Origin of the sequence: Stenotrophomonas sp. GD03794, assembly GCF_029842145.1 — a bacterium.
Lineage (GTDB): Bacteria > Pseudomonadota > Gammaproteobacteria > Xanthomonadales > Xanthomonadaceae > Stenotrophomonas > Stenotrophomonas riyadhensis.
Genome location: NZ_JAOCFV010000016.1, coordinates 1 through 57671, shown reverse-complemented (window position 1 = coordinate 57671; position 57671 = coordinate 1). Strand labels below are relative to the sequence as shown.

Here is a 57671-nt window from a genome sequence, read left to right as displayed (position 1 = left end):
AGCAGGTGGCGCAACTGCTGGGGCACGCGCCTGACTGGGCGGCCCTGGTGGATGCCGATCTGCAGGTGTTCAACCAGACGGCGGCACAGCTGCAGGCACTGCATGCGCGGATCGAGGCAGGGCAGGGTACGTGAACCCGGCGCGCCCCATGCAGCAGGCGATCGCCACCGTGTGGCTGCTGTTGCTGCTGTGCCTGCTGCCGATGGCAGCGATGGCGGTCACCCCGATACCTGCGCTGGACGATCCGGTGGTGGATGCCGCCAACGCGCTGTCCGCCGACACCCGCGCCACGTTGCGCACGCAGGCGCTGCAGCTGCAGGCGCGGAAAGGAGCGCAGCTGCAGGTGCTGATGGTGCCCAGTGTTGGCAGCGAGGGCATCGAGGCTTACGCACAGCGGGTGTTCGATCAGTGGCAGCTGGGCCGGATCGGTGTCGATGACGGTGTGCTGCTGTTGGTGGCGGTGCAGGACCGCCGCGTGCGCATCCAGACCGGCTATGGCCTGGAAGGAGCGCTGCCCGACGCGTACGCCGCTCGCATCATCGATAACGCGATCGTGCCGCGCTTCCGTGAGGGCGATGTCGACCAGGGCGTGCTCGATGGCACGAAGATCATGGTGGCGCTGATCGATGGCGAGGACCTGCCGGCATGGGAAGAACCGACGGCCAGCAACGTGCTGCCCGCAGACTGGCGCCGCGCCGATTCGGTGGTGGCATTGACCCTGCTGGCCGGTATCCTGGCCGGGCTGTGGCGCTCGCCGCCGCCCTTCCCACCGGCGAAGACCGAGGCCGATTTCAGCGGCAGCCGTCGCGAGCGCCGACGCAAGGCGCTGGCCGCCAATGCATCGGCACCAAAACCAACCTGGCCGACCTTGCCGGCCTGGGGCCGCCCGATGCTGGTGACCGCTGTTGTGGGTGCGGGCGTGCTCTGCGTGGCGCTGCTGCTGCCACGCCATGTGCTGCCGGGCCTGTGCTTCGTGCTGGCGCTGGGCGTGCCGGTGGCGGCCCTGCTGGGCTGGTGCTGGCGCCGCAGCCAAGGTGTGCGCATCGTGCTGTGCGGCATGCTGGTGCTCAGCGTGGTCTTCCTTGCGCAGGCGCTGCTTCGTGGCCAGCTGCCACCGAGCCTGGCCCGGCACCTGCTGCTGCAGGCCGCCGCGGGCGTTCTCACCCTGATGGTGTTCCTGCTGGTGCAGGCTTGCCGCACGCGCTGGAAGAAGAACCGCAGCAGCTTCGCCGTGCGCATGGCGGCGCTGGTCCTGCTCACCCTGGGCTACGGTGTGGGCGCGTTGCTGGCCATCCATCGTGCCGAAGGTGACGATCCACGATTGCTGGCGATGATCGTGTCGGGGGTGTGCGGCGTACTGCTGTACTTCGTATGGTTGTTCACCATGCTGCCGGGCGAGCGCGCACGTGGCCGGGCTTCATCATCCGGCGAACGCACGTCGTCCCGTTCGTCGTCCTCGTCGAGTTCGTCGTCGAGCAGTTCCAGCAGCTGGTCTGGAGGCGGCGGCCGCAGCGGTGGCGGCGGCGCATCGGGCAGCTGGTAGTTCTCAGGCCGCCTGCACCCGCCAGCCGAGCGCGGCGTCCTCCACAACGCCCGGGCCGGCCACATCGCCGACCTGCAACTGCAGGCCGCGCGCATTCGGCAGGTCCTTCTGCTCGGGGAACCAGCGACGATCCGCCGCAACCACGATCAGCAGGCCCTCGTCGTTGCCCATCGGTGCGAACTTCGGCGAGGCCGTACTGATCGGCTGCAGGCCAAAGTGCTGGTTGGACTGCGCGCGCACGGCATCGACATCGTGGCTGGGCAGGCCGACTTCGCTCAGGCAGGTCAGTTCGCTGCCGTGGAACGCGCCTTCGCGCGTGCTGGCCGGCAAACGGCGGCGGCCGATCAGTTCCAGGATCAGGCCGTCAGGGCCAGTGAAGTACACCGACTGCGACTGCCAGCTGCTCTCCAGCGCGAAGTAGTCCAGTCCCGCCGGATTGCGTTGCAGCGGCGTGCGCTCACGCAACCAGGTCATCGCCTCGCTGAAGCGGTTGTCCGGTACGTTGAAGGCCAGGTGCACGCCACCGACCGGATGATCACCCGCCGGCTGCAGTTCGATCGTGCTCCAGCCGATGTGCACATGATTGCCGACCACGCGCTGCTGCAGCACATCGTGGAAATACGCGGCGACGGTGGTGACGTCGGACACCGGCAGGGTGAGGTGAAGCAGGCGCATGGCCGATCCTCCTTGGATGCGCCCACTGTAGCGCCGGGCCACGCCCGGCGGCCACTACCGCAGTGCTTCGGCGAAGAATCGCACCGCGGCATCCACTGCCTGCGCGTGGGTGCCCGCCTTCGGAACTGAACTGCTGCAGAGCTCGGGCAGCCTCTGCACACCGACCGCTGTACAGCCCGCCAGGAAGTCGTAGTGACCGACATCCGGCAGACGCTGCAGCGCAGCGCCCGGAATCAGTGCCTGTGCAGCCTCGCCATTACTCTGCGGTGGCGCAACCGTGTCAGCCTCGCCGAGCATGATCGACACTGGCTGCCTCAGCGAGGACAGCTGCTCGGGCGCGAACGCCTGCACGATCGCGGGCGCCAGCAGGAATGCCGCGCGCACGCCAGGGATCGCGCGCGAGTCGTCGGCGTGGGAGATCCAGGGGGACAGCGCGGGTGAGCCCGCAGCGGCAACACGCGCCTCCATCGTGTGCGTGGCGGTTTCCTGTTGTGGCCGGCAGACGCCGTCATCCGGATGCGCGCGGCAGAAGGCCAACAGCCGCTGCAGGTCGGGGCGTGCACCGGCGGCCAGCAGCGCGGTGTAGCCTCCGGCCGAGAACCCGGCCACACCCAGTCGCTCAGGGTCGACGTGCGCACCCAGCAGCGGATCGGCCTGTACTGCAGCGAGTGCCGAGCGCAGGTCATCCGCACGCAACCAGCTCAGTACGCTGCCGGGCAGGGTCATCTCGTCCACGCCGTTGTTGCCGGGATGATCGACCGCGATCACCAGATACCCGGCGCGCGCCAATGCCGTGCCCAACCAGCCCATCATGCGCGCGCTGCCGCCGTTGCCGTGGGAGAGCAGCAGGGTCGGCAGGCGCTTGCCCGCGATCGGGGCATCCATGGCTGAGCGGCCGACGTCGAACAGCGGCGCATCGGGCGGACCGATGGTCAGGGCGGTTTCCGTGCTGCCAGCGGGCGCGGGATACCAGACCGTGTAGCGCAGGGCGTCGCGATGCTGCGCATCGCGCACCGCGGCGCTGGCCACTGTGGTGGTGCCGTGGCGTTCGCCTGCCACCCTGGTCCCGGCGGCGTTGGCGGCCTCCGCGGAGGCCATCAGCATCAGTCCCAGCACAGTGGCTGTCATGCGCATCGTCGATTCCTTGTCAGCGTGGGCGCTCGTCCGTCCACCGGCAGCCAGATCTCCACGCCACCGTTGCCGGTATGCTCATCGAAGCGGGAGTCGTAGCGTTCCAGGTCCGGTGCATCGGCCAGGCTGAGCCCGGAGCCGGGAAGGTAGTGGTCCAGCAGCCAGAACCAGGTCGAGCGGATGGTCGAGATATGCCCACCGTGCCATGCCACCAGGTAGCGACGTGCCGGTACGTCGATCCGCTGCCAATGCGCGGGCACGGTGGACAGCGCGCTGAGCGGCAGCGCGGCGACGTAGTCGAAGCCGCCGTCGTCATCGCTGTTGCAGCACACGCCGAAGCTGATCGGCGCCGGCGCCGGCCAATCCCGGTTGAGCTGTGCCCACTGCCCGGGAATCGCACCGCCGCTGTCGCGGGTATGCCGCATGCCGATACCCGCGACCTGGAAGGCAGGGGTATCGAGCAGGCGCGGCGCTTCACCGCAGGCAGCCGGCGCATCGTCCACGCGGATCGCCTGCACCAGTGCCAGTCCATCGGTACCTTGTTCGCGTACCCGCTCCGGGGTCTGTCCGAACTGTTCGCTGAAGGCGCGGGTGAACGCGGCATGGGTGGTGTAGCCCGCGCCCAGTGCCACCTGCAGGATGTCGCCCGCCCCGTTGGCCAGCCGCTGCGCGGCAGCGGTCAGGCGCCGTCCCCGCAGATAACGCACCACCGAGGTGCCGGTACGGGCCTGGAACAGGCGTGACAGATGGAACGGCGACAGCCCCGCTGCGGCGGCAATATCGGCCAGTGCCAATGGCCGGTCCGCATGGGTTTCGATGTACCACAACGCCTTGCCTGCCGCGCTCATCCTGCCGTTCCCCGAATCCAATGCCGGCACAGTAGCGGATCGGCAGGCGCCGCGTTTAGCAGTTCTTGCGCTGCAGCGGCATCAAGCTGTCGCACTGACGTCATGGCTCCTTCACAGATCGCGCCGAGACTGCGCGCCTTGTCCAGGCCTGCGATATCCCTGCAGGTGCTGGCCCTGTCGCGTCCTCCCGGAGCCCTGCCGTGCATCGTTCGAAGCTTTCGCGTTCCATCCTCCTCGCCCTTTCCATGGCCAGCGCAGGAGGCGCGATCGCAGCGCAGGCCGATGCGGTCGATGCCCCGGCGGGCAGCCGTGCGGCGCCCACCCAGCTCGACGCGATGCTGGTCACCGGCACCCGCGCCTCCAACCGCACCCAGTTCGAAACGTTGGCGCCGGTGGACGTGTTCACCAAGGAAGACATCAAGTCCGTTGAATCCACCGACCTGAAGGACGTGCTGGCGCAGCTGGTGCCGTCGTTCGTGGTGCAGCGCCTGCCGATGGCGGACGGTCAGGTGTTCGTGCGCCCGGCCACGCTGCGTGGCCTGTCGCCGGATCAGACGTTGGTGCTGGTCAACGGTCGTCGCTTCCACCGCAGCGCGCTGCTCGGCAACCGTGGCGCGCAGGCGGCCGACCTGGCACAGATTCCGACCAGTGCGATCAAGCGCATCGAAGTGCTGCGCGATGGTGCGTCGGCGCAGTACGGCTCGGATGCCATCGCCGGCGTCATCAACATCATTCTGGAGGATGGCCCCGGTACCGAGATCACCGCCGGCTATTCGCAGTATGCGCAGGGCGATGGCGCCTCGCGCGATTTCAGCGCACGCACCGGCTGGTCGCTGGGTGACTATGGCAGCCTGGTGCTGTTCGCCGAATCGTCCAACTCCGACGCCACCTCCCGCACCCGCCAGCGCCCGGATGCGATCGCCTTCCAGGCCGCGCATCCGGATCTGGACGTGCCCAACCCGGTACAGCGCTGGGGCCAGCCGGAACTGGAAAGCCGCCGTGTCGGCTTCAACGTGAAGGCCAATGCCAGCGACACGCTGGAGTTGTATGCGTTCGGCCTGTACAGCCACAGCGATGGCGTCAGCGATTTCAACTGGCGCAATCCGGACACCACCACCGGTGCCTACCGCACCACGGCGATCTTCCCCGGCTGGAACCTGCGTTCGATCTATCCAGTGGGGTTCAGCCCGCAGTACGGCAACGTCCAGAACGACCTGCAACTGGTCGGTGGCCTGCGTGGCGAGATCACCCCGAAGCTGCGCTGGGATGTCAGCGCGTCGTATGGCCGCAACGCCATCGACTACAGCCTGAAGAATTCGATCAACGCCTCGCTCGGCCCGGTCAGCCCGACCGCATTCGATCTCGGCCGCCTGACCCAGACCGAGAAGAACGCCAACGCCGACTTCAACTACGAGTGGGATGTGGCTGCGCTGTCCAAGCCGATCAACGTCGCCTTCGGTGGCGAGTTCCGCCAGGAGACCTACCAGGTGCGTGCCGGTGATCCGGCTTCGTACGCAGTGGGCCCGGGCGCTGCCGCTGGCCTGGAAGCCAACTCCAACGGTGCGCCGGGCTTCTCGGCCAGCCAGGCCGGGCAGTGGAGCCAGCGCAGCAAGGCCGCCTACGTGGATATGGAAGTGCCGCTGGGCGAGCGCTGGAGCATCGGTGCGGCCAGCCGCTACGAGGACTTCTCCAGCTTTGGCAGCACGCTGGACGGCAAACTGTCGGCACGCTTCGCGATCACCCCGGACGTGGCCCTGCGCGGCACGGTGTCCACAGGCTTCCGCGCACCGACACCGGCGCAGCTCAATACCACCAGCACCACCCAGGGCCTGGATACGCGCACGCTGCAGATCTTCACCAGTGGCCGCCTGTCGCCGAACGATCCGCTGGCCCAGCTGCTCGGTGCCAGGCCGCTGAAGCCGGAGGAATCGCGTACCGCGTCGCTGGGCCTGACCTGGCGCACCGACCTGGGGCTGTCCGGCTCGGTGGATGTCTACCAGATCAAGCTCACCGACCGCTTCAGCCAGTCGGCCAGCTTCGCCATTCCGGCCGGCACGCCGAATCCGCTGGGCTATACCTCGGTGAACTACTTCACCAACGACTTCGATACCACCACCACCGGCGTGGACGTGGTCGGCAACTACCTGCGCGACCTCGGCACGGGTCGCATGACGCTGACCCTGGCCTACAACTACAACCGTACGCGGGTGGACAACGGCAGCACCTCGGTGGCCACCAACGAAACCCAGCGCGTGCTGTTCGAAGACCGCCTGCCCGAGCACAAGGGCAGCCTGACCGGCAGCTGGGACATCGGTGCCTGGTCGTTGATGGCGCGCATGCGCTACTACGGTGCCTGGACCGACGCCAGCGGCAATGCGGTGGGCGACATCTACCAGCGCTTCGGCGCGATGAGCTTCCTCGACCTCGCCGTGGGGTACCGCATCAACGAGCACCACAGCCTGCGCGTGGGTGCCGACAACGTGCTCGACCGCTATCCGGATGAGGCGGTCTTCCAGGCCAGCCGCGGCCTGGTCTACTCGCGCAACGCACCGTACGACACCGATGGCGCCAACCTGTACGCGCAGTACCGGCTGAGCTTCTGATGGACCGTACCCGCCGCTCCCTGCTGCGTGCCGGCACCTTGCTGCCCGCCGCAGCCGCATTGTCGTCACTGCCCGCCATGGCCGCCGCGCGTTACGCTGCGCCGATGCAGATTCCCGCAACGACCGTGGCGCCGGACGTGCTGGCCCGCGATGAAGGCTACTGGGCCGCCGTGGCCAGCCACTTCGACATCACCGACGAAGTGAACCATCTGGAGAACGGCTACTGGGGCGCGATGGGCCGCGAGACGCTGGCCAGCTACCAGCGCCACACCGCCGAGGTGAACCGTGGCAACGCGTGGTATGGCCGTCGCGAGTTTCCGGCGCAGTACATGGCGGTGCAGCGGCAGGTGGCCGAGCTGCTGGGCGTGGCCGCCGACGAGATTGCACTGACCCGCGGCGCCACCGAGGCGATGCTGGCGCTGATCGGCGGCTACAACCGCCTGCAGCCCGGCGACCAGGTGCTCTACGCCGACATCGACTACGACAGCATGATCGGCGCGATGCGCTGGCTGCAGCAGCGTCGCGGCGTGCAGGTCGAGCGTATCGCGCTGCCGGCGGTGCCGGACCACGCGCAGATCCTGCAGGCGTATGAGGACGCATTCGCGCGGCTGCCACGCCTGAAACTGGTGCTGCTGACCCAGGTCAGCCATCGCCATGGGCTGGTGCTGCCGGTGGCGGAGATTGCCGAACGCGCGCGAGCACGCGGTATCGATGTGATCGTCGATGCCGCGCATGGGTTTGGCCAGATCGACTACGCGGTGCCGCAGCTGAAGGTCGATTTCGTCGGCATCAACCTGCACAAGTGGATCGGTGCGCCGGTGGGCGTCGGCGCGATGTACGTGCGCAAGGGGCGCGTGGCCGACCTGGATCCCTACATGGGTGAAGCCGACGATGGCCGCGTGGGCAGCCGCGTGCATACCGGTACGGTCAACTTCGCCGCCTACCTGGCACTGCCGGATGCCATTGCCCTGCATCAGCGCATCGGCGTGGCCAACAAGCAGGCGCGGCTGCGCTACCTGCGTGAGCGCTGGACCGTGCCGGCGCGGCAGATGGCGCATATCGAAGTGCTGTCCTCGGCGGACCCGGCGCTGGCCAGTGCGCTGGCCAGCTTCCGCCTGCGCGGGCACACCAGCGTGGCTGACAACCTCGCGCTGCAGAAACGCCTGCTGGATGAGCATCGCGTGTTCACCACCCATCGCGATGGTTTGGACTCCGGCGCCTGCGTGCGGGTGACGCCGTCGGTGTTCACCCGGCCGGAGCAGATGGATGCGCTGGTGCAGGCGCTCTCCAACCTGGCCTGACCCTGCTCTGGTGGGTGCCAACCTTGGTTGGCACATTCCAACCGTGCCGGCGAATCTTCCGCCGGCCAGCGGCCGGCACTACCAGGCCTACCGCTCGATCGCCGGCAACGCATCCGACAACAGCAACCGATCAATCCGCCGCAGCGCACTTTCCAGCTGCCGACGGTCCGCCGCCAGCCCCAACGACAGCCGCACCCCGTTCTGATGCTGTACCCCCGGCGGGCAGAACGCCGATGACGGTGCAATCGCCAGCCCCTGCAGCTGCGCGGTGCGCACCAGCGTGGCATCGGTCCACGGCGCCGGTATCCGGCACCAGGCATGCAGGCCTTCAGCCCGCTGCAGCAGCGATGGCGCCAGCAGGTAGCGCGCCATGCGCATGCGCTCGCGCGCCTCGGTGCGCACCTGCGCCAGCAGTGACTGCGCCGAACCATCCAGCAGCAGCTGGCTGGCCAGCGCCGAAACCAGCGGATGGCCCATCAACCGCGTTGCCCGCAGTGCAGCCGTCATCGCCTCGGCATGCGCCGCGCTCGGGCTGCGCACGAAAGCGGTGCGCAGGCCGGGGCTGATCACCTTCGACAGCGTCGCCACGTAGAACACATGGCGCGGTGCCAGCGCCGCCAGCGGTGTCGGTGCATCCTCGGCGAGGTGCCAGTACGGATCGTCTTCGATCGCCAGCAGGCCTTCGCGCTCCAGCACGCGTGCCAGCGCTTCGCGCCGTTGCAGCGGCAGGGTCAGTGCGGTCGGGTTCTGGCAGGTGGGATTGAGATAGACCAACCGCGCGCCGCTTTCGCGTGCCAGCCGGGCCAGTGCATCAGGGCACATGCCGTGTTCGTCGCTGTCCACCGGCAGCAGGCGCCGGCCCAGTGCGGCGGCGGCCTGCAGCAGGCCCGGATAGACCAGCGCATCGCAGAGGATCGCGTCGTTGTCGCGGCCCTGGCTGACCAGGATCGCGGCCAGCGCCACCTGTGCACCTTCGGTCAGCAGCAGGCAGGCATCGTCCACCTTTCCCAGCATCGGCTGCAGCCAGCGCGCCGCCGCGTGGCGATCGGTCAGGTTGCCGCCGCCCAGGTGATAGGTCATCAGGTTCGGTGCGTTGCTGCGTGCAAGCACGGCGGCGGCGCCACGGCGCAGCGTCTCCGCCAGCGCATCGGCGTCGGGCACCGGCGGCACGTTCATGCTCAGGTCCACCACCTGGTCGAAGCCGGCCTTGGGCGGTGCGATGAAGCTGCCCTGTGGTCCACGCGCTTCGATCAGGCCGCGCTTGCGTGCTTCATCGAAGGCCCGTGTCACCGTGGTCAGATCGATGCCGAGCTGCTGCGCCAACGCGCGCTGCGAAGGCAGGCGCTGCCCCGGTGCGAGACCACCGCGGCGCACCGTGCGTTCCAGCGAGTTGACGATGCGCAGGTAGATCGGCCCGTTGTGCGCGAGCACGTCCTGCACCCATTCGCGGGCTGCGACATCCGGTCGCGGCATGTACGGAGCATGTCGGGGCGTATCGTTGCTTCCAACGGCGGGAGCCTGTCCATAACCATCGGTCGGTTCGGACAGGTGACCGCCGTTGTTGTTTGCAGCGGCCATGCCGGCCAGCGTCAGTGATGTCATTGCGCGTCCTCAGCGCTGGGCCTGCCAGGGGCAGTAGCAGCCCACGGCAAGCAGTCCTTTCGGGCGCACGGATTCGCCGCGCACCAGTCTGTCCAGCAGCGGTTCGACGAAGCTGTTGGCCGAGTTGCAGACCATGCCGATGCTGTACGGGCCGGCGTAGGCGAGGTGGCCCTGGCGATCCCAGATGGCTACGGCGGGGCTGGCCGGGATGTGTTCGATGCCATCGATGGTCGGCAGGTTGATCACCTTGCTGCGCAGCGGCTCGGGCAGCTCGCCCTGCGTACCCGGACGGCGGATGGCATAGAAGTCGATGCCGGCGCGGCGGTACATGCTGATCAGGTAGCTCAGGTGCGCACCGGTTTCGCGGTTGCACACGCCGCAGGCCGGGTCCCAGAAATGCACCACGCGGATGCGGCCGGTATCACCGGCCAGATCGGCCGGCAGGCGCAGCTGCGAATCGTCGAAGACGATGGCCTGTTCGGTGAAGGTGGACTGCGCGCTGTAGCCGAAGTACTGCCACAGCGCAGCCGCGACGCCGGCCATGAACAGGCAGGCGAGGGCGATCATCGTCGGCAGCAGCCAGCGGCGACTCGGCGCGGCTGCGCCCATCAGGAATCTTCCCGGCCGAACTTGTGCACGTACTGCTTGCGCATCTCGCGGCACGAATCGGCCTGCGCGCGGCGCTGGATCTCGCTACGCGACGGATCCTCGCTGCGCTGCACGCACTGCTCGATGGCGTGGCGTTCGGCGGCCTGCACATCCACGGTCTGCGGCTGCAGGCAGACCCAGGCCAGCGCGGCCAGCATCAACACCACAAAGCCGCCGCACCCGGCCATCACCAGGTGGAACTTCAGTTTCTCGGCGCGCATCGATGCACGTCCCTTCATCCATACATTGCATACAAAATATCATCTTGTATGGATAGAGCGCCATGCGCTCCGTTCAGACGATGGCGTTGTGGCGTGCCTCGGGGGCCTCGGACAGGATCTCGTTCAGCTTGGCCAGCGCCCCGGCCAGCGCGCCCTGGTCGACTGCGCCGCCCAACGACAGGCGGATCGCGTTGCCCGGTGGCGGTTCTTCCACGCTGAAGGCATCGGAGCTGGCAATGCCCAGCCCCTGCTCCTGTGCGGCCTGGATCAACCGGTACTGGTCGAGCCGCGGCGGCAGCGGCAGCCACACATGCAGGCCGGCCGGATGCGCCTGGGCACGGGCCGGCAGGTAACGGGCGGCAATGGCCTGGCGCTCGCGCAGTTCCTGCTGGAAGCGCTGCACCATGTCCTGGGCCTGGCCGCTGCGGATCCACTGCGAGGCCACCGCCACCATCGACTGGGTCGGCATCAGTGCGATTGCGCGCAGCGCATCCAGCACCGGTTCCATCGGCTCGCCGGCCGGCACCACCAGGTAGGCGGTGCGCAGGCCCGGGGCCAGACACTTGGACAGCGTGGAGATGTAATAGACCGGGCAGCCGGCATCGCGGTGTGCGGCCAGCGGCGGCGCGGCGTCTCCGGCCAACAACCAGTAGGGATCGTCTTCGATCACGGTCAGATCGTGACGCTTGGCGACCGCCAGCAGCGCCTGCCGGCGCTGTGCCGACATCGTTGCCGTGGTCGGGTTCTGGATGGTCGGCACCAGGTACAGCAGACGCGGGCCGCGCAGCTGGCAGGCCTCCTCCAGCGCCTCCGGCAGCATGCCCTCGGCGTCCATCGCCACCGGCACCACGCCCCGCTGCAGCACGCGCGCGGCAGCCAGCAGGCCCGGATAGGTCAGCTGCTCGGCGGCGATCAGCTCGCCCGGCTGCGTGCGGGCCAGGATCAGCGCGCACAGCGCGGTCTGCGCGCCGGGGCAGATCACCACCTGGTCGGCACCCACCGTGCCCAGCATCGGCGCCAGCCACTGCACCGCAGCGGCGCGGTCCTCGCGGGTGCCGGCGCCCACGTGGTAGCTCATCAGTTCGCCCTGGCCCAGCTGCTGGCCCACGTGCTGGAAGCCGGCCTCCATGCCCTGTGCGAACGGCGCGCTGCCCAGCAGCGGCGGGATGTTCATGCTCAGGTCCACCGAGGTGCTGCGGTTGCCGGCCGACAGAGCGATGAAGGTACCGCCAGCGCCTTGGGCGTCGAGCAGGCCGGCCTGGCGCAGCTCGGCGAAGGCACGGGTGACCGTGGTCAGGTCCACGCCCACCTGCTGGGCCAGGTCGCGCTGCGGCGGCAGGCGGTCGCCCGGGCGCAGCACGCCGTCATCCACCGCCTCGCGCACCTGCTGGGCAATCTGCAGGTACAGCGGGCCGGCGCCCTCGCGGAAGGGGCGAACCCAGGTGCGATTGGGGTGTTTCAGGCGGCGGCCGGCGGCAGGTGGCGTCATCGGTCAGTTTTTTCCATACGTGCAGATGCACAAGTCCATACAATGATGTATCTTGTATGGGCTTGATTGGAGTGGTTCGCCTGCTTGTAGGCGACCTCGTACCCACAGTGTAGCCGCTCCACGCCCGGGCGCTGCGCGCAGGCGAGCCGGTCAAGCGCGCTTCTTCAACAGGGTTGACCTCCAATGAATATCTGCTGGAACCGCATCCGCCTGGCGCTGGTCGCCCTGGCCTGCGTCGGCCTGTCGGGCTGTGACTGGGTGCTGCTGGATTCGAAGGGCATGGTCGGGCTGGCCCAGCGCGACCTGATCCTGATCTGCATCGGCCTGATGCTGATCGTGGTGATACCGGCCATCGTGCTGACCTTCGTGTTCGCCTGGCGCTACCGCGCCGGCAATACCAAAGCCAAATACATGCCTGACTGGTCGCACTCCACCAAAGTGGAGATCGTGGTCTGGGGCGTGCCGCTGATCATCATCGCGGTGCTGGCGGTGATCGTGTGGAAGTCCACCCACGAGCTGGACCCCTACAAGCCGCTGGACGTGGCCGGTGAGCCGCTGCACGTGGACGTGATCGCCACCGACTGGAAGTGGGTGTTCGTGTATCCGGACCTCGGCATCGCCACGGTCAACCAGCTCAACTTCCCGGCCAACCGCCCGCTGGCGTTCAACATCACCTCCAACTCGACGATGAATACCTTCTTCATCCCGCAGCTGGGTGGGCAGATCTACGCGATGGCCGGCATGCGCACGCAGCTGCACCTGATCGCCAACGAGCCCGGCCAGTTCCGAGGCATGTCCGGCAACTACAGCGGACATGGCTTCTCGAACATGAAGTTCATCGCCACCGCCAGCAGCAATGAAGACTTCGAGCGCTGGGTGGCCGAGGTGCGCAGCGCGCCCGACGCACTCAGTTTCACGCAGTTCAAGGCGCTGGCCGCGCCGTCGAAGAACGCACCGGTGCAGCACTTCTCCAGTGTTGAACCACTGCTGTTCAAGAAGGTCATCGACCAGTTCATCGGCGTTGGCGAGAACACCGCTGCTGCTACCCCGGCGGGCGCTGCCGGTGGTGTCCAGGTTTCCCAGGAGTAACGAACATGTTGGGTAAATTGACGTGGGAGGCCGTGCCGCTGCACGAGCCGATCGTCGTGGTCACATTGGCGGCCATGGTGCTGGGTGGCCTCGCGCTGCTCGGCGCGGTGACGTACTTCAAGCTGTGGGGCCCGCTGTGGCGTGACTGGTTCACCACCGTGGACCACAAGAAGATCGGCATCATGTACGTGGTGGTGGCGCTGGTCATGCTGGTGCGTGGCTTTGCCGATGCGCTGATGATGCGCGCGCAGCTGGCCGCGGCTGGCCCGGGCAGTGACGGCTTCCTGCCACCGGAGCACTACGACCAGATCTTCACCGCGCACGGCGTGATCATGATCTTCTTCGTGGCCACCCCGTTCGTGGTCGGCCTGATGAACATCATCGTGCCGCTGCAGATCGGTGCGCGCGACATGGCGTTCCCGTTCCTCAACGCCTTCAGCTTCTGGATCTTCGTGGTCGGCGCCGCGCTGATGATGATCTCGCTGGGTGTCGGCGAATTCGCCATGACCGGCTGGGTGGCGTATCCGCCGCTGTCGGGCATCGAGTTCAGTCCAGGCGTGGGTGTCGACTACTACATCTGGGCGTTGCAGGCCTCGGGCATCGGCACATTGCTGACCGGCGTCAACCTGTTCATCACAATCCTGCGCATGCGTGCGCCGGGCATGACCCTGATGAAGATGCCGGTGTTCACCTGGACCGTGCTGGTCACCAGCGTGATCATCATCGCCGCCTTCCCGATCCTGACCGTGGCACTGGGTGCGCTCACCCTGGACCGCTACCTGGACTTCAACTTCTACACCAACACGTTGGGTGGCAACCCGATGATGTACGTGAACCTGGTGTGGGCCTGGGGTCATCCGGAGGTGTACATCCTGGTGCTGCCGGCGTTCGGCATCTTCTCTGAAGTGACTGCCACGTTCGCGCGCAAGAAGCTGTTCGGCTACAAGTCGATGGTGGGCGCCACGCTGGCGATCGGTATCCTGTCGTTCATCGTCTGGCTGCACCACTTCTTCACCATGGGCTCCGGTGCCAGCGTCAATGCCTTCTTCGGCATCATGACGATGATCATCGCCATCCCCACCGGCGTGAAGATCTTCACCTGGCTGTTCACCATGTACGGCGGCCGCGTCGAGTTCAGCGTGCCGATGCTGTGGACCATCGCCTTCCTGGTCACCTTCACCATCGGTGGCATGACCGGCGTGCTGCTGGCCATTCCGGGCGCGGACTTCCTGCTGCACAACAGCCTGTTCCTGGTCGCGCACTTCCACAACACCATCATCGGCGGCGCGCTGTTCGGCTACCTGGCCGGCTTCGCCTACTGGTTCCCGAAGGTGTTCGGCTTCACCCTCAACGAGCGCCTGGGCAAGTGGTCGTTCGCCTGCTGGGTGATCGGTTTCTACCTGGCCTTCATGCCGCTGTACATGCTCGGCTTCATGGGCATGACCCGCCGCATGAACCAGTACGACAACCCGGCGTGGACGCCGTACCTGATCGCCGCCTTCATCGGTGCACTGTTCGTGTTCGCGGGCATCATCCTGATGCTGGTGCAGATCTACGTGAGCGTGCGCGACCGCAAGCGCAACCTGGACCTGACCGGCGACCCGTGGAACGCACGCACGCTGGAATGGGCCACGCCGTCGCCGCCGCCGTTCTACAACTTCGCCGTGGTGCCCAAGGCCGATGAGCTGGATGCCTTCCACGAAGCGAAGAAGCGTGGCCTGCCGCCGCCGCCGAAGAAGTACGCACCGATCCACATGCCGAAGAACACCGGCGTGCCGCTGATCCTCAACATCTGGATCCTGGTGCTGTGCTTCGCCCTGGTCTGGCACATCTGGTGGATGGCTGCAGCCAGCTTCATCGCGATGATCGTCACCCTGATCGTGCGGTCCTATGACGAGGACGTGGACTACTACGTCAGTTCCGAAGAGGTGGCGCGCACCGAAGCAGCCAAGCTTGCCAAGCTGAAGGAGGTACGCGCATGAACCTGTTGACCCGCCCGGAGCTGGCCAGCGACACGCAGGCGCACGAGGACCACCACGAACACGACCATGGCCACGAGCAGGGCGGCATGAAGGTGTTCGGCATGTGGGTCTACCTCATGTCCGACCTGGTGCTGTTCGGTTCGCTGTTCGCCTCGTACGCGGTGCTCAGCACCGCCTACGCCGGCGGCCCCACCGGCAAGGATCTGTTCTCGCTGCCGTTCGTGATGGCCGAGACCTTCCTGCTGCTGGTCTCCAGCATCACCTACGGCCAGGCCGTGCTGGCGATGCATCGCCACGACACCTCGGCGGTGCTGCGCTGGCTGGGCGTGACCTTCGTGCTCGGTGCCTCGTTCATCGGCATGGAGATCTACGAGTTCTCGCACCTGATCCACGAAGGCGCGGGCCCGAGCACCAGTGCCTACCTGTCGGCGTTCTTCGCCCTGGTCGCCACCCACGGCCTGCACGTGGCCAGCGGCCTGATCTGGATGGCGGTGGTCATGCACCAGGTCTACCGCCGCGGCCTGACCCCGACCAACATCACCCGCGTGTCGTGCCTGAGCCTGTTCTGGCACTTCCTGGACCTGGTGTGGATCTGCGTCTTCACCTTCGTCTACCTGATCGGAGCCTTCTGACATGGCCCACGTCGAAACCTCGCGCGCCGGCAATGCGCACGGCTCCACCAAGTCCTACCTGATCGGCTTCGTGCTGTGCGCGCTGCTGACCGTGGTGCCGTTCGCGCTGGTGATGAACCCGGTGCTGTCGCGGCCGCTCACGCTGTTCCTGCTGGTCGGCTTCGCGGTGGCGCAGATCCTGGTGCAGCTGGTCTATTTCCTGCACATGGACCGCAAGTCCGAAGGTGGCTGGAACCTGGCCAGCTTCGTGTTCACCCTGGTGATCCTGTTCATCGTCGTCGCACTGTCGGTCTGGATCATCTGGAGCATGCACTACCACATGATGATCAACTGACCGTGGCCGGGGTGATCGGCATGGACCGCGCGATCACCCCGGCACCTCCGTCCTCTTTCCCCCCCAAGGGCAGGCCTGACCGAGACCCCGCCCGCGCCTGCGTTGGTGGTACCCGTGAAGCGTCCTGCTGCTGTTGTCCGTTCGTTGTTCTCTCCCCGATTCCGCCTGCCGCTGCTGGCAGGCCTGGCCATCGGCCTGCTGGCTGGCTGCAGCGCGCAGTCGCGCATGGATTTCTACTCCAAGGACATTGCCTGCGAAGAGCTCGGCCAGCACTGGTCGATGCCTGACAGCCACGGCGCCGTGCGCGGGCCCAAGGATCTGCAGGGGCAGGTGACCTATCTGTTCTTCGGCTTCACCAGCTGCCCGGACGTGTGCCCGACCACCATGGTCGAGCTCAGCCAGGTCAAGCACCTGATGGGCAAGGATGCCGACCAGCTGCAGGTGGTGTTCGTCAGCGTCGATCCCGCACGCGACACGCCGGAAGTCGCCCGCACCTATGTGGAAGCCTTCGACCCCAAGGCGATCGCGCTGGTCGGCAACGAAGCACAACTGGCCGCGATGGCCAGCGACTTCAAGGCGTTCTACGAAAAGGAACCCGGTCAGATACCGGAGACCTACACCATGAGCCACATCGCCGGTGGCTACGTGTTCGACCGCCAGGGCCGCCTGCGCCTGTTCGCGCCCTATGGCATGCCGGTGGACAAGCTGTTCTCCGACGTGCAGCGCCTGCTGCTGGAGCCCGGCCACCCGGCCGCCGGCAACGGCCCGTTGGCCAGCTGCCACCTCAAGCGAAGCGACACGCTCGCCGCCCGGTAACGCCGGGCCATGCCCGACTGATACCGACCGTTCGTCGCGCGCGCTGCCCCGGTAGGTGTCGACCTCGGTCGACACACCCCCACACACCAATCCCCCGACCGGCCAGGAGAGCCAACCGGCCGGGGGCACCACTCAACGCCTTACTTGGTTTCTTCCCACTGCACCACGTCCGGCTCGGTCGCGCGGATACCGGCGGTGGACAGCAGCCTGGTGGTCGCATCCAGTGCCGCGTTCACCGACGGGTACTCCACGATGGCCTGGCCCGAAGCCTTCGATACCTTCACCACGGTGCCACCGGTGGCGGTGGCTGCACGCTGCGCTGAGGCCGCATCGGTGAAGAACACCTTGACCCGCGACGTCGCCACCACCGGCGCTCCATCATGGGATACCGCCGCCGCGAACTTGCCGGTGCCGGCATCAACAGCCGCGGCCGCTGCACCATCCAGCGAACGCTTCGTCCGCGAGCTGGTGGTCGCCGCTGCCTGCTGGGTGATCGTGAACCGACCGCCGCTGACCTGCTTTACCGTGGTCGAGGGAGACAGCTGGAAACGCGTGCCGCCCACATCGAACGAGCGGCCAGTAGCGGACGCCTTCAGTTCCTGCGCATCCACGGTTGACGGTGTCCTGGCCGGAGGAGTCTGCCCCGAGGTCTGTGCCCAGGCAGAGGAGGTGATCGCCGCGAAGGCGAGCGTGCTCAACAGAATGGTCTTCTTCATCATCAGTGCCCCAGAACGCGGATCTTGAAGGATTCGAGGTTGCCACGCGATGCAGCGGCCGCGGCCTGCCCCATGTCGGTCACTTCCAGCGTCCAGGTGCCGGTGGCATTCTCATCCAGGAATGCATTGCTGGACAGCAGGTCCCAGCTGGTGAAATTGCTCTGCGCGTTACCCGTGCCCGAACCGATCGCGGTGAACGCCGGCTGCACCACGCTGCGCGTGCCACTGGGCGAGACCAGCACGAACTGCAGCTGGCGGGTGCTTCTGTGGTTGACCCGGAAGCCGAGCTGCACGCTTTCGATGTTGCGTGCACCGTTGGCGACCTGGAAGGTCAAGCGTGCGGCAGCGGCCGAGGTGTTGCCGATGGCCACGGTGCGCGTGGTGGTGCGCCAGCCGGTATCAACCAGCGGTCCCAGCGACTGGAAGTTCTCGGCGACCTCTACTGCACGGGCCGCATTGACCACGCCGAAACCGTACCAGTTGCTGTAGGCACGGCCGGCGGCATTCACCGTCCAGCCCGGCACCAGCGTGCGCCCGTCGGCCAGTGTCACCGCCGGCTGGTTCGGGTGGTTGCGGGTGGCGGTAGTGGCCAGGATGTACTTCACATCGCGATAGGACAGGTTCGGATTGGCTTCCAGCACCAGCGCGGCCACGCCCGACACCATCGGTGCTGACGCCGACGTGCCGTTCATCTTGGCGGTGTAGTTGCAGGTGCTGTCGATGGCCGACAGGTTGCTGTCCAGTGTGTTCTCGCGGTTGGTGTTCTTGTTGCTGCCCTGCGCGCACCCGGTCACGTCGGTGGTGACGATGGCCGGGTCGTACGCGCGTGCCACCAGGCCGGGTGCGTACTGGGCCTGCAGGCCGTATTCACCGCCAAAGGCCGAGACCCACAGGGCCGAGCCGGTGGAGGAGTACGACGAGCGAACGCCATCGGCGCGCACGGCGGCAACGGTGATCACGTTGAACAGGTTGTTGCGCGGATCGCGGCCGGCCGGCACGCAACCGGTGTTGCGGTTCTTGGTGTCATTCGTGCAGACATCGAAGGTGTTGCCGAGGTTGTCCTGCCAGTACCCGTTGTTGAAGTTGTTGCCGGCCGACTTCACGTAGATGCCGCCGCGGCCACCGCGCGTACCCGACAGCGCCTGCTCATACGAACGTATCGTGTTCTCGCTGTACGCCAACGGCAGGTTGGGATTGCCAGGGCCGGCGCCCCAGCTGTTGTTGAACACCTGCACGTCGGCCGATTCTGCGCCGTCCCACCAGGCGTACTCGATGTTGCTCTGCTGGTTGCCCTGCGCGGAGCGTGAAATGGGGTTGAAGCCCTTCAGCGTTGCCGCCGGAGCCACACCTCGCACGCCCAGGTTGTTGGCGCCCACCGCGCCGGCGATGCCGCCGACCATGGTGCCGTGGTTGTCGGCGTCCGGATTGGACGGGGTGGGATTGTTCGAACCATTGGCGAAGTTCTTGCCGGCCACTGCCGCCACATTGGCGGCCAGGTCCGGGTGAGCGATCTGCAGGCCGTCGTCGACGATGGCGATGGTGACGCCCTGGCCGCGGATGCCATTGCGGTACAGGCCATCCACGTTCAGATCGTTGCCGGCCACCGGCAGTGTATCGGCCGGTACCGTCTGCCCGGTATTGCGCAGGTGCCACTGGATTCCGGCCAGCGGATCGGCCTGCTGGGCCTGGGCGGTGACGGCCAGGCTGCCCAGTACCAGGGCAGTGGCCAGGGCCAGGCGCGTGGAGCGCGGTGGCGCGGAGCGTTGCGTGTGTCGCTTCATACACGAATCCTTCTGTTGTGAATCGGCATGGCAGGACGGCGGGACGGAACTGCCCCATCGCAACGAGCCAAACGCGACACAACGAACAACCCCCTACCTCTTCACACAAGCAATCAGCAGATGTGCCAATTGCGTCACAAACGCTTATGCAGCCGAGGAATAAAAGCCGGCGGTCGCGGCCCTCCTGCCCGTGCCATCATCGTTGGGCCGTCTCTCGCGGCCCCTTGCACAAGGAAGACCGATGGTCAGGAAAGGCCCGGACACCGAAACCCCCGTGGACGAGGCCTTCCGTCCCACCCTGGCCTGGATGGCAAACGAGATCGCGGCCGGCCGTGCGCCCCACGCAGTGAACGTGCCCGCGTGCAGCGCCGACACCTGGGATGTCATCACTGGCATCATCGCGGACTATGGGGAAACCCTGGTGCAGCTCCCCGAGGCCAGCTGGGAAACTTCGGTCAGCCAGTGGCATGGCGAGCGCTGGAAGGTCCTGGTCGACCTGTACACGGCTGTGGAAGGGCGAAGTGATCTGGTAATGGATGTGGATATCGCCGAAACCGAAACCGGCTTCGAATACAGTCTGCACTTGGTCTACGTTCCCTGAGGAGGCACGATGAAGCCGAAGCAATTCCGTCTCACCGCCGAGCAGATCAAGCCTCTGCTGGAGGGCTATGGCGGATGCATCGCCACCGATCGCATCACCGTTGATGGCCAGCCTGTGGGCTACTGCTACCGCGAGGCGCCCGACAACGAGTTGGACAGTGGCTGGCGATTTCTTGCCGGTGACGAAACCGAAGATTACCTGGACGAGCCGGGAAACTCCGGCGTGTACGACGTGAACACCATCGCCAACTGCGATCATGCCGTCCTGGCAGTGGTGGACGCGCCGGCGGGTACCGAGTTCGAACGCACTGAAGACGGCAGGTTGCTGCCCGTCTGATCGGTGATGCCACGTGTTCGGCGGCATCCATCCTGGTGGGTGCCGACCGTTGGTCGGCACATCCATCCAAGCTTGCCGTCACTCCCACCGGTCATCATCGCGCGCCCTCACATCACGCTGTGCTACTACAGCCCGTGCACCCTTCCGCACGGAGCACGATGATGGTCAACCCCCTGGCCCAGGCCCATCGCGGCCTCGGCACCACGCTGTTCAGCCTGTTGAACCCGATACCCTTCGGCTTCTTCGTCGGCGCGCTGATCTTCGACGCGATCTATCTCAACAGTGCTGAGGTGATGTGGGGCAAGGCTGCGGCCTGGCTGATCACCTTCGGCCTGCTGATCGCCATCGTGCCGCGGCTGATCAACCTGTTCACGGTCTGGCGCCGCAACGGCACCGCCACACGCATCGACCGCATCGACTTCTTCCTCAACCTGGTCGCGGTGGTGCTGGCGATCTGGAACGCCTTCGTGCACAGCCGCGATGCCTATGCCGTTGCGGTGCCCGGCACGATCCTGTCGGCGCTGACCGTGGCGCTGATCGCACTGGGCCTGATCCTGCTGTCGTTGCAGCCGCCGGTGCTGCAGGGAGGCCGTCATGGCGAAGCACATCCTGCCCACCATCGGCGCCCTGGCGCTGGCCGTCATGCTGTCGGCCTGTGCCGGCAAGGCCGAATACCATCCCGCCGACCAGTCCGGTGCGCAGCCGCCGCTGCCGGCACCGAAGAACTTCCTGATGCCGCCGATGCAGGTGCCGCGCGGCGTGGGCTGGGCCGAGGGCCAGTCACCCACGGTGGCCGAGGGCCTGAAGATCGAACGCATCGCCGCCAACCTGCTGCATCCGCGGCGATTGTTGACCCTGCCCAACGGCGATGTGCTGGTGGTGGAGGGCAATGGCCCCGGCGAAGAACCGGTCACCACGCCCAAGCAGTGGATCGCCGGCAAGGTCAAGGCGCGCTCGGGCAAGGCCGGCAAGGGCGGCAACCGGGTCACCCTGCTGCGCCGCACGCCGGGAACGAACACCTGGACCCAACACGTCTATATCGAAGGCCTGCATTCGCCGTTCGGCATCCAGTTGATCGGCGACACGCTGTACGTGGCCAACACCGGCAATATCGTGCAGTACCACTACGTGCCTGGTGAAACCCGCATGTCCGACAAGGGCCGTGAGTTCACCGACCTGCCCAGCACCATCAACCACCACTGGACCAAGGAACTGCTGGCCAGCCGCGATGGCCGCAAGCTGTACGTGGGCGTGGGCTCCAACAGCAACATCACCGAGAACGGCCTGGCCGTCGAGTACCGCCGCGCGGTGGTGCTGGAAGTGGACGTCGCCACCCGTGGCAGCCGTATCTTTGCGTCGGGCATCCGCAACCCGACCGGACTGGACTGGGAGCCGAGCACCGGCCAGCTGTGGGCAGTCGCGAACGAACGCGATGAGATCGGTGCCGACCTCGTGCCGGACTACCTCACCTCGGTGAAGGAGGATGGCTTCTACGGTTGGCCCTACAGCTACTACGGCAAGCACGTGGACGAGCGCGTGCAGCCGCAGCGGCCGGACCTGGTGGCCAAGGCGATCGTGCCGGACTACGCCATCGGCTCGCACGTGGCACCGCTGGGCCTGTTGTTCTACACCGGCCAGGCACTGCCGGCGCAGTACCACGGCGGCGCCTTCATCGGCGAGCACGGCAGCTGGGATCGTTCACCGCTGAGCGGCTACGAAGTGGTCTACGTACCGTTCAAGGACGGCAAGCCGACCGGGCGGCCGCAGACCGTGGTCAGCGGTTTCGCCTCGAAGGACGAGAAGACCTTGATGGGCGCACCGGTAGGCATGGCGATGGACGCCGAAGGCGCACTGCTGGTCGCCGACGACGTGGGCGACGTGGTGTGGCGGGTGTCTGCCAAGTAACTCTGTAGCGTCGAGCCACGCTCGACTGCTGTGGATCCGGCCCTTGTAGAGTCGAGCCATGCTCGACTGCTTCTGCCAGCAGCAGTCGAGCATGGCTCGACTCTACAGAAGACCATAAGCCGCCGAGCCTGGGCCCGGCTCTACACTTCCGAAGGTGCCGCGCGCAGCCCGCTGAACACCGATTCGGCAGCAAACCCCACGCCACCCAGCAGCACGCCGAAATACACCACCGTGGCCACAACAAAGCCGTACCCAGCGGCCACCGCCGCGCCATCGCGCTGGATGAAGCCAATCGCAAACGACATCAGCGCCAGCGCCGGCAACGTATTGCTGAACGGAATCGGCCCGGCGGGCGCCATCAGCAGCAGGGTCGCGAACACCAGCATCAGGTTGTTCAGGCGCATCATCTTCTTCGAGCGCACCATCACCGCCAGCCGCATCGGCCGCGACAGCCGCTCCATGCGGTGCACCCACTTCAGCGCACGGCCCAGGTTGGCCTTCAGCTTGTCGGTGGCGATCTCGCGGCGCGCCAGCTTCTGCGGCACCCACAGCGGGCGGTTGCGTACGCGGCTCAGGCCGATCAGCAGGATCGAGGCACCAAACACCGTACTCAGCCCGGGAATCGACACCGGAATGATGAAGATGGCCGAGAGCAGGATCACGATCAGCAGCAGGCCTTCATCGCCCAGCGCGCTGAGCAGGGTGCCGACGCTCACCTGGTCGCCGGGCAGCTCGTCGATCATCTGCTCGATCTGCTGGGCCAGGGGCGCGCTGTCATTGGTTTCGGGGGCACGGTAGGTCATGCGTCGCAAGGTTCTCCAGGGAAGGGCGGTCAATGGGCCGTCCTGCGGTGGGGGACGCACAGGCTCCTGCAGTATCCCGGCCAACGTGGGCAAAGAGGTGAACCGGGCATGAGGGGTTAAACTGGCGTGCCCCGCACGAGTTGAACGCAATGGACATGGGCCGCAGGCAATCGACCATCGAACTGGTCGCCATCGACATGGATGGCACCCTGCTGGATCCCACCCACACGCTCACCGCGCGGGCCAAGCAGGCGATCGCGCAGGCGCGCGCGCTGGGCGTGCACATCGTGCTGACCAGTGGCCGCCCGGTTCCCGGCCTGGCACCGTTCCTGCACGAGCTGGGCATCACCGGCGACGACGACTACTGCATCGCCTGCAATGGCGGCCTGGTGCAGCGCATCGGCACACGCGAAACCGTGGTCGAGTATCCGCTCAGCTTCGACGACTTCCTGTTCTGCGAGCAGGTGGCCCGCGACCTGGGCGTGCACTTCCAGGCGCTGGACAGCCGGCGCATGTATACGCCCAACCAGGACATCAGCTACTACACCGTGGCCGACTCGCATCTCTCGCGGATGCCGCTGTCCTACCGCCGCGTGGCCGACATGGACCCGTCCATGTCGTTCATCAAGCTGATGATGATCGACGAACCCGACGTGCTGGATGCCGCCATCGCGCGCCTGCCCAGCGAACTGACCGAGCGCTTCGCGGTGCTGAAGAGCGCACCGTTCTTCCTGGAAGTATTCGACCACCGCGCCGGCAAGGGGCCAAGCCTGCAGAAGCTGGCCGAGCACCTGGGCATCGACCGCGCCAACGTGATGGCCATCGGTGACCAGGAGAACGACCTGACCATGCTGCAGTACGCCGGTACCAGCGTGGCGATGGGCAATGCCATCGACGCGGCGAAGGCGGTGGCGCGGTTCGAGACCACCAGCAATGCAGACGAAGGCGTGGCGCGCGCCATTGAGCGTTTCGTCCTGCAGTAACCGCGCGTCCCTATGCCCTGGTAGGTGCAACCTCGGTTGGCACACGCAGACGGCAAGCGCCGACCAAGGTCGGCCTCTACCATGCCTCGCAGACCCCGGTAGGCGCCAACCTTGGTTGGCGCACGCAGACGGCAAGCGCCAGGCTATACCCACGTATAGCCCCCCCATCCCCATCGCCATTCGCGCTGTACCACGGTGCAATGGCGAATGCGGCAGTGCGATGCAAGAATTTCGCACGTCGAAATCACCCCACCAAGTCCCACGGCAGATGATCGCCTTCGTCTGCTGACCGGCGCGCACCGCGCCGTCACTCCCTCAACGCAATCGCATCGCCAGCCAGGGCGCCGACACCGGTGCTGCAACGCGCTGGGCGTGCGCCTGCGCCGCTCTCTCCCTGCACCTGGATCTGCCCATGAACACCCCACCCACGACGCGCCTCGCCCTGGCCATTATCGCGGCCATCGCTGCGCCTGCTTATGCCGCAGAAACGCACGATGCCGCGCATGACACCCCCACCACCTTGAACGCGCTGCAGGTCATCGCCACGCCGCGCGGCGCGGCCGTTGCGCCCACCCAGGTGGTTGGTCCAAACCGCTACATCATCAAGGCTGAAGACCTCGACGCGATGGTCACCGGCAACAATGGTCTGGCCATGCTGAAGCAGGTACCGGGCGCCAGCTACACCGCCACCGACGGGCTTGGCCTGGATATCTCGGCCACGAGCCTGTTCGTGCGCGGCTTCCGCATGAACGAAATGGGCATCACCTTCGAGGGCGTGCCGCTGAACGACAACGGCTTCCTCTCGCTCACCGGCACCAGCGTGGTGAACGTGGGCGTGCCCGATGGCATCGGCGCGATCACGGTCAGCCCCGGTGGCGCACCGGTCAGCGTGTTCTCCAGCAGCGTCAACGGCGGCAGCCTGGAATACCGCCTGCGCGAGCTGCAGGACACACCCAGCCTGCGCGTGAAACAGGGCGTGGGCAGCAACAACACGCTGGTCACCACCGTATCCGGGCAGAGCGGCCAGCTCGGTGAGCACGGCCCGAAGGTGCTGGTCGACCTGCAGCGTGTGTCTGCCGACAAGTACCAGGGCGAGGGCACCCAGAACTTCCTGCGCGGCGACCTGAAGCTGCAGCAGGATGTCGCCTGGGGTGACTTCACCGTGTTCCTGTCCGACAGCAAGGCCAAGGTCTGGGGCTACAACAACATCTCCTTCGACATGATCCGCAAGCTGGGCTGGAAGGCCGACATCTTCTATCCCGATTATGCGTGGGCCTGGTACGTGGCCTCGCCGGAGAATGCGGACAAATCCTGCGGCGCCTACACCTGCGGTGAGCTGTCCGAACTGATCCCGTACGACACCGGCCAGATCACCCGCGATCGCGTGTCGTCGATCAACCACCGTTTCCAGATCACCCCGGCGCTGAGCGGCAACGTGCAGCTGTACAACGCCAACAGCCACACCCAGGCCACGCTCACCGACCCGACCGTGCCGTCGCCCAACGGCGCGCCATTCTCCGAACAGGTGCAGACGCCGCGCGTGAATCGGCTGGGTGGCATGTTCAACCTGCAGTTCGAGGCCGGCGCGCACACCTTCACCGCCGGCTTCTGGCAGGAGAAGAGCAAGGCCGCGGCCAAGACCGAGTGGTACCAGCAGCCGCTGCTGGGCGAGGGCCCGCCGCTGAAGGCCACCGGTCCGTTCGATGTGTATGGCCCCGCGTTCAAGACCGACAACGCCTCGAGCTGGGTGACCCGCTCGCGCCAGTTCTACCTGCAGGACGACATCGTGCTGAACGACACGCTGAAGCTGGGTGTCGGCTTCAAGGCCGTGGACTTCCGCACCAGCGGCGGCGGCCTCGGTGACGCCAAGGACCGGCCGGTGAACGGCACGCTGCGCGCGAAGAGCAACTTCCTGCCGCATGTCTCGCTGTTCTGGAGCCCGACCGAATCCACCGATGCCTTCATCGACCTGGCCAACACCATGAACGGTTACCGTGTGGCCCAGCGCGGCAACATCGGCTACACCGCCTCGGCATGGACCATCACCGACCAGGAGGAGTTCGACCGCGTGGCCGGCACGCTGCGCCCGGAGAAGAACTGGAACCTGACCGTCGGCGCGTCGCATCGCTTCGATCGGCTGATGATCACCGGCGACGTGTTCTACAACGACATCCGCAACCGCCTGCTGTCGGCCGCCATCGGCACCCAGTTCGCGCAGATCAACACCGTGCGGTTGATGCCAAAGATGCACGTGATCGGTGCCGACCTCGGCATCACCGCCGACCTGACCGACCACCTGCAGTTCTACCAGGGCGTGGCCGTGGCCCGTTCGTACTACGACAGCGATTTCGTGGTGGGCGACACGGTGTACCCGATCAAGGGCAACGCCCAGCCGGGCTATCCGCAGATCTCGCTGGTCAGCGACCTGTCGGCGCATTTCGGTGACTGGCGCTTCGGTGCCACCAGCACCTCCTACCTGCGCCAGCCCTTCACCTACGAGAACGACATCCGCGTGCCGACCTTCTGGCAGGTCAACACCTATGCCGCCTACCGCTTTGGCGTGGACAGCGCCGTACCGGGCCTGGAGCTGCGGCTGGACGTGAGCAACCTGTTCAACCGCCACAACATCGGCACCGCCACCATCGCCGGCTCGTCGTTCTCGGGGGATTACCAGACCCTGCAGCGCAGCGCGCCACGGCAGCTGATGTTCAGTACGTCGATGGCGTTCTGAGGCGACGAGGAACGGGGTCAGAGCCCTTTGCGGTGCAAAGGGATCCGACCCCGAAGCCACCCATGACCGGGGTCAGATCCCTTTGCACCGCAAAGGGCTCTGACCCCAAGCCCCTCCAGAAACCCGCCTTGCGCAATCAACAGGGGTTTTCTGGCAGCGACGCAAGGTTCCCACAATGTTGCTGGGTCATGCTGTCGGCATGGCTCAGTACAACCCCCGATCACCGTTGTTCGGCATACGGAGTCATGGACGGCCCCGGCAGGCGCTGTCCGTGGCGCCTGTGATCGACCTGCAGGCCGAGTACCAGTTCTGGCACGTCTACGAGCGTGTGGTCCGTCCGTTGCCCGGTGGGGGGCTGCGGCTGGCCTGGCTGGTGTGCCAGAAGGTGTACCGGGACCGGTGGCAGCACCCGGACGACAGCGACGAGGCGGCGTTGTCGCGGGTGCTGTTCGGCGGGAACATGACGGCTGACCGGGCGTCGGAGCTGGCGGAGCTGCACGCGCTGGTCAGCCGTCGGGTGGCGTTGCTGGCGAAGCGTGGGCGGGTGGATTCCGCGGCCTGATGCGTGGGGGCCGCTCCCGGCGTGCCGAGCTGCCATGACCCGCTCTGGCACCATTGCACCATCCGTCGCCATGACACGCTGTTGGTAGAGTCGACTGCTAGTCGACTGCTCTTCGCGCGCGAGTCGACCAACGGTGACTCAACCAACGACCACTCCGAACGGTGCTCCTAGGGCTTTCCCCGATCCAACTGCCGGTACCCGATCGCTTCAGCCAGATGCGCCGTCTGGATCACCTCGCAACCTGCAAGATCAGCAATCGTGCGCGCCACCCGAAGAATGCGGTGCATCGCCCGTGCGGACAGCTGCAGACGCTCAATCGCCTGCTCCAGCAGATCCTGATCGGCCTCACTCAATTTTGTGCACGCACGCAGCGCAGCCGGCGATAGATGTGCATTGAGCCCGCCACGCACCTGCTGCCGCGCATGCGCGGCTTCCACCCGCTCACGCACCGATGCACTGGGCTCACCCAGAGGCGTGCTTTCCCGCAGCTCCACCGCGTCCATGCGAGCCACGCTGATGTGCAGGTCGATACGGTCCAGCAATGGGCCGGAGACGCGCGCACGGTAGCGGTTGATGCGCTCATCGCTGCACAGGCAGCGGTTGCTACGGTCACCGGCCCAGCCACACGGACAAGGGTTCATCCAGATGTTTTGTGAGGAATAGTGCTTGGGAAAAAAGATAAGGTGCGGCAAATTAGCTCTGCTCACCACGGTAGCTCACATTGCATGGCAACTAGAAAGAAGAAGGGTGTCGGCGAGGTCCAAACGGGCCCGGACGGACTTTGGATCACGGTAAGGGCGATCGGTCGGGCGCATGGAGTAGCGTCGATTGACTTCACATTTCTTCGGAGTTGGATCGGACCTCGCGGTCAAGCCGCATTTGTCGATGCAATTGTCAAGCTATCAAGGCGCTACGTCGCGGCCCAGAACACGTACTCGGTTCGCTGCGTCCTTCAGTTCTGGCAGGCCCTCGGTGCAAGAAGGGGGTGGCCGGCTCCAAGTCGTCGAATCAGTTCCGCTGCCTTGGTCGCGCAACTGTCTGATCTTCGGGGTGAGTTCTACGCGGCCAGAGCGGCGGTTGGAGTCGCGCTAACTACGATCACGAATCAGTGGACCAGCTTTGTTCGATTCATCCCCTGTCTTGTTCAGACCGGTGCAATCAACTTCGTCGAATCGAAATTGGCTGCCATCTCCGCTCCGCCTCGCGCGCTCATCATTGCGGATAGGGAGCATGCTGCAAACTCACCAGTGTGCCTGAACAACGCCCCAAAGACTTTGAACTCGGCACAGAACTCATACAACGACAATCTCTTCGAGTCGATCTCAATCGTTGATGGAAGTGCAGAGTACCTAGATCGCTATCAGGAAAAACTTGGGAAGGCAGTAAACACGATTCTCCACTGCGCAGTGAAGGACTTCGAGGAGTTCGTGGCTCAACGAGAGAGAGGCTTGGCTGAAATTAGCCGTTTCGACGTAGGTTCACTACATGAGCTTAAGGCGCATCGCCGAGGCGGATTCTCCCGAGAGAACTGGGGGCACCTGCTGAATCAAGAGCGATATGAGAAGGGTCTCAGGATTGCCTTGGGGATATGCGTCTTTGATATGGGCGGGATTCCTAGGCAGCGACGCAAATTCGATGTGAAGTCGAGCAAGGCATCCATCTTAGATGGGTCTAGCAGAATCTGGGACTTCGTTTCTTCGTTCGGAAAGAACGAGCTCCTGCCATACCTTGGCATCATGAGTAGCAAGCAGGCGGCAGTCTGCATACTGATCCTACTCATTGAACACCCGATTCTTAACCCAGTGGCGTTGTACAGGGCCAGGATAGAAAGGGATCGTCATGGTGGAACCTACATCTCCTCCGATGGTCTTGTCGGAAAAGGGGGTATCCGCTTTAGCGTGGAGAAGCTGCGTGCGGGCGAGGAGAAGAGTGTGGAGCTTTCGCCTCTTGCCCAGCGAGTTCTTGTGAAGGTCTTCGAGTGGACCGAGCCCGTACGTACTCGGATGATCCAGGAAGGGAGAAGGAAGGATGCAAACCATCTTTGGATTGGCATCAGTAGCCTCGACTACCGTTTGAAAGCCTTCTCGGAGAAAGCGTTCCTGAATGCACTTGGTGCATCTGAAGCTTGGCGCAGTGTCAGGGGAGCCGGCATGGTCACCCGGGCAACGAACTTCGGGGAGCGCCATGCCGAGCTCGCTCCATGGAGAGAGAAGCTCACCTACAAGAATCTACGAATGAACTCCGGAGTGCTAAAGTTCCTTGAGGCAGATGGTGATCTTGTCGTAGCGGCGAGGATATTTGGCCACCGATCGGTCAAGACGACCTTGGGGCACTACGTCCCAAATGCCCTTCGCATCGCCTTGTTTGAGAGGCAGGTTAGGCGGCACCAGAACAGACTGATCGTTCAAGCATTTTCTGATCACGAGCGGCTTCTTGAAGTGTCGGATTTCTCGACGGTTGAGGACCTCCACCTGTTCCTCTCGGGTAGCGCGGACGAGGCTGCTGAAGCTCAGGTTCCCCGCCGTGTGTACAAGGCCGCTTCTCCTGGCGCGGGACTGATCCTCTGTAAGGATCCTGATGCGCTGGCGGTTGCAATGCTCTACCGGGATCGCTTGGAAAGCGCCAGTGCGACCTTCCTGGATCGACCTGATCTCCGGACCGGAGTTGCCCCGCGATTCTGGAGAGACTTTGTGGATGCGCTGACCGCGCCATTGCCCCCGGCATTGATTGAGATCACTGATCTTGTCGAGTGTGCATTGGCTAGAAAGACTGTCATCATTTCTCGCATTCGGCTGCCGGAGATCCGGTGATGGCTCAACTTCCCTCGGAGGTCCTGTCCTTCTTCAGTCGGACCCAAACCGGTTTGAGCCCATTAGTGCGTCCGTGGTGGCTGAAATCCGCGGTCCACGAATCTGTATGGAGAGTTGAGACGGGAAAGAGAGATCTGCGCCAAGTCGGTGAGAAGAGTCGCGGTGGGCAGGTTCTGAGATGGGATCTACTGCTACCAACGGGACGATTGAGCACATCATCTCACGCAGTTATCTGTGAACAATGTAAGGCGTTGATCATCGCCGTAGCGAAGGTACGTGGATCAACCCGGTCGCTCAGATCAGTTCATGGCGCACTGTTTCTCTTCGCAGAGTTCTTGGCCCTTAAGTACGAAGAGAAGTTCCTGCGTGACGGACTCCTAGTCGCTCATCTGGACGACGTAGAGGCATTCATGGAGTCCTATGCTGAGGCGGGGTCTTGCGGGACGGGGCGGTTCATTGAGCGCCTTAGCTCTTACCTTTCGGCTGAGATTCCGTTGGAACGGTTAGACGCGGATGAGGTTAGGAACCACTTTGGCTTGACGGAAACAAACCAGTTGAGTTTGGTCGCCATTGGCGCGGCTATATCGGTGGACTGGCAGAGGCTGCGCAGTAGTCCCGCATTTCGGAGCCATCTGACCCAGTACGGGTACCGAGGAGAACGCGACTTAAGCCGCGGCGCTCGTACCACCAGCGGCTATGCGGATATCTTTCCGCTACTGGCTCAGGCCTCGCACTCCGTCCAGACCCTAAGCGCGTGGGCTTTGAGCAATGTTCGCGAGGTTCGCGATGCTTGCCGACCTTTTCGCAGAGAACAGTCGGGCCGCACGGCGACATTGCCACCGACCGTCTGTAGGCAGTTTGTTAGGTCAGCGTGTGCGTGGATGCTTGAGGAGGCGCCTGCATTGGAGGCTCACCTTGCAGGGTTGATTGATGAAATCGCCCAAAGTGGTGACCTTGGCCACCGGTCGCCAACTGCATTGTTGAAGGATGCGGAAGCGCTGATTGAAACCGGTCCACTAGTACGCTGTTCGAGGTTCGTTTCCCAGCGTTTCAGGGAGAGAGGGGATGACAGGTACTGTGATTTGGAACCCTATCGGTTGTTCCCTTTGGTTCTCGGACTGATCCGAATCCATCTAGGTGTTTGCTTTGGACTTGTGGCCTTGTTTGCTTGTGCAAGGAGATCCGAGATCATTGACATGGGGTTGCATGCGCTCCTGACATCTGATGGTCGCTACCACTTGACGATTCACCAGGCAAAGCGGGGGGAAGGGAACGAGAGGCCGAGGTTTGACAAGCCTGTGCCACGTATCGTTGCCATGGCGATATCGATCATGAACAATCTCAGGACGCAACTACTTCGGGTGATGCCCAGGGAGGATTCGTTGCTGGATGATCGCGTGATGTTCTTCGTCGGAATGCAGGGCATCAGGCCATTCAGTGAGAATCATCCGCGCGTCGTTCTCCAGCTCATAAGTGACTACTTTGATCTCCGTGGCCCCGACGGAAAGCGATGGGTGCTTGAGCCTCATCAACTGCGAAGGAGCTTTGCTATGACATTCTTTCATTCGGAGGGGGAAGAGTCATCTCTACCTGCGCTCGCGTGGCTCATGGGTCATCATGATGTCGAGGAGACTTGGAGATACGTGAAGGAGTCTATGACGGGCAAGGAGATCAGTCATGCAGAAGCCTGTTTGGCGATGGCGGCTGTGAACTCAGGTGATGGCTCGGAATCTGCCCAAAAATTGAAGGCGCTTCTTCTCGAGCACTTCGGAAGCGACGATCTCGCTGTTCTCGATCATGATGATGTCTTGGAGTATCTGGAGATGCTCTCTGAGGAGCGAAAGATCAGTGTCAAGCCGATTCAGATTACAACCGGCGATCGTAGTACGTTCACAATCCTCATTTCGCACAGAGGGGAATGATGCCAAGGCTCAGTAAAGGACAGGTAGCTGCGGGTGTGCGGGACAAGCAGCTTCGTGCTGAACGGAGTGTTCGGGGCATCATCGCCATCCTGGACGAGGCGGTGGCAGTTGGGTCCCTTCTTGAAGAGCATAGTGATCTCTTTAGACGCATGAGTGATCTTGCCGGGATGAATGATGAGGCTCGAGGCATCTTTCCGATGTCGGTTCGAACACTCAGGAACAATGTGGAATCGCTGTACCCAGGCGGGATGGAAGCGTTTAGGCGTGCCATCGGAGAGCTTCTGGGGGCCGCGAGGAAGCCTGTTGCACAGCAGGAAGATGAGGCTTGGCTGGAGGATGCTGTTCTGGACATGACCGCTAGGTACAGTGATCTCGTGCAACGCTTCAAGAGGCTGGCTCTTGGATCGGAGGTCGCAGCCGATGAGCTAAAGCGACACTTCGATCGGTACCGCGGCTCTAGCTCCCTACGGGTAGTGAAGTGAAGATTGATGGTGGTTTGTGTAGGAGGGCCAGCAATCAATTCCGGTTACCGGGGGTTGGACGCGTCACCTCGTTCCTCGATAGGGGCGCGGCAGGAGGCATGAAGGTGGTGTTCTTCCCAAACGGCCGTTCTTGCTGGGAAGTGAATGCGTACCTAGTTCATTGCCGACGCCTTGGGCTGACGGTAGGTACGATATCCACCTATGCGAGTGAGCTAAGCCTGCTGGTACGATTTCTGTACTTGCGTCGCCTGGAGCTGAGAGAGATCGATGATGATCATCTGATCGAGTTTGCTGATTGGCTGGTGGTTCGGGATGAGTCCAGCGCAAGGCACATCAATCGTATCCTCTCACGTGTTCTCGCTTTCATTGGCTGGGCCGAATGTATCAGTCTCGGCCCTTTCCAGATCGGCCGGCTTGGTGAGCAGGCGATTATCACGGTTGAAAGGCGCGTGGTGAGGACGAAACGGCTGGACCGGGTGTCCTCGGACAGGCATGCAGCGATGCTTCCAAGTGGTGCAAAGCGAGTCGTACGACCAATGCCTCTTGAGGTATTTCGCCGACTCCTGGCGCAGTGCGAGCGAAGCGCGAAGCGCACCTTCGTAAAGAGTCGCAATCGCGCGATGCTCCTGATACTCGCGGATACCGGGATCAGGCGCGAAGAGCTTGTTTGGATCAGGGTCACCGATGTACTTGATGCATCGAAGGGTGATGGCATGCTGAAGGTGCGGACCTCGAAGAGGAGGGGGAACCCTATACGTCTGGTTCCTGTTCCCGCACTAACTTTGCAGGAGGTCATGAAGTACATCAGGGTGCAACGGGAAATGCATATGCGCCGCCATACCAAGTCCGGACGGGGGAGTCGCGACAAGGGTTGGGTCTTCTGCTCTCAGAGCGGTTCAAGGCTAGCTGCTGCAACGGTGAGCCAGACTTTCTCGGATCTGCGGGCGCTTGCCGGAGTTTCAGAGCGCGCTACGGCTCATATGCTTCGACACAGGTACATAACTCTTCAGGTCATCGATCGGATCAAGAGGCTTCGAAACATTGGGATTCTTGGCGTTGAGGCAGCAGCAACGGTACTCGCACAGGTGGCTTCTTTAAGCGGCCACTCCAATCCTACTAGCATGTGGGACTACATTGACTGGGCCTATCAGGAAATGGCCTCGGATGCCGAGAACCGCGGGACCTTGGAGATTGGCGAGCTCATCCGGGAACTGGAGGTTTTTGGTGAAGCGGCGATAGAAAGCTCCGAAGGGAGAGCCCTGCTTAGCCGAGTTCGTAGCGCACTTGCTTCGCAGCTTGAGAAGGCTCCGAAACTGGGTGTACTCGCCCACCAAGGGATGGGGCTGGGATGAACTGCTTGTGCAGGGGCGCCGGTGGTATGGGTGAGAGCCCTTTGCTGTTGGTGTGGTGCGGGCGATCCAGCACCTCTAGTAGCCGGAAGCGACGTCCATCGAACAGGGCGTCACTGGGGACAGTGAATGTCCTACAGAGTATTGGGTGTCGTGACCACCTTGATCGGTTGCCGGCGACGCCGTAAAAAGCGCCTTCTTCCTTGCGGATGCGATGCACACGCTTGTGGTCGTCCCACCAGGCGTCCCAGCGAAGCATCACCAACACGGGCTCACAGCCATAATGGATGCGCGCGTGAGTGCCCGAAAGCACATGGTTCGCGTTCCGAGTCGCCCTTGCACTGACCGGAATTCAATCGTTGGCGGTCGTGCTGTTCGCTGGCGTCGTACTTCGAGCGTGTAGCTCGTTTCCCTCGGTGCCCTCTCCGCTGGATGCTCAGGCATTCTGGGCAACGGTAGCGTGCTTGATCGTCGGCCGCACCGTCTTCGCTATAGGTTCCCAGAGCCTTGGGCCAGGCATTGCTCGGTCACGCGTGTTGCGCTGCTGGTCGGAACCGAACCGCTCTCGGAGCGCTATTTGACTCTATTTGGATGGGTGAGGTCATTGGAAAAGCGGCTTGGGCGGGGGCGAGGCCGGACAGTCCGGAGGAGCGCTTGGGCTGGCGCCGATACCGATTGTGCTCAACGTCCCGCGGGAACCAGTCCAAAGCGCATCAGCTGAGCGGGTGCAGCTGGGCTGCTGACGTGAAACTCTGATATCCGCTTCTGGCCGAAAGCGGACGCTTAGCTCAGTGGCTGTCTATACGGCACATTCCTGGTCGGCGTGCTGACGGAGATTACCAAGTGGGTCAAGCGGAGCGGGCGAGGGATTGAACGGCGCTCCGGCAATAGCACACGCGTCGGCTGGCGTCGCGGCAGGTGAGATGGGCTGGGCTTAGCTTTTTGCCAAACTCGGCGGAAGGCGGCATAGTCTTGCACATATTACCGATCAAGTACTTTGCGGATATTCCCATGGACAAGAAGGGCAAGGCAGCCAACCAAGCTCTCTTTGAGGAAGACTACGTGCTGCGGTCACTCGGGCGGATTGGCTATGACCCAGATATGGCGCTCACTGAGCTGGTGGCCAACACGTGGGATGCAGGGGCTGCCAGGGTTGCCGTGATCATCCCGGAGGAAACAAGTGGCATGCTGTCGGTCGAAGACGATGGCCACGGGATGACCGAGGACCAGTTTCGCAAGCGCTGGATGACCTTGGGATACAACAGGCATCGAAGCCAAGGGGCGAACGTCCAGTTTCCTTCCGAACGCGACGATTGGGTACGCATGGCCTTCGGACGCAACGGTATTGGTCGCCATGGCTTGTTGTGCTTTTCTGATCATTACACGGTCGAAACTTGGACAAATGGCGTTCTTTCTACCTTCGTGATTGGGACCCGAAATCAGCCGTCGCCGTTCTACATCCAAAGCCATGAGACAGCCACCCGTTCGGGCCATGGCACCCGGTTGTTGGTGGAGGTTGAACGCCACCGCCCAGATCCAGATCGGATCAGGACGGTCCTGTCAGGACGCTTCCTGCACGATCCGCAGTTCGTCGTTTCGGTGAACGGCCAGTCCGTCCCGCTGTCTGAGCATGAGGGCCTTCTGGAGGAACGCAAGATTCAGGTCGAACCTGGCTTTGATGTCACGGCGTATGTGGTGGACACAACACGCACAGCGAAATCCACCCGCTACCAAGGCGTAGCGTTTTGGGTGAGCAATCGGTTGGTCGGGCTGCCGAGTTGGACCGTTGGGCCGATGGTCGTTCTGGATGGGCGGGTGCGCTTTGCCAAGCGCTATGCCCTCGTGATTGAGTGCGGATCGGAGTGGCTTTCCGAAATCGAACCAGACTGGTCGAAGTTCAAGACTACGGAGCGAACTGATCACCTTTTCGAAGCGGCCAACGGGTATGCCCAGGAAATGGTCGAGAAGTTGTCGGCCCACCTGATCGAGGAGAACTCAGAAGACGCGCTCTACAAGAATCGAGAGGATCTGCGGACGCTACCTAGGCGATCCATGCTTGAAGTAGCCCAGTTCACAAAGACCGTGGTGCATGACCAGCCAGGGATACCGCCGGAGACCCTCAACAAGGTCGTCAAAGCGGTTATCAAGATTCAGAAGGCACGAAGCGGTTCAAGTTTCCTTGACAAGCTGATGCAGCTGGATGAGCACGACATCGACGGGCTGGATCGATTGCTAGGACAGTGGACTGTGGAGGATGCGCTCACGGTTCTGGATGAGATCGACAGTCGTTTGTCCATCATTGCCGCCATGGAGAAGCTCAGCGGCGACCCGGAAGCTGACGAGTTGCATACCCTTCATCCGCTCGTGACGCAGGCGCGTTGGCTATTTGGGCCGGAGTTCGACAGTTCGGAGTATGCATCGAACAACACCCTGCGAACAGTCGCCACCAGTCTATTCAAAGCGAGAAAGCAGAATCAGACCTTTGCTAATGCTGCGAAGCGCCCCGACATCGTCGTCCTCTCCGATGCCACTCTCTCAATCGTCGGGACGGAAAGTTTTGATACCGGCAAGGATCAGCTCGTGATGATGCGCGATGTCCTGCTCATCGAGTTGAAAAAAGGGCGTTCTGAAATCGGTCGCAAAGAAATGAATCAGGCGGCAGAGTATGTCGATGAACTTGTCTCCAGCGGAGGCATACAGGGTGGGCCTTTCTTCCATGCCTTCGTGGTCGGCCATTCGGTCGCATCCAATATCCCAACTGTCAATAACCGGGAATACAACGGAGCCCAGCGCGGACGGGTAACAGCGACCACTTACAACCAGCTCGCATTGACAGCAAACCGGCGCCTCCATGGGCTAAAGGCAAGAATACCCTCACGGTACGAGGAGGTTTCTGGTTACGAGCTTGTCCAGAAAGTCATGGGGACGCCAAGCCAAGCATCGTTCGCTCCGCTGGCAGAGTAGGGCGGTGTCTAGCCCGGGTTAGACGATCGCTTATGGCCGAAAGCAGACATCGTTGACGAATCCCGCTGGGGCAGAGCTCCCGGAAGGCCTATTCAGAAACCACGTTCATCAACTGCTAGTGTTCGAGGGGAAGCCGCCCTGGCAGCCGTATGAAGTATGTGGACGAGGAGATCTGCAGATGAACAACCTTGATGACTGGCTTGCAAAAGCCGCAAACGCAACGCGCGCAGATGCCAGCGCGGGAACCGATGCGCTGCTGGCCCGCCTGGCCCAGGAGCCGCCACCTGCCAAGTGGGCGGGACGCCGCGAGCTCCGCCGCGCTGTGACCTGTGCTGCGTTGTCTGCGGTGCTGACCTGTGGCGGGGTGGGCTCTGCATTCCTCGTCACCCAGTCCAACCCGCGGCCCACTTGGGTCGCGGCGCCGTCTGCCATGTCCCCCTACGCCCTGCTGGTGGAACGCTGATGGCTATCGGAACCGCCATGCGCCTGCCTTTGGCGACCTTGGCCGGCGCGGTCATCGGCGTGGTTTGCGCCCTGGGGATCGGCTGGGGCTGGCACTACCTCAACCCTGGCCACAGCGACCTGCATGAACGGCTGCACGCCGTGGTGCCCCTGGACAATTCGGAGAAGGACATCCTGCAGGCCAAAGAGCAGCTCTTTGCGACGCGCAGGGGCGAGATCGAGGCGCGCTTGCGAATCGCCAACCGTCAACTTGCCGATGCCATTGCGGCCGATCCTCGCTGGAGTCCGCAGGTAGAGGCGGCAAGCAGGGAGGTCGAGCGTGCGGCGGGTGATCTGCAGCGTATCACGCTGGAGCACGTCTTCGAGATGCGTGCAGGGCTGAAGCCCGATCACCGCGCTGCCTACGACAAGGCGCTGCTGGACGCACTGCGCAACGATTCCCCTTGAAAGCATGGCCTGAGCGTGACGATCGAGGAAGACAACAACTGGGCCGTCGAAGCTGCTGCGGGTGACCCAGCGGCATTCGCGCGCCTGGTGCGCAGGCACTCGCCGGCCATCACACAGATGGTGCGAGGCATGGGCGTTCCGGAAACCGACGTGGACGACGTCGTTCAGGAAACTTTCGTGTCGGCGTGGCGCGCGTTGGCTGAGTATGACCCCGCTCGCCCAGTGCTTCCGTGGTTGATGCGTATCGGAATCAACAAGGTTCGCGATACCCAGCGTTTCCGCCGCGTGCGTTACTTCCTATTCAAGGCCCGGCCCATCGACGATGAAGAGGGCCGGACGCTGGTATCGGATCAGGCCGGCCCGGAACAGAGCGCCAGTTCCAGCCTTGAACTCGCCAGCGTGATGCGCGTGCTCGACAGCATCGATCCCGCCTTACGCGAGGCACTGGTGCTGACGGCATTCGTCGGTCTGTCCCAGGTTGAAGCGGCCGCTGCGCTGGGAATCAGCCTGAAAACGATCGAAGGCCGCGTACTTCGCGCCCGGGCAAAACTGGCCTCGGCGTTGGGTCGTTAGAAAAAAATCTCCCAGATGTGAGGGGAGCGGCACACAGGCCGCGTAGTGCATGAGACGACCGCTGATGCGGCATCACTGCACTGGACCCCTGGATGAAGTACTCATTGCTTGCCTTGTCGACACTGCTGGCGCTGTTCGGCACATCGGTGGCGTGGGCCGCCGACGCGCCCACCTACGAAGATCTACTGGAACAGAGCAGGGCGCAATCGCCTTACCTGCAGGAAAAGCGCTTCGACACCGCAGCGGCCGCCGGCGATGCCCGGCAGGCCAGAGCATTGCGCAACCCCACTATCGACGGCCTTGTCGAGAATCTCAACGCACCCTTAAGCAATGGCAGCAGCCAGCGCCAGACGACCTACACCCTGACCCAGCCGCTGGAGATCTTCGGCCAGCGGAGCGCGCGTATCCAGGCGGGCGAGAAGGGCCTGCAGGCGGCCGAAGCTCGGCAACACCAAGCGCAGGTTGAGTTCTCGGCAGCGCTGGCGGTGGCCTACGCCGCTGCCGAGGCCAGCCTGATTCGCCGGGCAATCGCGCAGGAGGATGTGGAGCGCGCCGAGGGCGACCTGCGTGCGGCCAAGGCTCTGGTGGAAGCTGGCAAAGAGGCCAGCCTTCGTTCCGCCCAAGCCCAGGCCGGCCTGAGCGCGGCGCAATCGGCTGCTGCCAGTCGCGATGCCGAGACGACGGCTGCTCTTGAGCAGTTGTCGGTGCTGGCCGGCCAGACCGAGACGTACTCAGGTGTGGGCCAGTCCCTTCTAGAGCGCGACTGGCCAACGGTGGGCGCAACCGCAGGCGATGCCACGGCGGTGCTGACAGCCAAGGCGGACGTGGACGCTACCGAAGCCCAACTGCGTATCGAAAGGCTCAAGCGTGCGCCGGACCTGAGCGTGTCTGCAGGGCGTCGCAGCTTTGCAGCAGGTGGGGACGCGCTGGTCGTGGGCCTTTCGCTGTCCGTACCGCTGTTCGACCGCAACAGTGGCGGCATCAGCGCCGCCCGTGCCCGTACCGACGCGGCCAGGGCGCGATTGGACGCTGCGCGCCTGCAGAGCCAGGCAGATCGCGCTACCGCGTTGTCCCAGGTGGCTGCGGCGCGACGCGGCCTCGAGGCAGCTGCCGAGGGTGAAAAAGCCGCGGCCGAGGCCTACCGCATGGGCCGTCTGGGGTATGAGGCCGGCCGCACGCCCCTGGTGGAACTGCTGCTCAGCCGCCGCACGTTGACAGAAGCGCGGCTGACCGTGGTCGATGCGCGCCTTGCCCGGGTCCGTGCCTACGCATCACTTGCAATGGCCAATGGCCAGATCGTCTTCGGAGACCGTTGAATGAAGCGAAACACCCCTTCCGTGAATACTCTGGGCATGCTCGGCGTCGCCGCGCTGGCGCTTGGCGCAGGCTTCGGCATCGCCCGCCTTTCGCAGTCCTCCAGCGCGCCTGCCCCGGCAGACGCTGCGCCCACTGCCGCTGAAGATAACGGCGGCGTGCAGGTCGTTGCCATTCCCGATGCATATCTTGGAGCAGCCGGTATTGCCGTTGAGGCTGTCACCTCTGCCGACGTGGCAGCCAACATTGGCGCAGCAGGCTCCGTCGTTGCCATTCCGGGTGGTGAAGCCGTGGTGGTATCCAGGGCCGCAGGCAACGTGACCGAGGTGCTTCGCCAGGTGGGCGACAAGGTCGCCAAGGGCGATGTCCTTGCACGGGTCGCCAGCCCTGATGGCGCACGCATTGCAGCAGATCTGCGCGTGGCCAATGCCGGTCTTTCCCTGGCGCAGAAGAACGCCAGCCGGGACCAGTCGCTGTTGGCGCAGGGGGTGCTTGCCCGGCAGGAGGCCGAAGCCAGCCAAGCTGCCTACCTGTCGGCACAGGCCGAAGCGCAACGGGCTGCGCTGGTGGCTCGCACCGCCAACGTCGATGGCGGCGGCAGCGTTTCGGTGGTCAGCCCCATCGCCGGGAACATCAGCAGTTCCCAGGCCACACTGGGTGTATTCGTTGAACCACAGGCCACCCTCTATCGCGTCACCGGCTCGAACGGCGTGGAGGTGCAGGCATCGGTGCGCGCGGGTGATACCAGCCGGATCCGCTCCGGTGATCCTGCCACCATCGTGCGCTCTGACGGCACCGTGGTATCAGGCAAGGTCCGTTCTGTAGCGACGGCGGTGGGAGGATTGACTCGAGCTGCAACCGTGGTGATTACGCCGGAAAACGCTGGCGCCGGACTTGTCGTCGGTGACGGCGTGCAGGTGCGCCTTGTGGCGTCAGCCGGGCAGTCCGGTGGCATGTCCGTTCCCGAAGAAGCCGTGCAGAACATCGATGGCAAAGACGTGCTGTTCGTGCGCACGGAGAAGGGGTTCAACGCCCAGCCCGTGTTCGTAGGCGTGCGTAGTGGTGGAATGGCGCAGATCCTCTCCGGTGTTTCCGCAGGAACCCGCGTAGCAACCCGCAACGCCTTCCTGGTGAAGGCGGAAATGAACAAGTCCGGCGGAGACGAGTGATGATCGAACAGGTGCTTACAGGTGCCGTGCGGCACCGCTGGCTGGTGTTGTTCATCACGCTGGTGATCTCGGTCATCGGTGCCTGGCAGTTGAACATGCTGCCGATCGATGTCACCCCGGACATCACCAACAAGCAGGTGCAGATCAACACCGTCATCCCCACGCTCAGCCCGGTGGAAGTGGAAAAGCGGGTGACCTATCCCATCGAGACCGCGATGGCGGGCCTGCGCGGCGTTGCCAACACGCGTTCGTTCTCGCGCAACGGTTTCAGCCAGGTGACGGTCATCTTCGATGAAAGTGCCGATCTGTACTTCATGCGCCAGCAGGTCACCGAGCGCTTGACCCAGGCCCGGCCGCAGCTTCCCGAAGGCGCCGAGCCGCTGATGGGGCCGGTTTCCACTGGCCTGGGCGAGGTATTCCACTACAGCGTCGAGTTCACACACCCCGATGGCAAGGACGCGCCACGCAACGATGGCAAGCCCGGATGGCAGAGCGATGGCTCGTTCCTGACCGATCAGGGCGATCGCCTGGCCGATGACATGGCGCGCCTAGCGTACCTGCGCACGGTACAGGACTGGATCGTGCGCCCGCAGCTGCGCACGACGCCGGGCGTGGCTGACGTCGACAGCCTGGGCGGCTATGTGAAGGAGTATGTGGTCGAGCCCAATGCAGCCAAGCTTGCTGAGTATGGGTTCTCCTACACCGACCTGGCGAACGCGCTGCAGGATGCAAATCTTTCGGTGGGTGCGGACTACATCCAGCGCTCTGGCGAATCCTATCTGGTGCGAGCTGATGCCCGTATCCGTTCGGTGGATGAGATCGCGCGGGCCGTGGTGGGTAACCGCAACGGTGTTCCGGTCACGGTGGGTGATGTTGCGCGGGTGGTGATCGACGGCGAGCTGCGGCGAGGTGCCGCCAGTCGCAACGGCTACGAGACGGTAGTGGGCAGCGCGCTGATGCTGGTGGGCGCCAACAGCCGCACCGTGGCCGCCGCCGTCGGCGACAAGCTCAAGGAGATCAGCAAGACCATGCCGCCGGGCGTGAGCATCGTCCCGACGCTGGATCGCTCGCAGTTGGTGGTGGCGACCATCAAGACCGTCGCCAAGAACCTGACGGAGGGCGCGCTGCTGGTGGTGGTCATCCTGTTCGCGTTGCTGGGTAACTGGCGTGCGGCAGTGATTGCTGCACTGGTAATTCCGTTGTCCCTGCTCATCACCGCCATCGGCATGAACAAGCTGGGCATCTCCGGCAACCTGATGAGCCTGGGAGCGCTGGATTTTGGACTGATCATCGACGGTGCTGTGATCATTGTCGAAAACTCACTGCGACGATTGGCCGAGCGTCAGCATGCCGAAGGTAGAATCCTCACTCTGAGCGAGCGCCTGCACGAGACCATCGCGTCCTCCAAGGAGATGGTCCGCCCGACGATCTACGGACAGGCGGTCATCTTCCTCGTCTTTGTTCCGTGCCTGACGTTCCAGGGCGTGGAAGGCAAGATGTTCTCGCCGATGGTGATCACCCTGATGCTGGCGCTTGCATCGGCCTTTGTCCTCTCGCTGACATTCGTTCCGGCGATGGTCGCGGTCATGTTGAAGGGCCACATCTCCGAGAAGGAAGTGCGTGTAGTGGCGGCCACGAAGAGCCGTTACCAGCCGTTGCTGCGCAATGCGATCCGGCAACCGATGCCATATCTTGCCGGCGGATTGGGCGTATTGCTGGCCGGCGCGGTGGCGTTCTCCTTCGTCGGACGTGAGTTCATGCCGACACTGGACGAGCAGAACCTGAACCTGTCCTCCGTTCGTATTCCCTCCACCTCCATCGAACAGTCGGTAGCCATCGATCTTCCCCTGGAGAAGGCTGTGCTGACGCTTCCCGAGGTGCAGACCGTCTACTCCAAGGCGGGTACGGCGAGCCTTGCCGCAGACCCCATGCCGCCAAACGCATCGGACAACTACGTCATCCTGAAACCGAAGGACCAGTGGCCTGATGGTGTGAAGACCAAAGAGCAGGTCATCGAGCGCATCCGCGAGAAGACCGCGTTCCTGGTGGGCAACAACTACGACGCCACGCAGCCGATCGAGATGCGCTTCAACGAGCTGATCGGTGGTGTGCGCAGCGACGTGGCGGTGAAGATCTACGGCGAAGACCTGACGGCCTTGGCCACCAGCGCAGACAAAATTGCTGCTGTGCTGAAGAAGATTCCCGGGGCATCGGATGTGCGTGTGGCCCAGACCGGTGGCTTCCCGACCTTCGACATGGCGTTTGATCGCGCAGCGATCGCCCGCTATGGCCTGACCGTTAAGGATGTGGCTGATACGGTGTCGGCCGCGTTGGCCGGACGCCAGGCGGGCCAGATCTTTGAGGGCGATCGCCGCTTCGATGTGGTGGTTCGACTGCCCCGCGTCGACCGAAGTGATCTGGACGTCCTGGGTGCGGTGCCGGTCATGCTGCCGCCGGGGAATCAGGAAGGCAGCCCTTCGGTGCCGCTGCGTGAGCTGGTCAGCTTCCGCTTCACGCAGGGTCTGAACGAGGTGAGTCGTGACAACGGCAAGCGCCGGATCTATGTAGAGGCCAACGTAGTGGGGCGTGATCTGGGCAGCTTCGTGGACGATGCCAAGGTAGCGATCGCACAGCAGGTGCAACTGCCGACCGGCTCGTGGATCGAGTGGGGCGGGCAGTTCCAGAACCTGCAGGCAGCTACCCAGCGTTTGGCCATCATCGTGCCGCTGTGCTTCATCCTGATTGCCGCGGTGCTGTATATGGCCATCGGCAACGGGCTGTTGACCGGCACTGTGCTGACGGCCGTACCGCTGGCGCTGGCCGGTGGCTTCTTCGCGCTGGCCTTGCGTGGCATTCCGTTCTCGATCTCGGCAGCAGTGGGGTTCATTGCTGTTTCGGGTGTGGCGGTGCTGAACGGACTGGTGTTGATCTCCGCCATCAAGAAGCGTCTGCATGACGGCATGGAGCCGAACGAGGCGGTGGAGCAGGGTGCAATGGAGCGCGTCCGGCCCGTGTTGATGACGGCCTTGGTTGCTTCACTGGGGTTTGTACCCATGGCGATCGCAACCGGCACGGGTGCTGAAGTCCAGAAGCCGTTGGCGACCGTGGTCATCGGCGGCCTCATCACGGCAACCGTACTGACCCTGTTCGTCCTGCCGGCACTGTGTGGGCTGGTGCTGCGCAGGACTGCGCGCAGGAAGGCAGCGGGCATCGAGGACCCACTGCCGGCGCCGGAAACCGATTGAGTACGTTCCCTTCCACAGTTTCACGCCCGGCCCTGCGGATCGTTCTACGATCCGCAGGGTATTGGCATTTCTGCACTCCATTCCTCCGAGGACAGCCATGATCGAGGTTCTCCGTTTTCCGACCTTCAGGAATCTGTTCGCTGCCCAGGTGATTGCGTTGGTCGGTACTGGCTTGGCGACCGTGGCGCTTTCGCTGCTCGCCTATGACCTGGCCGGCGCGCAGGCCGGCCAGGTGCTCGGCACGGCACTGGCCATCAAGATGGTGGTCTACGTCCTGCTCGCGCCTATGTCCGGCGCGGTCGTGCCAGCCAATCTGCGTAAGCCGGTCCTGATCGGGCTTGATCTGGTGCGCGCGGCCGCGGCACTGTGCCTGCCTTTCGTGAATCAGATCTGGCAGGTGTACCTGCTCATCGCTCTTCTGCAGTCGGCATCAGCCTGCTTCACGCCGCTGTTCCAATCGACCATTCCGGAAATCCTCAAGGAAGAGCGCGACTACACCCGTGCATTGTCCTTGTCGCGGCTGGCGTATGACCTGGAAAGCCTGCTCAGCCCTGCGCTGGCGGCGGCCCTGCTGACACTGATCAGCTTCCATGGCCTTTTCGCCGGTACGTCGGTGGGCTTCGTCTGCTCAGCGCTGCTGGTCGTGGTCACGGCATTCCCCTTCGTTGCAGCCTCGCCGCGCAAGGAAGGCCCCTATGCACGGGCCATCCGTGGCATGCGTATCTATCTGAAGACGCCTCGACTGAAAGGCCTGCTGGCGCTGAACCTGTGCGCTGCCGCGGGTGGTGCGATGGTATTCGTCAATACGGTGGTGGTCGTGCGCAACGTGCTGGGCGGTGCTGAAGCCCAGGTCGCCTGGGCCCTGGCTGCGTTCGGCGGCGGCTCGATGCTGATGGCGTTGGTTCTTCCCAAGGTACTGGACCGCGTACCGGACCGTCGCGTGATGCTCTCTGCAGCCAGCATGATGCTTGCGGTGCTTACCGCCTTGGGGGTTACGTGGTGGCTGACGCCCTCCGCGATCGGCTGGCCCCTGGTGCTGTCCGGCTGGGCATTGCTGGGCATGAGCTACGCCGGCTTGGTGACACCAGGCGGCCGGCTGCTACGGCGCTCGGCAGAGTCCACTGACCTTCCTTTCCTGTTCGCCGCGCAGTTCTCGCTTTCCCACGTCTGCTGGCTGATTGCCTACCCACTGGCCGGTACCGTGGGGGCACGCCTGGGCATGCCGGTGGCGGTTCTGGCGCTCGCGGTGGTGGCCTGCGCGGGGCTTCTATTCGCCTGGCGTACCTGGCCTGCGAATGATCCTGACGCAATCACCCACCGACATGATGATCTCCCTGCGGACCACCCGCACATGCAGGAACACGCGCATACGGAACAAGGCCACTCGCACCGTTTTGTCATCGATGACAACCATACCCGTTGGCCCGGATGAACGACGAGTCACCAGAGATGCCCAGTAGCGCGCGCACGCTGAACACCCCCCCTTTTTCGTGTCGACTTTGATCCAGCAACACACTAGTCTTTGAGCATGACATCACTGCGCCGGATATCGAATGTGCGACTGCTCACCAGCATCTTTCTGATGCTGGTGGCGAGCATGTTCCTGCGCCCGGTGCTGAATCATCTTGGCGAGCTGCATGGTCTGCAGCACATGGTGCAGACCGCAGCCGAACATGGACATCCGCACGCGGGCGATCGTGATGCTGCAGATCGGGATCCTCTGCACGCGTCGGGCGGCCATGGCGTGCTGCACCAGTCCGATCTGGGCGGGTCACTTGGCATCCTGCTGGACGTAGCACTCCACGATCCAGCCATCGGCCGTGGTGCGCACCCCTGGCATCGCCAGGCAGCGTTCATTGCCCATCACTGCTCATCGTTGTTCAGGCCTCCCATCGTCGCGGCCTGATGCCGGGCGCATGTCTGCCGCGCTGCCTGCTTTCTGCGGGCGTGCGGCTGGCTTGCGGCTAGACGCATCGCAGTTCCCCTCTGTATTCCGGCCACGATCCGGCTGACTCCTGCGCCACCGCGCGGTAACGACGTGCATGCGTGCCCTGGCACACATCTGCATGGCGTTGCCGTGCGCCTGTGGCGGGGCGCGGCGCGGAGGTCCGTGGCATGTCATGTCACTCAAGAACTCCATCATGATCCCCAGACCACATTCCGGGTTATCCACCCGTACCCATCCCATGGCCATGCCGTCGCACTGGCCGCGCACGCTGCTCGCAGCGATAACCATGTTGCTACTTGTTTTCACTGCCGATGGTGCTCTGGCGCATGCCATCGCCGAGGGCGACAAGGGTTACATCCAAGAGATATCAGGGGTAAATCTGATCGCCTTCGCTTACCTGGGCGCCAAGCACATGGCCACCGGGTATGACCACATTCTGTTCCTGCTGGGCGTGATCTTCTTCCTTTACCGGATGAAGCATGTCGCGCTGTACGTCACCCTGTTTGCCATCGGTCATTCCACGACGATGCTGCTGGGTGTGCTCTTCAATGTGGGCATCAACAGCTATCTCATCGATGCGATCATCGGCTTGTCAGTGGTCTACAAGGCGCTGGACAACCTCGGTGCCTACCAGCGTTGGTTCGGCTTCCAGCCCAATACCAAGGTCGCGACACTGGTGTTCGGACTGTTCCATGGCTTTGGCCTGTCCACCAAGATCATCGAGTACGACATCTCCCCCGATGGTCTTCTTCCGAACCTGCTCGCCTTCAACGTCGGGGTGGAAATGGGGCAGATGCTTGCCCTGGGCGCCATCCTGATTGTGATGGGCTACTGGCGCCGCACCGCCAGCTTCTTCAAGCACGCCTACTTCGCCAACGCGGCAATGCTCTGCGCAGGTTTCGTCCTGATCGGCATGCAGCTGACCGGCTACGCCATTTCCTGAATCCTTGAGAGATCCCTACCATCATGTACAACAGCAAGCCCCTCGAAAGTGACCTCCCCAGCAGCCGCCAGCTGGCGCGCACTACCCTCATCGCCGCCGGCATCGCCGTCGTGCTTCTCATCGGTGTCGTGCTGCCTGCGGAACACGCCGTGGATCCGTTGGGTATAGGCCGAATGCTGGGTCTGACCGAGATGGGACAGATCAAGCAGCAACTGTCCGAAGAAGCCGCAGCGGATGCGGCCATGGATGCCCGGGCCGAGGAGGGCCTCGCCGTGCTCACCCAGGTCTCCACGCGGGATCGCCAGACAGTCGAAGTCACTCCCAAGCCGGCCGCTGCTTCGGCCTCAGCGCCCGCAGCCACGGAATGGCGTGACGAAGCCGAAGTCGTGCTGGCGCCCGGTCAGGGTACCGAAATCAAGCTTTCCATGAAGGAAGGCGAGCGTGCGACCTACACTTGGTCGGTCCAGGGCGGGGTGGTGAACTTCGACACCCATGGTGACGGCGGTGGTCGTGCGATCAGCTATGAGAAGGGGCGAGGTGAGGCGTCCGACCAGGGCGTACTTCTGGCCGCCTTTACGGGCAACCACGGCTGGTTCTGGCGCAATCGCGGCGAGGAACCGGTCACCCTGCTGCTGCGTACGGGCGGGCAGTATGAACAGCTGAAGAAAATGTAAGACCAGGCCAGGAGGGCGTGCCCGGGGCAGCCGGGTACGCTCCTCTGCAAACATTCGTCCTACCATCTCGACAAGGCCACGTGCCACATTTACCCTAGATCCCATGCGTCTTTCCGCCCGCCACCGTGTGCTCGCCCGCATCAGCCTTTTCGCGCTGATGCTGCTGAGTGTTGTGGCGCGGCCGATGGTGATCCAGCTGAGCGAACTGCATGGTCTGGAGCACGACATCGCCGCTGCGTTCGACCATGGGCATTCCCATCCGGCCGGAGCCAGTGACAACCTCGACGACGACCACGCCTCTGGTGCGCACAGCGTGCTGCACCAGGCAGACGCAAGCTTCGCAGGGAGCCTGTTCAATGGCCACCACCAGGTAGTCGCTCTCGCACTGAGCGCCGACGTGCCCGCATTGCGGCTGCTGCGCGTGCCTTTGGGTTATCCCGCCTCGCCCTTCCGGCCTCCGATCGTCTGACAACGCCTGCCGCGTCCGCGCGGCCTGTTCTGCTGCCTGCCTTAGCGGGCGGCAGCGCGTTGTTCTAACATCTTTCCGGAGGCTTCCGTGAAATTCCGTAGTGTGTGGGCGCTGGCCATTGCCGGCGCCTGCGGTATGGCCGTGCCTGGCCATGCCGCCGAAGTTCTGCGCCTGGAGGAAGCGGTCGCCCGCGCCCTGGGCAGTCATCCGAGCGCCGCAGCTGATGCCGCCCAGCTGGAGGCAACCCGCAGCCGTGCAGCCCGGGAGGGCCTGCCGGCGCCCATCATTCTGGGCGGGGAACTGGAGAACGTTGCTGGCAGCGGCAGCGTTTCAGGGATGGATGCCGCTGAGGCAACGTTCCGCGTATCCCGCCTGCTGGAACTCGGCGGCAAGCGCGCTGCGCGACAGGCATTGGGCGGCGCGGAGATCGACGCGGCCCAACGGGCAGGGGACGTGACTCGCGTAACCATCGCCACCCGAGCCGCAGGACGGTTCATCGATGTGCTGGCCGCGCAGGAGCATGTGGAACACGCGCAGGAGCGCATCGCGATGGCGCGCGCCCTGCAGCGAGAGGTCGGGCGTTGGGTCTCGGCGGCGCGCAATCCTGATTCCGACCTGCGAGCGGCAGAAATCGCAGTTGCCGACGCCGAACTCAAGCGCGATCAGGCGCTGGAGCGTCTGGAGTCGACACGCCATGCGCTCGCAGCTTCATGGGGTGCGTTGACGGTCGACTTTGGCGCCGTCGCTGGTGATACCTCGGTGCTGCCCCCCCTTGAGCAGTTCCAGGCGATGGCCGCGAAGCTGCCTTCGACACCTCAGCAACAGCTTCTTGAGTCCCAGGCAGGCGTGCTGACCGCGCGCCGTAACGTGGCGCTTGCCGCCGCCCGGCCAGATGTCAGCGTGGGCCTGGGCATTCGCCGGCTGGAAGCCACCAAAGACAGCGGATTGGTGATGTCGGTTTCTGTCCCATTGGGCAGCCGCAAGCGATCAGCGTATTCCGTTTCTGAAGTCGACCACGAGCTGTCTGCCCTCAGTGCCCGGCGCCAAGCGCAGGCCGTTGAACTGCAACAGGAACTTTTCGATATCTACCAGCAATTGCGGCAAGCGCAGCTGGAGGTCGAGTCGGTACGCGAACGCCAGCTGCCCAAGGCCGAGGCAGCACTGAAGCAGAGCCGGCGCGGCTTCGAGGAGGGCCGATTCTCCTATCTGGCGCTGGGCCAGGCGCAGAAGACCCTGTTCGACCTTCGCGAGCGCGAAGTTGAAGCCGCCGCCCGCTATCTCCGACTGCTGGTCGAGGCAGATCGCCTCACCGCCTCCGCTCTGGACATCCGCCCATGAACCGCTACGCATTCCTGATCATGTTCCCCTTGGTCCTTTCCGCCTGCGGCGGTGACAAAGCCGCGACCGAAGCCTCTACCGAGACAGCTGCCGCATCCGCCGACTACGAACGAGGGCCGAATCGAGGGCGCATGCTGCGTGACGGCGATTTTGCCCTCGAGATCACCGTTTACGAAACCAACACGCCGCCACACTTCCGTCTTTACGCGTATCGCAACGACAAACCGATTCCGCCTTCCGAAGTGCAGGCGAGCATGCAGCTCAAGCGTCTGGACGGCGAGGTCAATACCTTCAGCTTCAAGCCGGAGAACGGCTACCTCGTCGGCAGTGGGGAGGTCACTGAGCCGCACTCGTTCGATGTGGTGGCCGAAGCCACCGCAGCAGGCAAGTCCCATCGCTGGAACTACCCCTCCTATGAAGGCCGTACGCGAATCGAACCACAAGCAGCTAAGGACGCGGGCATCGTGGTGGAAGCAGCAGGCAGTGCCAGCATCCGCGACACAGTGACCTTGATGGGCAACGTGACGGTCAACACGGCGCGGCAAGCCGCAGTGAAAGCACGCTTTCCCGGCGTGGTGCGCAGCGTTGCAGTCGAGATGGGCCAGCGAGTCAGTGCGGGCCAGACTCTGGCCACGGTGGAAGGCAACGACAGCATGCGCAGCTATGCCGTCATCGCGCCGTTTGGCGGAATTGTGTTGGCGCGTAATACCAGCGTTGGGGACGTGGCGGCAGACAACACGTTGTTCGAGATCGCCGACCTCTCCGAGGTATGGGTAGACCTGCGGGCACTGGGCACCGACGCCGAGCGGCTTGCTGCAGGCCAGGTGGTGACGCTTCGCTCAGCCACTGGCGCCCATGAAACCCAAGGACGGGTGCAGAGCCTGCTCCCCTTGGCCAGTGCCGGCCAAAGCGTAGTCGCACGGGTCAGCATCCCCAATGAAGACGGCCGGTGGCGCCCGGGTATGGCCGTGTCGGCCGAGGTCGTGTTGTCCGAAACCCAGGTCCCGTTGGCAGTCAAGGAATCCGGGCTGCAGCGCTTCCGTGACTTCACCGTGGTCTTCGCACAGGTGGGCGACACGTATGAGGTGCGCATGCTTGAGCTCGGCAAGCGCGATGGGCAGCTGGTCGAGGTACTCGGTGGCCTCAAGCCCGGTACCCGTTATGTCAGCGAGCAAAGCTACCTGATTCGCGCGGACATCGAAAAGTCTGGCGCGAGCCACGATCACTGAGGGGCATCCCATGCTAGAGCGAATCATTCGCGCGTCCATCGCGCATCGATGGCTTGTGCTGCTGCTCGTGCTGGCGCTGTCCGGCCTGGGCATCTGGAACTACAGCAAGCTTCCCATCGACGCCGTGCCTGACATTACCAATGTACAGGTACAGATCAACACCGAAGCCCCTGGCTATTCGCCACTGGAAGCCGAGCAGCGCGTGACTTTCCCGGTTGAAACCGCACTGGCCGGGTTGGCACGTCTGGAGTACACACGCTCAATCTCGCGCTACGGCCTTTCGCAGGTGACCGTGGTATTCGAGGATGGGACAGATATCTACTTCGCCCGCCAGCAGGTTGCTGAGCGTCTGCAGCAGGCGGCCTCCCAGTTGCCCAATGGCCTGAAGCCAACACTGGGACCGGTTGCCACGGGCCTGGGCGAAATCTTCATGTACACCGTGGAGGCCGAACCAGGAGCTGAGAAAACCTGGACGCCAATGGCACTGCGTACCCTGCAGGACTGGGTGGTACGCCCGCAGATGCGGCACCTGAAGGGCGTGACCGAGGTCAACACCGTGGGCGGTTACGTCCGCCAGTTCCATATCACGCCAGACCCCCGCAAGCTGCAGGCCTATGGCCTGACCCTGCAGGACGTCATGGAGGCCGTTGCCCGCAGCAATGCGAACGTCGGTGCGGGCTACATCGAGAAGAGCGGCGAGCAATACCTGGTACGCGTGCCTGGGCAGGTTGCCGACATGGACGGCCTGCGCAAGATCGTGGTGGCCAATCGTGAGGGGCTGCCGCTGCGAGTAGGCGATCTTGCTGATGTCCACGAAGGCACCGAGCTGCGGACCGGCGCCGCCACCAAGGATGGCAAGGAAGTTGTGCTTGGCACGGCCTTCATGCTGATCGGCGAGAACAGCCGGGCCGTTGCCCAGCGCACCGCTGCCAAGCTGAAGGAGATCGACGGCACGCTGCCCGAGGGCGTTCGTGCACACCCGGTGTATGACCGAACCGAGCTGGTGGATCGCACCATTGAAACGGTGAAGAAGAACCTCCTGGAGGGCGCGCTGCTGGTCATCGCGGTGCTGTTCCTGCTGCTGGGCAATCTGCGCGCCGCGCTCATCACCGCTGCGGTCATCCCGTTGACCATGCTGCTAACGATCTCCGGAATGGTGCAGAACCGGGTATCGGCCAACCTGATGAGCCTCGGTGCGCTCGACTTTGGCCTGATCGTGGACGGCGCGGTCATCATCGTGGAGAACTGCCTGCGCCGCTTCGGTGAACGCCAGCATGCGCTGGGACGCCTGTTAACGCGCGAGGAGCGATTCTCCCTGGCCGCTTCGGCAAGCGCCGAGGTCATCAAGCCCAGCCTGTTCGGTCTGTTCATCATCGCGGCGGTGTACATCCCGATCTTCGCGTTGTCGGGTGTGGAAGGAAAGATGTTCCATCCCATGGCCTTGACCGTGGTAATCGCCCTCACCGGTGCCATGGCGTTGTCGCTGACGTTCGTGCCGGCTGCCGTGGCGCAGTTCGTCACCGGCAAGGTGTCCGAGAAGGAAACCAAGGTCATGCGTGGCGTAACCCGCCTGTATGGCCCTCTGCTGGAGCGGGCGGTCAGTGCCCGTAGGTGGGTGGTCGGCGCAGCGGTTGCACTTACCGTGGTGGCCGGCATCGGTGCCAGTCGCATGGGTACAGAGTTCATCCCCAACCTGGATGAAGGCGATATCGCCCTGCACGCGCTGCGCATCCCCGGAACCAGCCTTACCCAAGCCATCGGCATGCAACGCCAGCTGGAAGCTGCCATCAAGCAGTTCCCTGAAGTCGACGAGGTGGTGGCCAAGATCGGTACTGCCGAGGTGGCGACCGACCCGATGCCTCCGTCGGTCGCCGACACCTTCATCATGCTCAAGGATCGGGACCAGTGGCCGGACCCGCGCAAACCAAAGGCCCAGCTGATTGCCGAGCTGGAGAAGACCGTCAGAGCCATCCCCGGCAACAACTACGAGTTCACTCAGCCGGTGCAGATGCGCATGAATGAGCTGATCGCCGGCGTGCGCGCGGAAGTGGCGATCAAGCTCTATGGCGACGATCTGGATCAACTCGCACAGATCGGCAGCCAGATCGAGGACGTTGCCAACCGGATCACCGGCGCAGCGGACGTGAAGCTGGAGCAGGTCTCGGGCCTTCCGTTGATGACCATTACGCCTGACCTGGACGCGTTGGCGCGCTATGGCGTGGCAATCGACGATGTGCAGAAGACCGTATCGGTCGCATTGGGTGGGGAGTCCGTTGGCCAAGTATTCGAAGGTGATCGTCGTTTCGACATCGTCGTGCGGCTGCCCGAGAACCTGCGTCAGGACACGCGCACGCTGGAATCACTGCCTGTACCGGTGTCAGGTTCGACAGAGGCCGATGCTGATCGCGGTTTCGTTCCGCTGGGGCAGCTGGCCAAGGTTGAGGTGGCTCCAGGCCCGAATCAGATCAGCCGCGAGAACGGCAAGCGGCGTGTGGTTATCACCAGCAACGTCCGCGGACGCGATCTCGGCTCGTTCGTCGAGGAGCTGCGCGCCGCCGTCGGAGATGAAGTCCAGCTGCCTGAAGGTTACTGGGTGGAGTATGGCGGCACGTTCCAGCAGCTCATCTCGGCCAGCGAGCGGCTGATGGTGGTGGTGCCCGTAGTGCTGGTGATGATCTTCGGCCTGCTGTTCATGGCGTTTGGTTCGGGACGTGATGCCGCCATCGTTTTCAGCGGCGTGCCGCTCGCCCTTACCGGCGGTGTGGCGGCTCTGTGGCTGCGTGACATTCCGCTGTCCATCTCGGCCGGTGTCGGGTTCATCGCGCTTTCGGGCGTGGCGGTACTGAACGGCCTGGTGATGATCAGCTTCATCAAAAGCCTGCGGGAACAGGGTGTGCCTCTCCACCGCGCTGTCAGCGAGGGGGCAGCGGGACGCTTGCGACCTGTGCTGATGACTGCCCTGGTCGCCAGCCTGGGCTTCCTGCCCATGGCACTGAACGTCGGTGCCGGCGCTGAAGTACAGCGTCCTCTCGCCACGGTGGTCATCGGCGGCATCGTCTCGTCCACGCTTCTGACGCTGCTGGTGCTTCCTGCGCTTTACCGCCTCATCCATCGCGAGGGCGATACGTCCAAGGATGAAGCCGAATGACGCTTTCCCTTTTTCCAACGTTGAGGAACCTACGCTTGATTCCGTTGAACAGACCGTTGTCGTGGCTCCTCCTGCTGGCCGCGCTGTTGATTCCCTGGGCTGCGTTCGCCCACGGTGTCAGTGAGGGTGACCAAGCCTTCCTGGAGGACAGCACGGGCACCCAGCTGATTGCATTTACCTACCTGGGTGCCAAGCACATGGTCACAGGGTACGACCACCTGCTGTTTCTGTTCGGGGTGATCTTCTTCCTGTACCGGATGCGTGATGTCAGCATCTACGTGACCTTGTTCGCCATTGGTCACAGCACGACGCTGCTGCTGGGCGTGTTGGGTGGCTTCCACGTGAATGCCTACGTGGTGGACGCCATCATCGGACTGTCAGTGGTCTACAAGGCACTGGACAACATGGGGGCGTTCAAGCGCTGGTTCGGCGTGCAGCCCAACACCAAAGCAGCCGTGCTGATCTTCGGCTTCTTCCATGGCTTCGGATTGGCAACGAAGTTGCAGGATTTCACCCTGTCCGCTGACGGGCTGGTGCCCAACATGCTGGCGTTCAACGTCGGCGTGGAGCTGGGCCAGCTGCTGGCCTTGGCCGGCATCCTGATTCTGATGGGCTTCTGGCGTCGCCTGCCGTCCTTCCATCGGCAGGCCTACAGCATCAATACCGTCCTGATGTGTGCCGGCTTCGTGCTGATGGGCATGCAACTGACGGGCTACTTCGTTTCCTGACCTTTGATCGAGGCTTTCAATGTCCATTTCCATCAATCAGCAACTTCCCAGCACTCGCCGACTGCTCAAATCGACCGCGCTCGCCGTGGCGGTCGCTGGTGTGATTCTGATCACTACCGTACTGCCCGCCGAGTACGGCATTGACCCGACTGGCGTGGGTCGTGCCCTCGGTTTGGATGCGCTGGCCGCGAGCGGCGATTCCTCCGCATCTGAAGCCGTTCCTCAAACCTCAAATGGGCGCCCGGAAGCCATTGCGGCCTTGTCCGAGAAGGCCAAGGTCGCCTTCGGAGAGAACAAGGGGCAATCCCTTGATCCAGCGGCTGTAGGTTTTGGTTCTGGCGCGCTGCGTCAGGACACCATGACCATCGAAATCGAGCCAGGCAAAGGCATGGAGCTGAAGTCCCACATGACCACGGGTGCAGGAATGCTGTTCCGCTGGACATCCAGCGCTCCGGTTGCCGTGGACATGCATGGCGAGAGACCTGACGTGAAGGGAGCCTGGACCAGCTACGCCGTAGAGGGCGCCCAATCGAAAGCAGAGGGGACTTTCATCGCTCCCTTCGATGGAACACATGGCTGGTATTGGCAGAACCGAGGTACCTCGCCGGTGATCATCACAATCGAACTGAATGGCTATCAGGCCGACCTGTATCAGCCGTAACACCCCCGGCATTCCGCCGGAACCAACCCAGGAGTCAATCCATGAAACTGCGTTATACGTTCGCTGTATGCCTCGTTGCCGGCCTGACATGGTCCTCAGGCGCATCTGCCCACGATCCTGCCTTGCATGCCGATCCGGTGCCGGCCGCCGCGCCACAAGCTAAGCCAAAGACGTGCGAGCAGCTGGCTGATCGATCGAAGTACAAGGTTGATCTGAATGACTCTCAGACCAAGGCATTGAAGGAGCGTTGCGACGCCGAGGCGGCTTCGGGCGCTAAGAAGAAGTAAGCGGTGGGCAATGTGGCCCGGCTGTAAGTGTCGGGCCACATTGATGCAGAAGTCGCAGTGCAGGCACCGTGTGCTGGGACGTCCGTTTCTGGCCGAGATCGGACATTGCCCGCCTCGTTGAGCCGTACGCCTTGGCTGCTTAGGGTCTCTTGCACTCGGTGCCGATCTGCTCAGTGAGAACTGTCAGGGACTGCTGGAATGCGGCGGCGAATTGCTGGCTGCCCTCCCTCTCGTGGCTATGGGCGATCGAGGGGAGCAGTCTGGTCCACGTGTCGAGCAGAATCACCGGGTCTTGGTGTGTTAGAAACGAAACCCGCAACCCATACTCCATTGCTTTGAGGTAGCCGCGGTGCATCTCAAGTGCGGCCTCGCAAGCGTGGAGGCGCTCAAGGATTTCTGTGATCTCGGAGGTCATGGCAGTCTGGACAGGCAAGGGGTGGGAAGGCGATAGTTTGCGAACATCTGGACGAGTCCGCCATGAGCATCCTCAACCTTCTGCTCACTCGTGATCACCTTGTCGTCGCCGTGGATACCTTGGCAGAGGATGCTCTCACAGGGGCACATTCCGCCGGGGCAAAGCTGCTGCTGATCCCTCAGCACAACCTGATGTTTGCTACGCGAGGTTCTACGCAGTTCTTCCTTCGCATTTATGAGCTGGCGCTGCAGGCTAGCTACCGCGCAGATTTCACAATGGAACAGTTATCTGCCGAGCTGGGGTTGGTGGTGGACCAGCTGTGGCCGAACTACGAGAAGGCGGCAGCCGAGGCAGGATTACCGATCGAGCAGCTCGGGACCGAGTTGGTGTTTGGTGGCTGGTCGTCGAAGAGCGACCGGATGATGGCCACGGCATATGCCAAGAGCGGCAGCCAGCACCCTTGCGTGGTCCAGCCGATCCGGGGGCAGCTGGCCTCACCAGGCGAACCGCTCCGGGCCGTGATTCCTAGCATGGCCCAGAAGGATCTGCTGGCCCACGCACGCCTGCAGGCCAGCTACCTCAATGAGCAACTTGGCCGGCGAGTGGCGGGAGGCCGGTTGCTGGCTGGGTTCTTGCAGAAGGGACAGGCCGTGCTCAAGGATCTTGGAGAGATCTAGGTCGTTGGCGGCAATCCGGCTAACGCCAGAATCCGCCCGCCCCTTATTTCTCTTCTCCGCGGGACCAGTAGGCTCAAGGCTAGTCGTGGATAAGAAAGATCTATCGGGGGAGGGGGCTATCGTCTTCTGACCGAAGCCGGGCATTGGTCAGTCGCCCGATACTGACTTGCGCCGGCTGCTGCCGCGCCCTCTCCTAACGCGACGATCCTCAGCAGCGACACGTTGGGGTTGGTCTTATCAGAAGGACAGGAAGCTGATCAGTGCTTCCCTAGAGGTGATGTGAGGCAGATGCCCAGTTGTGCAGGAACTCCTCTTGCTCCAATGTCTCAACGGCACCAAGGCGTACCATTCTCACGCGCCTGATCGCATCCTCGCTGCTCAGGGAAGTCTTGGTGCTGAGGAGAAGCATGCAGGCGACAGTGCCTGCTCTGCCAAGTCCGCCCTTGCAATGGACGACAACCCGTTTGCCGTTAAGTAGCGCGTTGCAGATGGACGTCTCCAACTCCTTCCATCGCTGGAGGAACCCGTAATCGGGCGCGGCGCCATCCACGATCGGCAGTCCGTACCACCGTAGACCATGGTCTGCTGCACGCTCTGGCAGAGCGGCGATCTGAAGATCCTCGAACTCCCAAGGCTCAATTAGACTGATGAGATGACTTGCGCCCCATGAACTTATAGCTTGAAGGTCCATATCCAAGTCTCGCGACCACGATCCGGTCATAGCTGTGACTTGATGCTTGCCAGGCGCGAACGTCACCCCGATGGCCCCACCGCAATGGCCAACCGGGAGAGTCGCAATCTGAAGGGGGTGGGAAAGACTGGTTCTAGTCACGCTGACTCCGGCGATTGAATGGCGCGCTCTGTCATGCAGAGAACCTAGACGTGGCTTCGTCTGCGGCTCTGGCGCGATGGCTTCGATTGATGCTTAGTCAGGCGAGCTAGAAAGCAGCGACACTCTCTCCCCGATGCGTCGCTGGGCGGCCTGCAACCCACTGTCATCAGCAAGGTACGGTGATGCGAATAGCGGGGCCTCAACCCAGAACTTGTGTTGACCCCGGTGGATGTAGGGGCGGTGGTCGTCAAGC

Annotated in this window: 50 protein-coding genes and 2 pseudogenes (1 of these 52 running past the window's edge); 39 read left to right on the top strand and 13 right to left on the bottom strand. The window is 63.7% G+C overall.

Annotated features, from left to right (window positions below; genetic code table 11):
• Both N5D91_RS11150 and N5D91_RS11145 read left to right on the top strand, forming a co-directional pair.
• Positions 1 to 134, top strand: partial view of a M3 family metallopeptidase gene (locus tag N5D91_RS11150; RefSeq protein ID WP_180854521.1) — the end only. It extends 1705 nt beyond the left edge of the window; the window shows 134 of its 1839 coding nt (coding positions 1706-1839); its start codon lies off the left edge, out of view; the stop codon is at positions 132 to 134.
• Positions 135 to 148: 14 nt separating this feature from the next.
• The gene (locus N5D91_RS11145) at positions 149 to 1543 is read left to right on the top strand and encodes a TPM domain-containing protein (protein WP_180854522.1); all 1395 of its coding nucleotides are present in this window, start codon (positions 149 to 151) and stop codon (positions 1541 to 1543) included.
• 3 nt (positions 1544 to 1546) lie between these two features.
• Here N5D91_RS11145 and N5D91_RS11140 read toward each other — a convergent pair whose 3' ends face one another.
• From N5D91_RS11140 to N5D91_RS11130, 3 genes are read right to left on the bottom strand one after another with little or no spacing between them, the layout of a single operon-like run.
• The gene (locus tag N5D91_RS11140) at positions 1547 to 2218 is read right to left on the bottom strand and encodes a VOC family protein (RefSeq protein WP_180854523.1); all 672 of its coding nucleotides are present in this window, start codon (positions 2216 to 2218) and stop codon (positions 1547 to 1549) included.
• A 54-nt stretch (positions 2219 to 2272) separates the two neighbouring features.
• Positions 2273 to 3352 (bottom strand): alpha/beta fold hydrolase, encoded by a 1080-nt coding sequence (locus N5D91_RS11135; RefSeq protein WP_180854524.1) that lies wholly within the window; start codon positions 3350 to 3352, stop codon positions 2273 to 2275.
• Positions 3343 to 4197, bottom strand: coding sequence for an AraC family transcriptional regulator (locus tag N5D91_RS11130; protein WP_153854740.1), 855 nt, complete (start codon positions 4195 to 4197; stop codon positions 3343 to 3345). The genes N5D91_RS11135 and N5D91_RS11130 overlap by 10 nt, the downstream gene beginning before the upstream one ends.
• A gap of 200 nt (positions 4198 to 4397) precedes the next feature.
• On the opposite strand from N5D91_RS11130, the gene N5D91_RS11125 reads away from it, so the two are divergent.
• The gene (locus N5D91_RS11125; RefSeq protein ID WP_180854525.1) at positions 4398 to 6800 is read left to right on the top strand and encodes a TonB-dependent receptor; all 2403 of its coding nucleotides are present in this window, start codon (positions 4398 to 4400) and stop codon (positions 6798 to 6800) included.
• Positions 6800 to 8101, top strand: coding sequence for an aminotransferase class V-fold PLP-dependent enzyme (locus N5D91_RS11120; RefSeq protein WP_180854526.1), 1302 nt, complete (start codon positions 6800 to 6802; stop codon positions 8099 to 8101). Before N5D91_RS11125 ends, N5D91_RS11120 begins: the two co-directional genes overlap by 1 nt.
• An 87-nt stretch (positions 8102 to 8188) precedes the next feature.
• Here the strand turns inward: N5D91_RS11120 and N5D91_RS11115 are convergent, their stop codons facing one another.
• From N5D91_RS11115 to N5D91_RS11100, 4 genes are read right to left on the bottom strand one after another with little or no spacing between them, the layout of a single operon-like run.
• Positions 8189 to 9703: a PLP-dependent aminotransferase family protein gene (locus N5D91_RS11115; RefSeq protein WP_180854527.1), complete on the bottom strand. Its 1515-nt coding sequence runs from the start codon at positions 9701 to 9703 to the stop codon at positions 8189 to 8191.
• A 9-nt stretch (positions 9704 to 9712) separates the two neighbouring features.
• Positions 9713 to 10312, bottom strand: coding sequence for a DUF6436 domain-containing protein (locus tag N5D91_RS11110; RefSeq protein WP_180854528.1), 600 nt, complete (start codon positions 10310 to 10312; stop codon positions 9713 to 9715).
• Positions 10312 to 10590 (bottom strand): hypothetical protein, encoded by a 279-nt coding sequence (locus tag N5D91_RS11105; protein ID WP_005414763.1) that lies wholly within the window; start codon positions 10588 to 10590, stop codon positions 10312 to 10314. Before N5D91_RS11105 ends, N5D91_RS11110 begins: the two co-directional genes overlap by 1 nt.
• A 55-nt stretch (positions 10591 to 10645) precedes the next feature.
• Positions 10646 to 12061 (bottom strand): PLP-dependent aminotransferase family protein, encoded by a 1416-nt coding sequence (locus N5D91_RS11100; protein WP_180854529.1) that lies wholly within the window; start codon positions 12059 to 12061, stop codon positions 10646 to 10648.
• A 183-nt stretch (positions 12062 to 12244) separates the two neighbouring features.
• Here N5D91_RS11100 and cyoA point away from each other — a divergent pair, with 183 nt between their 5' ends.
• The 5 genes from cyoA (at position 12245) to N5D91_RS11075 (ending at position 16914) form a co-directional block, all read left to right on the top strand.
• Positions 12245 to 13150 carry a ubiquinol oxidase subunit II gene (gene cyoA, locus N5D91_RS11095; RefSeq protein WP_180854530.1) on the top strand — a complete coding sequence of 302 codons (906 nt, stop codon included), beginning with the start codon at positions 12245 to 12247 and terminating at the stop codon, positions 13148 to 13150.
• Between the two features lie 5 nt (positions 13151 to 13155).
• Positions 13156 to 15132 (top strand): cytochrome o ubiquinol oxidase subunit I, encoded by a 1977-nt coding sequence (cyoB, locus tag N5D91_RS11090; protein ID WP_180854531.1) that lies wholly within the window; start codon positions 13156 to 13158, stop codon positions 15130 to 15132.
• Positions 15129 to 15764 (top strand): cytochrome o ubiquinol oxidase subunit III, encoded by a 636-nt coding sequence (gene cyoC, locus N5D91_RS11085; RefSeq protein ID WP_080281857.1) that lies wholly within the window; start codon positions 15129 to 15131, stop codon positions 15762 to 15764. The genes cyoB and cyoC overlap by 4 nt, the downstream gene beginning before the upstream one ends.
• Position 15765: 1 nt before the next feature.
• On the top strand, positions 15766 to 16098 hold the full coding sequence (cyoD, locus tag N5D91_RS11080) for a cytochrome o ubiquinol oxidase subunit IV (protein ID WP_006399830.1): 333 nt from the start codon (positions 15766 to 15768) through the stop codon (positions 16096 to 16098).
• A 144-nt stretch (positions 16099 to 16242) separates the two neighbouring features.
• A complete protein-coding gene (locus tag N5D91_RS11075) occupies positions 16243 to 16914 on the top strand; it encodes an SCO family protein (RefSeq protein WP_110714015.1) in 672 nt (223 codons plus the stop codon).
• A 140-nt stretch (positions 16915 to 17054) separates the two neighbouring features.
• Here N5D91_RS11075 and N5D91_RS11070 read toward each other — a convergent pair whose 3' ends face one another.
• A complete protein-coding gene (locus N5D91_RS11070) occupies positions 17055 to 17633 on the bottom strand; it encodes a DNA breaking-rejoining protein (RefSeq protein ID WP_180854532.1) in 579 nt (192 codons plus the stop codon).
• Positions 17633 to 19411 carry a S8 family serine peptidase gene (locus tag N5D91_RS11065; protein WP_180854533.1) on the bottom strand — a complete coding sequence of 593 codons (1779 nt, stop codon included), beginning with the start codon at positions 19409 to 19411 and terminating at the stop codon, positions 17633 to 17635. Before N5D91_RS11065 ends, N5D91_RS11070 begins: the two co-directional genes overlap by 1 nt.
• Positions 19412 to 19685: 274 nt before the next feature.
• Between N5D91_RS11065 and N5D91_RS11060 the strand changes: the two genes are divergently transcribed.
• The 4 genes and pseudogenes from N5D91_RS11060 (at position 19686) to N5D91_RS11045 (ending at position 22253) form a co-directional block, all read left to right on the top strand.
• Positions 19686 to 20012 carry a hypothetical protein gene (locus N5D91_RS11060; RefSeq protein WP_162622102.1) on the top strand — a complete coding sequence of 109 codons (327 nt, stop codon included), beginning with the start codon at positions 19686 to 19688 and terminating at the stop codon, positions 20010 to 20012.
• Positions 20013 to 20021: 9 nt separating this feature from the next.
• On the top strand, positions 20022 to 20348 hold the full coding sequence (locus N5D91_RS11055) for a DUF2185 domain-containing protein (protein WP_164114983.1): 327 nt from the start codon (positions 20022 to 20024) through the stop codon (positions 20346 to 20348).
• A 161-nt stretch (positions 20349 to 20509) separates the two neighbouring features.
• A pseudogene (locus N5D91_RS11050) lies at positions 20510 to 20947 on the top strand (DUF2231 domain-containing protein); the annotation flags it as partial.
• Positions 20943 to 22253, top strand: a complete 1311-nt coding sequence (locus tag N5D91_RS11045) for a sorbosone dehydrogenase family protein (RefSeq protein WP_180854535.1) — start codon at positions 20943 to 20945, stop codon at positions 22251 to 22253. The pseudogene N5D91_RS11050 and the gene N5D91_RS11045, both read left to right, overlap by 5 nt.
• A gap of 140 nt (positions 22254 to 22393) precedes the next feature.
• Here N5D91_RS11045 and N5D91_RS11040 read toward each other — a convergent pair whose 3' ends face one another.
• Positions 22394 to 23056, bottom strand: a complete 663-nt coding sequence (locus tag N5D91_RS11040; RefSeq protein WP_049421123.1) for an exopolysaccharide biosynthesis protein — start codon at positions 23054 to 23056, stop codon at positions 22394 to 22396.
• Positions 23057 to 23205: 149 nt separating this feature from the next.
• On the opposite strand from N5D91_RS11040, the gene yidA reads away from it, so the two are divergent.
• From yidA to N5D91_RS11025, 3 genes are all read left to right on the top strand, one after another.
• Positions 23206 to 24039: a sugar-phosphatase gene (yidA, locus tag N5D91_RS11035; protein WP_049421122.1), complete on the top strand. Its 834-nt coding sequence runs from the start codon at positions 23206 to 23208 to the stop codon at positions 24037 to 24039.
• 412 nt (positions 24040 to 24451) lie between these two features.
• Positions 24452 to 26770: a TonB-dependent receptor gene (locus N5D91_RS11030; RefSeq protein WP_180854536.1), complete on the top strand. Its 2319-nt coding sequence runs from the start codon at positions 24452 to 24454 to the stop codon at positions 26768 to 26770.
• Positions 26771 to 26945: 175 nt separating this feature from the next.
• The gene (locus tag N5D91_RS11025) at positions 26946 to 27332 is read left to right on the top strand and encodes a hypothetical protein (RefSeq protein WP_110714009.1); all 387 of its coding nucleotides are present in this window, start codon (positions 26946 to 26948) and stop codon (positions 27330 to 27332) included.
• A gap of 167 nt (positions 27333 to 27499) precedes the next feature.
• Here N5D91_RS11025 and N5D91_RS11020 read toward each other — a convergent pair.
• A pseudogene (locus tag N5D91_RS11020) lies at positions 27500 to 27973 on the bottom strand (ATP-binding protein); the annotation flags it as partial.
• Positions 27974 to 28057: 84 nt separating this feature from the next.
• Between N5D91_RS11020 and N5D91_RS11015 the strand changes: the two are divergent.
• The 22 genes from N5D91_RS11015 (at position 28058) to N5D91_RS10910 (ending at position 55494) form a co-directional block, all read left to right on the top strand.
• On the top strand, positions 28058 to 30142 hold the full coding sequence (locus tag N5D91_RS11015; protein WP_152906641.1) for a hypothetical protein: 2085 nt from the start codon (positions 28058 to 28060) through the stop codon (positions 30140 to 30142).
• A gap of 881 nt (positions 30143 to 31023) precedes the next feature.
• Entirely contained in the window at positions 31024 to 32064 is a 1041-nt protein-coding gene (locus tag N5D91_RS11010; RefSeq protein WP_160314167.1) for a tyrosine-type recombinase/integrase, read from the top strand.
• Between the two features lie 35 nt (positions 32065 to 32099).
• Positions 32100 to 32546, top strand: a complete 447-nt coding sequence (locus N5D91_RS11005) for a hypothetical protein (protein WP_046984166.1) — start codon at positions 32100 to 32102, stop codon at positions 32544 to 32546.
• Between the two features lie 239 nt (positions 32547 to 32785).
• The gene (locus tag N5D91_RS11000) at positions 32786 to 33898 is read left to right on the top strand and encodes a site-specific integrase (RefSeq protein WP_160314166.1); all 1113 of its coding nucleotides are present in this window, start codon (positions 32786 to 32788) and stop codon (positions 33896 to 33898) included.
• A gap of 1008 nt (positions 33899 to 34906) precedes the next feature.
• Positions 34907 to 36859 (top strand): ATP-binding protein, encoded by a 1953-nt coding sequence (locus tag N5D91_RS10995; RefSeq protein WP_046984209.1) that lies wholly within the window; start codon positions 34907 to 34909, stop codon positions 36857 to 36859.
• A 178-nt stretch (positions 36860 to 37037) separates the two neighbouring features.
• Complete coding sequence (locus tag N5D91_RS10990; RefSeq protein WP_046984168.1) at positions 37038 to 37322, top strand: CnrY/NccY family anti-sigma factor; 285 nt, start codon at positions 37038 to 37040, stop codon at positions 37320 to 37322.
• Positions 37322 to 37768, top strand: coding sequence for a periplasmic heavy metal sensor (locus N5D91_RS10985; protein ID WP_046984169.1), 447 nt, complete (start codon positions 37322 to 37324; stop codon positions 37766 to 37768). The genes N5D91_RS10990 and N5D91_RS10985 overlap by 1 nt, the downstream gene beginning before the upstream one ends.
• A 15-nt stretch (positions 37769 to 37783) precedes the next feature.
• Complete coding sequence (locus N5D91_RS10980; RefSeq protein ID WP_049441978.1) at positions 37784 to 38341, top strand: sigma-70 family RNA polymerase sigma factor; 558 nt, start codon at positions 37784 to 37786, stop codon at positions 38339 to 38341.
• Positions 38342 to 38433: 92 nt separating this feature from the next.
• The gene (locus N5D91_RS10975) at positions 38434 to 39657 is read left to right on the top strand and encodes a TolC family protein (RefSeq protein WP_065428117.1); all 1224 of its coding nucleotides are present in this window, start codon (positions 38434 to 38436) and stop codon (positions 39655 to 39657) included.
• Entirely contained in the window at positions 39658 to 40824 is a 1167-nt protein-coding gene (locus tag N5D91_RS10970; RefSeq protein ID WP_180854537.1) for an efflux RND transporter periplasmic adaptor subunit, read from the top strand.
• Positions 40824 to 44069 (top strand): CusA/CzcA family heavy metal efflux RND transporter, encoded by a 3246-nt coding sequence (locus N5D91_RS10965; RefSeq protein WP_046984173.1) that lies wholly within the window; start codon positions 40824 to 40826, stop codon positions 44067 to 44069. The genes N5D91_RS10970 and N5D91_RS10965 overlap by 1 nt, the downstream gene beginning before the upstream one ends.
• 97 nt (positions 44070 to 44166) lie before the next feature.
• Positions 44167 to 45501, top strand: a complete 1335-nt coding sequence (locus N5D91_RS10960) for an MFS transporter (RefSeq protein WP_046984174.1) — start codon at positions 44167 to 44169, stop codon at positions 45499 to 45501.
• A 123-nt stretch (positions 45502 to 45624) separates the two neighbouring features.
• Positions 45625 to 45975 carry a hypothetical protein gene (locus N5D91_RS10955; RefSeq protein WP_049444365.1) on the top strand — a complete coding sequence of 117 codons (351 nt, stop codon included), beginning with the start codon at positions 45625 to 45627 and terminating at the stop codon, positions 45973 to 45975.
• 328 nt (positions 45976 to 46303) lie between these two features.
• On the top strand, positions 46304 to 46960 hold the full coding sequence (locus tag N5D91_RS10950; protein ID WP_229301257.1) for a HupE/UreJ family protein: 657 nt from the start codon (positions 46304 to 46306) through the stop codon (positions 46958 to 46960).
• 23 nt (positions 46961 to 46983) lie between these two features.
• The gene (locus N5D91_RS10945) at positions 46984 to 47634 is read left to right on the top strand and encodes a hypothetical protein (protein ID WP_046984177.1); all 651 of its coding nucleotides are present in this window, start codon (positions 46984 to 46986) and stop codon (positions 47632 to 47634) included.
• 103 nt (positions 47635 to 47737) lie between these two features.
• The gene (locus N5D91_RS10940; protein ID WP_046984178.1) at positions 47738 to 48103 is read left to right on the top strand and encodes a hypothetical protein; all 366 of its coding nucleotides are present in this window, start codon (positions 47738 to 47740) and stop codon (positions 48101 to 48103) included.
• An 87-nt stretch (positions 48104 to 48190) separates the two neighbouring features.
• A complete protein-coding gene (locus tag N5D91_RS10935; RefSeq protein WP_176422360.1) occupies positions 48191 to 49441 on the top strand; it encodes a TolC family protein in 1251 nt (416 codons plus the stop codon).
• The gene (locus N5D91_RS10930) at positions 49438 to 50670 is read left to right on the top strand and encodes an efflux RND transporter periplasmic adaptor subunit (RefSeq protein WP_046984179.1); all 1233 of its coding nucleotides are present in this window, start codon (positions 49438 to 49440) and stop codon (positions 50668 to 50670) included. Before N5D91_RS10935 ends, N5D91_RS10930 begins: the two co-directional genes overlap by 4 nt.
• 10 nt (positions 50671 to 50680) lie before the next feature.
• A complete protein-coding gene (locus tag N5D91_RS10925) occupies positions 50681 to 53818 on the top strand; it encodes a CusA/CzcA family heavy metal efflux RND transporter (RefSeq protein WP_046984180.1) in 3138 nt (1045 codons plus the stop codon).
• Positions 53819 to 53874: 56 nt separating this feature from the next.
• Entirely contained in the window at positions 53875 to 54546 is a 672-nt protein-coding gene (locus N5D91_RS10920; RefSeq protein ID WP_197593495.1) for a HupE/UreJ family protein, read from the top strand.
• Between the two features lie 19 nt (positions 54547 to 54565).
• Positions 54566 to 55207 carry a hypothetical protein gene (locus tag N5D91_RS10915; RefSeq protein WP_046984182.1) on the top strand — a complete coding sequence of 214 codons (642 nt, stop codon included), beginning with the start codon at positions 54566 to 54568 and terminating at the stop codon, positions 55205 to 55207.
• Between the two features lie 41 nt (positions 55208 to 55248).
• Entirely contained in the window at positions 55249 to 55494 is a 246-nt protein-coding gene (locus tag N5D91_RS10910) for a hypothetical protein (protein WP_046984183.1), read from the top strand.
• Positions 55495 to 55633: 139 nt separating this feature from the next.
• On the opposite strand, the gene N5D91_RS10905 is transcribed toward N5D91_RS10910, so the two are convergent.
• Positions 55634 to 55909, bottom strand: coding sequence for a hypothetical protein (locus tag N5D91_RS10905; protein ID WP_046984184.1), 276 nt, complete (start codon positions 55907 to 55909; stop codon positions 55634 to 55636).
• A gap of 62 nt (positions 55910 to 55971) precedes the next feature.
• Between N5D91_RS10905 and N5D91_RS10900 the strand changes: the two genes are divergently transcribed.
• Positions 55972 to 56586: a hypothetical protein gene (locus N5D91_RS10900; protein WP_046984185.1), complete on the top strand. Its 615-nt coding sequence runs from the start codon at positions 55972 to 55974 to the stop codon at positions 56584 to 56586.
• 268 nt (positions 56587 to 56854) lie between these two features.
• On the opposite strand, the gene N5D91_RS10895 is transcribed toward N5D91_RS10900, so the two are convergent.
• Positions 56855 to 57418: a cyclin-dependent kinase inhibitor 3 family protein gene (locus tag N5D91_RS10895; protein WP_049441974.1), complete on the bottom strand. Its 564-nt coding sequence runs from the start codon at positions 57416 to 57418 to the stop codon at positions 56855 to 56857.
• Positions 57419 to 57671 lie beyond the last annotated feature (253 nt).

What these genes read in the sequence shown, in the direction of transcription:
- N5D91_RS11145 (WP_180854522.1), top strand. Translation starts at nt 149, where the DNA reads ATGCAGCAGGCGATCGCCACCGTGTGGCTGCTGTTGCTGCTGTGCCTG.
- N5D91_RS11140 (WP_180854523.1), bottom strand. Translation starts at nt 2,218, where the DNA reads ATGCGCCTGCTTCACCTCACCCTGCCGGTGTCCGACGTCACCACCGTC.
- N5D91_RS11135 (WP_180854524.1), bottom strand. Translation starts at nt 3,352, where the DNA reads ATGCGCATGACAGCCACTGTGCTGGGACTGATGCTGATGGCCTCCGCG.
- N5D91_RS11130 (WP_153854740.1), bottom strand. Translation starts at nt 4,197, where the DNA reads ATGAGCGCGGCAGGCAAGGCGTTGTGGTACATCGAAACCCATGCGGAC.
- N5D91_RS11120 (WP_180854526.1), top strand. Translation starts at nt 6,800, where the DNA reads ATGGACCGTACCCGCCGCTCCCTGCTGCGTGCCGGCACCTTGCTGCCC.
- N5D91_RS11115 (WP_180854527.1), bottom strand. Translation starts at nt 9,703, where the DNA reads ATGACATCACTGACGCTGGCCGGCATGGCCGCTGCAAACAACAACGGC.
- N5D91_RS11110 (WP_180854528.1), bottom strand. Translation starts at nt 10,312, where the DNA reads ATGGGCGCAGCCGCGCCGAGTCGCCGCTGGCTGCTGCCGACGATGATC.
- N5D91_RS11105 (WP_005414763.1), bottom strand. Translation starts at nt 10,590, where the DNA reads ATGAAGGGACGTGCATCGATGCGCGCCGAGAAACTGAAGTTCCACCTG.
- N5D91_RS11100 (WP_180854529.1), bottom strand. Translation starts at nt 12,061, where the DNA reads ATGACGCCACCTGCCGCCGGCCGCCGCCTGAAACACCCCAATCGCACC.
- cyoA (WP_180854530.1), top strand. Translation starts at nt 12,245, where the DNA reads ATGAATATCTGCTGGAACCGCATCCGCCTGGCGCTGGTCGCCCTGGCC.
- cyoB (WP_180854531.1), top strand. Translation starts at nt 13,156, where the DNA reads ATGTTGGGTAAATTGACGTGGGAGGCCGTGCCGCTGCACGAGCCGATC.
- cyoC (WP_080281857.1), top strand. Translation starts at nt 15,129, where the DNA reads ATGAACCTGTTGACCCGCCCGGAGCTGGCCAGCGACACGCAGGCGCAC.
- cyoD (WP_006399830.1), top strand. Translation starts at nt 15,766, where the DNA reads ATGGCCCACGTCGAAACCTCGCGCGCCGGCAATGCGCACGGCTCCACC.
- N5D91_RS11070 (WP_180854532.1), bottom strand. Translation starts at nt 17,633, where the DNA reads ATGATGAAGAAGACCATTCTGTTGAGCACGCTCGCCTTCGCGGCGATC.
- N5D91_RS11065 (WP_180854533.1), bottom strand. Translation starts at nt 19,411, where the DNA reads ATGAAGCGACACACGCAACGCTCCGCGCCACCGCGCTCCACGCGCCTG.
- N5D91_RS11055 (WP_164114983.1), top strand. Translation starts at nt 20,022, where the DNA reads ATGAAGCCGAAGCAATTCCGTCTCACCGCCGAGCAGATCAAGCCTCTG.
- N5D91_RS11045 (WP_180854535.1), top strand. Translation starts at nt 20,943, where the DNA reads ATGGCGAAGCACATCCTGCCCACCATCGGCGCCCTGGCGCTGGCCGTC.
- N5D91_RS11040 (WP_049421123.1), bottom strand. Translation starts at nt 23,056, where the DNA reads ATGACCTACCGTGCCCCCGAAACCAATGACAGCGCGCCCCTGGCCCAG.
- yidA (WP_049421122.1), top strand. Translation starts at nt 23,206, where the DNA reads ATGGACATGGGCCGCAGGCAATCGACCATCGAACTGGTCGCCATCGAC.
- N5D91_RS11030 (WP_180854536.1), top strand. Translation starts at nt 24,452, where the DNA reads ATGAACACCCCACCCACGACGCGCCTCGCCCTGGCCATTATCGCGGCC.
- N5D91_RS11025 (WP_110714009.1), top strand. Translation starts at nt 26,946, where the DNA reads ATGTTGCTGGGTCATGCTGTCGGCATGGCTCAGTACAACCCCCGATCA.
- N5D91_RS11015 (WP_152906641.1), top strand. Translation starts at nt 28,058, where the DNA reads ATGGCAACTAGAAAGAAGAAGGGTGTCGGCGAGGTCCAAACGGGCCCG.
- N5D91_RS11010 (WP_160314167.1), top strand. Translation starts at nt 31,024, where the DNA reads ATGCTTGAGGAGGCGCCTGCATTGGAGGCTCACCTTGCAGGGTTGATT.
- N5D91_RS10995 (WP_046984209.1), top strand. Translation starts at nt 34,907, where the DNA reads ATGGACAAGAAGGGCAAGGCAGCCAACCAAGCTCTCTTTGAGGAAGAC.
- N5D91_RS10990 (WP_046984168.1), top strand. Translation starts at nt 37,038, where the DNA reads ATGAACAACCTTGATGACTGGCTTGCAAAAGCCGCAAACGCAACGCGC.
- N5D91_RS10985 (WP_046984169.1), top strand. Translation starts at nt 37,322, where the DNA reads ATGGCTATCGGAACCGCCATGCGCCTGCCTTTGGCGACCTTGGCCGGC.
- N5D91_RS10975 (WP_065428117.1), top strand. Translation starts at nt 38,434, where the DNA reads ATGAAGTACTCATTGCTTGCCTTGTCGACACTGCTGGCGCTGTTCGGC.
- N5D91_RS10970 (WP_180854537.1), top strand. Translation starts at nt 39,658, where the DNA reads ATGAAGCGAAACACCCCTTCCGTGAATACTCTGGGCATGCTCGGCGTC.
- N5D91_RS10965 (WP_046984173.1), top strand. Translation starts at nt 40,824, where the DNA reads ATGATCGAACAGGTGCTTACAGGTGCCGTGCGGCACCGCTGGCTGGTG.
- N5D91_RS10960 (WP_046984174.1), top strand. Translation starts at nt 44,167, where the DNA reads ATGATCGAGGTTCTCCGTTTTCCGACCTTCAGGAATCTGTTCGCTGCC.
- N5D91_RS10950 (WP_229301257.1), top strand. Translation starts at nt 46,304, where the DNA reads ATGTTGCTACTTGTTTTCACTGCCGATGGTGCTCTGGCGCATGCCATC.
- N5D91_RS10945 (WP_046984177.1), top strand. Translation starts at nt 46,984, where the DNA reads ATGTACAACAGCAAGCCCCTCGAAAGTGACCTCCCCAGCAGCCGCCAG.
- N5D91_RS10940 (WP_046984178.1), top strand. Translation starts at nt 47,738, where the DNA reads ATGCGTCTTTCCGCCCGCCACCGTGTGCTCGCCCGCATCAGCCTTTTC.
- N5D91_RS10930 (WP_046984179.1), top strand. Translation starts at nt 49,438, where the DNA reads ATGAACCGCTACGCATTCCTGATCATGTTCCCCTTGGTCCTTTCCGCC.
- N5D91_RS10925 (WP_046984180.1), top strand. Translation starts at nt 50,681, where the DNA reads ATGCTAGAGCGAATCATTCGCGCGTCCATCGCGCATCGATGGCTTGTG.
- N5D91_RS10915 (WP_046984182.1), top strand. Translation starts at nt 54,566, where the DNA reads ATGTCCATTTCCATCAATCAGCAACTTCCCAGCACTCGCCGACTGCTC.
- N5D91_RS10910 (WP_046984183.1), top strand. Translation starts at nt 55,249, where the DNA reads ATGAAACTGCGTTATACGTTCGCTGTATGCCTCGTTGCCGGCCTGACA.
- N5D91_RS10905 (WP_046984184.1), bottom strand. Translation starts at nt 55,909, where the DNA reads ATGACCTCCGAGATCACAGAAATCCTTGAGCGCCTCCACGCTTGCGAG.
- N5D91_RS10900 (WP_046984185.1), top strand. Translation starts at nt 55,972, where the DNA reads ATGAGCATCCTCAACCTTCTGCTCACTCGTGATCACCTTGTCGTCGCC.